Raw genomic sequence first — 57,671 nt, 5'->3', positions numbered from 1 at the left:
CACCTCGACCTGGCGTTGCACAGAATCCGCGATGAGCCATAGCTCCGGGTTCAGGTCAACATCATCATTTTCCGCCAGTTTGCGTTTGATCGACGCGATCGCAGCCAGAATATCGGCCCCTATTGCTTCAATCTCTACATGCACCAGGATGAACCAATGCTCGTCATACAGGTGAACGAAGTTTTGCAGGGTATCGATATTGCCCAACCGGATCGGTTGATCTTTGCGAAAGCGTTTCCAGTTATAGAGCGCGTAGCCGTCATAACTCAGAATGGGCAAACGATCGAGCAGCATTGCGGCCCGCACCAGCGGCACCGCGATGTTATATGGCAGAACCTTGTCTGGCTCCGCCCCGACCTGACTGACGTAAGCGGAGGCAAGAAAACCGAGCCGCACATAATAAAGGCGCAGCTGAGGCAGGTTCTCTTCGGTAGCAGGCCCCTGCCATCTTGGAATTTCCAGCTCCCGCGCATAAGTCCGAAAGTTCTTGTCATAGAGCTGGCTCGGCAGGTCATGCCCGATCTCATCAAGCACGGCATAACGCGATTCATGAGGAAATGCGGTCAGAGGGTCTTTCTCGGGCAGAAATCCGCGTTGCGCATAGATAGGCTTCAGCAATTCACAGCCTTTGAGCCTAGCTATTTTCTCGGCATCGCTCCCTCCCATGAAACGCTGCCAGTGCGCTTCTGTCATCATGATTTTTTCCTTCGAAAAACAAAGGCTAAATTAAGTGTGCCGCAACCAGTCAATAAGCCAATGCCATTAAGTTAAGGCTTGTTCCGTTCGCCCTGCTCCTTCGACTACGCTCAGGACTAAAGGCTTTGTCGAAGGGCGAGTGGAACAAGTCGTTAAGCCATTCATGGTTCGACAAGCTCACCACGAACGGCTTAACTTAACAGCATTGATCAATAAGCTGCTTGCGCACCCTACATACACTAAGACCGGCGCCTTTAGCCCTTGTTCCTTGCCCGATGTCCAGCATAACTTTGCAAAACAGCTCAAAGCTCCATTTGCAATCCCGGTATGCCGATACGCTGTATCCGAATGGCATTCCTGCCTTCCTCGTAAGCCGGCAATTGACCTTCATGCTGCCAGAGCCTGAAAGCCAGGGAATATGACAATACGCGCACCGGATAATCGCGCGGCAGTTGTTGCAGATAAGGCTGAATGGTTACGAAATCCGTCACGCCGTACTGCTGCATGATGAAGCGCAGGCCGCCGTTGGTGGGTCCAATATTGTAGGCCAAAAGGCCCAGAAACAGATCGCCTTTCATTTCAGCCAGATAGTGTTTCAGGGTGGCGGCGGCAATAAAGGCATTGTGCCGATGGTCGAGCAAAGACAATTTATCCACGCCAAGGCGCCTGCCGGCCTGTTCTGTGGCCGCCTTGGGCACGCGCGTGATCTGGAACAGGCCATGCCCGCCATCCTGGCTGTCGCGTGGCAGGAACGAAGACTCTGCCGCGGCAACGCCCTGCAAAAGATTCGGGTCCAGATCGAACGCTTTAGCCGCTTCTTCGATAACGGCATTGTATTCTTCCGCGCGCTTCACCAGTCGCAGCAGCTGCACCGTATCGTACCGCCGATAAGCCGCATAAACCTGATGAGCCAGCGTAATGCGGGCCGCTTCCTGCTTGCCTCCGACCAGTGAGCGGAAGTGCCCGTAAGCCAGGGAAAATTCACCCTGTATCGCAAACCAGCCGACCATGAGCGCCAGTCCGACGGCCAGCATCGGCGGCAATAACGATGAAAAGGCGCGCAGTTGTGTTCGCAGTTTCCACCAGCCGATCAGCAGCGCCGCCGCGGCCAGAATCAGCCCGACCACGCCGACCGCGAACGGCAGCAGGCTGCTGAAAAAACGCGTGCCTGAAAATCTGTCGGCCGAATAACCCAACAGCACGATAACCAGCAATGCGACGGTAATGACAAGACTGGTTACTTCAAGCATTATCAACGACAGCCGACTTCTGAAATGATTCATCATCGGCCTGGACGCCGGCTTTTTTACTGCCGGCCGTGTCGTGCGCGGACGTGGTTTGACTTGAGGCGGTACTGTGGTCTTTTTAGATGCCGGACGGCCTCGCATTGCCGGTTTGTTCATAGTAACTGATGTTACGCAGTAAGCTGAATACAGATCGGTTTAACAAAGTGCCGCTAACGCGACGGTTTTACTTAATCGGGTTTGTCGCACCCGAAGGCGAGTTACTTGCTTTTAACAGCCTGTATAGGCGGGTTGGAGCTTTAGCGGAAACCCGGCATGGGCGGCCGTAATGCTGGGTTTAGCAGCCTGGCCTACCCCGCTGCCCTGCCAAAATCCAGGCGAAATCCACTGTAGGGTACGCATCGCGTACCTGTTCAGGGCTTTTCGGCACACCGCAAGTCCGGAAAGATACGCGATGCGTACCCACGAAGATGGGGAGACGCCAAATGCGGGGTTTATCAACCCGGCCTACCGCCGCTAAAACAGCGGTGCTCGGCACGGCAAACGGGATGAAACGGCCTTTGCGCAACATCAGATAGTAACAAAGTCAGATTCCGGTAAAGTCATCCAATCAGGGAAATTATAGAGGAGGTTTCGGTTGAGTTTTAATTATTCATGTTATTTTGTATTGAGCGCTTTTATGGGACAGCGGTTTTCTCTTCTGTCAATCGGTCTCAATCTGATAGTTCAGCTTGATTCTTTGCGACGTGCCTGCCTCGGTTTCCACGCTGAGCGCCTTTGTCAACATCCTCCTCAAGACCAGCACCGCCTGCTTGTTGAACAGGCCGACCTTGGTGCCGATATAAAACTCCGGCGTCAGATGCCGGCCCACGGCCAGCAGCGTATCCTGCAGCGTCTTGCCTTCTTTAACCTCAAACTGATCGGCTCCGAACTTGTTGGCGAGCCAGGCAACCTTCCCCGCCCCATAGGATAACGCTGCGCCGGCTATCATATTGCCTTCCGATTCGCTGGCCTGATTCAGCGGCCGGCCCGTGATCAGGTAGGCCAGTGCTTCCGCTTCCGGCAGCGCCGGTTCCGAATAAATGCGGGTCCTGGGCGCTTTCGATGATCCGCTCACGCTGAGCACCGCCGTCACTTTTTTGTCATTGGAAACACGGACGGCTTCAACGTCCAGCCAGGGATTGTCGATCGGTCCGTTGAAGGCAAAGCGTCCTTTGCGCACGGTCAAATCCTGCCCGTACTGTTCGTAGCGGGCCTCCTTCATGTCAACCGTGCCGTGCATGGTCATTTTTCCCGCTCTCTGGACGACCTTCAACTTGCCTGCCAGGTCGGTCTTTAGCCCCATCCCTGAAAATTTCACATTCTTGCCCAGTTCGACGTCGACATCGATATCAAAACCCGGCACGGCCGGTGCTGTTTTCTCGACAGGTTCCTCGCCGACAATAATCTCATCTTCGCTGACCTTGACGGCCTGCTCCGGCAACTGCTTGAGCTTCATGATCGCCGTCGGCACGCCCAGTTTGCCCGTCACTTTGCCCTGCCCGTTCGCATAAGCTATTTTCAATGCCGGCGATACGGCTATCTGCGCTTCCGGCAGCTTCGCGACTTCAAAATCATCGCCTGTCAGCGTCAGCTCAACCGGCCAGCCGGCTTCGGGCTGCAGCCGCACAAAACCATCCAGATAGACAGAGCCGGTGCCCGACTTGGCCGCGCCCTGTATGCGCAGACGCTCGGCATTCTCCCTGGCAGCCGCGATCTCTACGCTAATATCGCGAAGTTTCAGGCCCAGCTCCTGAATATCGACAGCGCCGCCGGAAAGCCTTACCGAGCCTGCCGCCGCCGGTTTTTGCAGGACTCCGTACAGCGTCAGGTCCGCCTGCAATTGGCCTTTAAGGCCGGACACCTTATCCGGCACCAAAGCGTTGAACAGCGCAAACTCGGCCACCGAGGCCTGTATGCGGCCATTGACAGCCTGGCTCGGGCCGATATCGGCCTGCAGTTGTCCGCGCACGAAGTCCCGGCCGGCCAAGGCCAGATCCAGATCGGCCGACACCTCATTGCCGCTTACCGTACCGGTCACGGACGAGGCGCCGAGCGGAATAGCGGTAGTAGTTTCCTTAGCCTGTAACAAGACCTTAGCCCCGGACGGCATCTGAAGACTGTAGCGCCCGGCTAGCACGCCTTTGCGCCGCGCTAGTTGGGCATCGGCATTGAGGATGCCGCTCAGCATCACCTGTTCTGTCATATAAGTCTGCAGCAGCGCGAGCGGCAATGACGACGCTCGCAATTCAGCCTGAAAGTCGCCGCTGGCCTGATAGCGGCCTTGCACGCAGACGGAAGCGGCCTGCTGGGCCAAGCAGCCCTGCTCGAAAGCCAGGTCGACGCCCGCCTCGCGCGGCGCTACGGTAAAAGCCATGGGCTCCCGAAGCTGCCAGCGGCCTTGATTTGGCACATTCAGCGCCAGTTTGGACAAACTGCCCTGCCAGCGGCCGTTTTCGATGCCGCCCGTCAGTCCGGCTGACAGGTCGCCTTTATTTGAACGCAGATCGGCACTGAGGCTATGAACCGCCTGCGTACCGCTGCCCTCGACCAGCAGTCGGCTTATCTCGATAGCGCCGCTTTTGATGGCGGTCGCTGATAGATTCAGTCTTGACGTTGCTTCGGAGCGATAGCCGATATCGGCATTCAGTTCCGCAGCACTATATCCGGCGAAGCGCAGACGTCTGCCCTGGGCCTGGAAATCAATCGAGGGTTGCCGCCATGCGCCCTTGAGACGCCCTTCGCTTTTCAGGCTGCCGCCCAGTCCCGGCCACAGCGTATCCAGTTTGGGCGCATTGATTGTAACGTCCAAAGCGCCCTGTTCCTGTCCCAGTGTACCATCCACGGCCAGCCTGTTGACGCCGGAATTGATGCGCAGTGATTCGACTGTCAGCTGATCTCCGGCCAGAAACAGTTTGCCATCGGCGCTCACCGGATAATCGCGCAGCTTGCCGGTCAGTTTGTTGATATCGGCTTCCAGTTGCAGCGCCTGCTCGGCCAGTTTGCCTTTGATATGTGTGCTGAAGGTCAGATCGCCGGGCATTTCCGGCATGATAATGGCCGGATTGAAATGCTGACCCTGGGCTGTCAGGTCAAACGCCGGCGCCTCCTGCCATGAAACATCGCCCGCCAGCAGAAACAAGCCGGTTTTGGATTTCAGCTCCAGTCTTTCGATGGCCATGGCTTCGAGGCTGCCTGTGCCCTTGAATGCCAGATGGCTTTCGGGCAGATACTGCTGCGTCAGCCGGCTGTTGACGGTTAGCCGGTAGTCATCGAGCAAACCGCTCAGCTCGAATGTGCCTTGCTCGCTCTTCAGCTGGGGTTCGGCGGCCATCAGCGGCCATTTGAGGTTGCGCCAGTCGCCGCGGGCGTTTATACGCGGCTTGCCGAGCACATCTTCCAGATTGCCTGTCAGGCTGGCGGCGAATGGCGTAGATAATCGATTATCGAACACAATCCTGTCGATGTTGCCGTGGACGATGGATGCGCCCTGCCATACGCCGTTGGTTTCGGTGCTGACCTGCCAATCGGCCTGCAGGCTGAAAGGAAAACCCTTGCCCAGCGTTACTTGGCCTTGTATGGTCGTGACGACAGGCTTGGCATTGACTTCCAGCAGACTGACGCTGAGCGTCCCCTGTTCAGTCGCTGCCGCCAGGCGCAGCCTGGCCAGTTCGTACACCTGCTCGCCCGACTGTAGCCGCGTATCGGTCAGCAGCAGGTTTTCAACCGCAATCTCGACCGGCAGCCGCAGTTCGGCCCCGAAATCGAACGGCGCCTCGTCCTTGGGCTTTTCAGCTTTCCTGATAGTCACGGTGACGCCATTCAGCGTCAGGTCGATGATTTTGACGGTGCCCGAAAGCAACTCGCGGGGCCTCCAGGCAAAAGCCAGATTTTTAACGGCGACGGTTTCGGTATCGCTCTGATAATGGAGATCCTTGAGCACGAGGCGATCGATCAGCCGGCCCTCTATCTTCGCAGCCGTCACCTGTGCAGGCAGTCTTGAAAAAACCTGCTGCAACAGCCAGCGGCTGCCCGCTTCGCTGCTGACCAGCCCAAACAGACCGACAGGGATCATCAGCACGATCAGCAAGACTGCCAGCAGCCATTTCTTCATAGTCTGGCGCCTGCGGAAAAATGGATCTGAAACGAGGAATTAGCCTCGTTCAGCGGCACGGCGAAATCGAGGCGCACAGGACCGACCGGCGAATACCAGCGGATGCCCAGGCCTACGCCGGTCTTGAAGCTGATGTCGCCGGCATTGAAGGCATTGCCGCTATCGACGAAGGCCGCCGCGCCCCAGTCATCGAGAACGGGATGCTCGTATTCGGCGCTGACGACCGTCAGGAACTCGCCGCCTTTGACATGGCCGAATCCGTCCTTCGGTCCCAGTTCCTTGTAATCATAGCCGCGAATGCTGTTGATGCCGCCTGCGTAAAAACGGTATGAGGTCGGCAGTCTACTCAGATCATCGACCAGTGTCGCGCCCAGATTGGTCCGGCCGATGAATTTGCCGCCCCCGGGCAGGGGCTGCATCCAGATGCCCGAAAAAATGCCCTGCAGAAAACTGACGTCGGAAAACGGAGTTTCATAGCTGCCTCTCACTTCGAACTCGGCCCTGTAGCCCTTGGTCGGCCGCACGATGCTGTCGGCCACCGAGCGCAGCCAGCTGGCGCCGGGTACCAATAACAACGCTTCGCCTGATTCAGTCTCGGTTTCAAATTCCTCATAACTGTAGTCAAGATAGAGCGTCTGCTTCCAGCCGTTGGGCCGCGCTTTCTTGTAGCGTACAGAAAGCGCCGCTTTTTTGGACTTGAAAGTGTCGGTATCTTCGTATCTGAAGCCACCGCCGAAACTAAGCACGTCATGGACCGGATCTTTCATCGGAATGCTGTATTCGACATCGGCAATCGACAGCACCGGCGAGATGTCGAGGTTGGCGTTCAGAAAATGGCCGCGCCGGTTCAGGCGGCGGTTCTTGTAAGTCGCATTGCCTAGAGGCCCAATGTCGGTGTCGAATCCCAGACCGAAACTGTACAGATGCCGGTTATTTGGAGACAGCGTGATCGAAACCGGCACGCGCTGCTGTTCGATGTTTTCGGTGTCCGGAATGATTTCCACGCTGTCGAAATAGTCGCTTTGCGACAGTGCGCTCTGTGTTTTAGCCAATTGCTCGGTGCTGTAGTAATCGCCTTTTTTTATCGAAATATATTTCTCCACAAAGTCGGGATTCAGGATGTCCTGCTTAATGGTGACATCGCCGAAATACATGCGCTTTCCGGCATCGAACAGCAGCTCGATCCTGGCGCTGTTGCGCGCCTTGTCGATCAGCAGTTTGCTCTCGGTGAATTTTGCATTCAGGTAGCCGCGCTCCAGCGCAAGCGTTTCAAAGCGCCGCTTCAGGCTTTCATATTGGCCGTGATGGACGGGACTGCCGATCTTTAGCGGCAAGTTGTTGCGCAATTTCTGAAACTCAGGATCGTCATGGGCTTCGCCTGTAATCGCGATATCGATAGCGCTGACGACAGCCTGCGGTCCGGGCTGGATGTCAAAGCGAGCCTGCCAGCATTGCCGGTCAAAAGTCAGCGACTTTTCAAGGGCGGCATGGTAATAGCCCAATGCCCGCAAGGCCTCGTCGATTTCCTGATCGGCTTGCGCGTAGAGGTTTCGTATTTTCCACTCCGGCGCATCGCAACGTTCCTTTGCCAGGGACAGCGTAAGCAGTACGTTTTCCTTGGCCTGCCCTTTAACGCCCTTAACTGACACCTCGGCAACTGCCACGGAGGCGGATAAATACAACATCAGCATGAGTGGCGCGGCTCTCAGAACCGGAGACTTCAGGCGCATAAGGTTCTGCCCAGGCTTCTATAGGTTGCGCCATACGGGGATGGGCTGCGGAACGGCCGGATAGTGAGCAGTTGATTTTTTCATAGGTTCCTTCAGTATTGTCGCGCTTAAATTAACCATTGCCGGATTGCGGCCTATCAGAGAAATAAAAATCAGCCAACCAGCTCAGGCGTTCCGGTTCAGCGGCATGAGTAGGTCTCCACTCGCCGTCAACTGGTCAAACCATGAATTGGAGCTTGGCTATCAAATGGCCGATGGCAATGGAGTTTGCCTCTATTCAGGGATTCAGCATAAGGAATTTTAATTATTAAAATAAGTCCTAACTTTTGAAATAGTTTTACTTGCTTGGGTATGTGTTTCCGGTTAATAGTTCCAGGTTAGGGAATGGAGAATATTATGAAACATTTATTACTGCTATTAAGTATCTTGTTGAGCGCCTGTTCAAGTATGCCGACTGTATTGAAAAATGCGCCGGCCATGGATGTCCATCTCGGAGAAGCGCTTAATAACCCCGACCGTTACCGCGGTACTCCCGTACGCTGGGGCGGCACGATCATCGAAGTCGAAAACGAAACGGACGCCACGGAAATACAGGTTCTCTATTATCCGCTGGACAGTTCGGCACGCCCACGCATTGATAAGAAAACGCAAGGACGATTCATTGTTAGTAGCCCGAGTTTCCTGGACCCGGCCATCTATAAAAAAGACTCGATAATTACCGTAACCGGCACCCTCAAGGGCTCAGTCGAGCGCGCTGTCGGCAAGAAGATGCTGGCGTTGCCGCTGGTCGAAATCGGCAATATCTATCTCTGGCCGGAAGAGGACTATCGGGACGTCTATTATGGCCCCTATATGGGTTACTACCCGTATTATTACTATCCCTACAGTCGGTTTGGCTATTACTATTATCCCTGGTATTAAAGCTTTTCAGGCCGACGCCTTACGATAATCTCGTCCTGCATAGCAGAGGTTATTATGAGAAAATCAACCATCCTGACGGCAGCGTTGTTTACGCTGCTGGTCGGCCTCCTGACTACCCGTGCGGCAACAGCCGATACCGGCATGGGCATCTATCCTGACGACAGGCTGTTTCTTAAAGTCGGCGACAGGCCCGGATTCAGACCTTATCCCCCTTACAGGCCTTATTACGGTTATCCCGGATACAGGCAGTATTACGGTTATCCCAGACCGCCTCAACGCTATGACCAGTATCGCTATGTGCCTAGATACAAGCGGCCGCCTTATTACTACGAGCGGGATTATTATGAGCGCTATTATGATTATCCTCAGCGGCCTCCTTACCGCTCCTTTCAACGAAGAGCGCCGGGATGGGGAGAAGATCCAAGATTTGAGCGCCGATACCGCTAGGTGTTAGTTCAATGCCATTAAGTTAAGACTTGTTCCGTTCGCCCTGCTCCTTCGACTACGCTCAGGACTAAAGGCTTTGTCGAAGGGTGAGCTAAACAAGTCGTTAAGCCATTCATGGTTCGACAAGCTCACCACGAACGGCTTAACTTTAACGGCATTGGGTGTTAGTTCAGACCAGTTTGGACGCTTAGGCAAATGGCGGATCGATCAGTCTTTGACCGGCATTACAGGATCATCCTATACTCATCCGTTAGGCGGCTGCACGTATTGATCTCGTGTCAAGGCCGGGAAACAATACCTTATAAACAGTAAAACTGACTGCGTCCACCGTAGGCTGGATAAGCGGTTCCGGAGGTACTTCTCATGTCATCGCATCCTTCCATCGGCCATTACCTTTTAACTCGCCTTTACGAGTCCGGGGTCCACCATGTCTTCGGCGTGCCGGGCGATTACATCCTGCGCTTTTATCAGCAATTGTCTAGAAGCCCCATCCAGCATATCGGCACGACCCGTGAAGATACCGCCGCCTTCGCTACCGATGCTTATGCCCGTTGCCGGGGACTGGGGGCGATGGCCGTCACGTATGGCGTAGGCGCCCTGAGCGTCGTCAATGCGGTCGCAGGCGCTTATGCCGAATCATCGCCCGTAGTCGTTATCAGCGGCGCGCCGGGCATTAAGGAACGGCACGAACATCCTCTGCTGCATCACCGTTTCGGGCCGTTCCGGTTTCAGCATGAAATATTCGAGCGTATAACCTGCGCCGTCGCGGTCCTTGACGATCCCTACACGGCTTTCCGCCAGATCGACCGCGCACTGGCCGCGGCCCGCGAACATTGCAAACCCGTTTACATCGAACTGCCCCGCGACAGGGTGGATGTAGAGGGTTATTCAATGCCCTCGGAATCGAGACCTGCGACCGCCAGCGATGCCGGCTCGCTTAACGAAGCCGTGGAAGAGACCTTGCAATTGCTGGGCAAGGCCGCATCGCCGGTGCTGGTCGCCGGCGTTGAGCTGCACAGACGCGGACTGCAGGACAAGCTGCTCAATCTGGTCGATAAAGCGCATCTGCCGGTGGCGGCGACGCTGACCGGCAAATCGGTTCTGGGCGAGCGCCACCCTTACTATCTGGGCATTTATGAAGGCGCGATGGGATCGACGCTGGCCCGCGATCGGGTAGAACAATCCGACTTCCTGCTGATGCTGGGCGTCACGATGAATGACATCGATCTGGGCATTTTTACGGCCAAGCTCGATGCCAACCGGGTCATACGCGCCACCCAGGACGAAGTCATTATCCATCATCATCGCTATCCGCATGTGCTGCTGGGCGATTTCGTGACCATGCTGAACGAACGGATGGCGCCGCGCCCCGAGATCGGGCCTGCAGTCGCGGCGGAACCCGCAACCTTCGATTTCCCCGTCAAGAATCAGCCGATGAAAGTCGCCCGGCTTATCGCGCGGCTCAATCGCTTCCTGACGCCTGACATGGCCGTCATCAGCGATGTCGGCGACTGCCTGTTTGCCGCAATCGACCTGAGGGTGCATGAAAACAGCGAATTCCTGGCCTCGGCCTATTACACCACCATGGGCTTCGCCGTTCCCGCCGCGCTAGGCGCACAGATCGCCAATCCCACGCGCCGTACGCTGGTTCTGGTCGGAGACGGCGCTTTTCAGATGACCGGTACCGAACTGTCGACGATAGCCCGTTTCGGACTCAATCCGATCGTGATTATTTTCAATAACTGCGGCTACAGTACTGAACGCTATATTCTCGACGGCCCGTTCAATGACATTGCATGCTGGCAGTTCGAGCGCCTGGGCGAGGTATTCGGCCCGCTGACGGGCTATTCGGCCAGCACCGAGGATGAATTTGAGGACTGCCTGAACCGGGCTTTTGCGCAGCAGTCATCGCCCAGTCTCATCAATGTGCATCTGTCGAAGGATGATCCATCCCCCGCCATGCGGGGATTGGCCGAGCGCCTTGGCAAGCGCGTTTAAACATTGTGGGGGCGACTTTAGTCGCCCTCACGCCTGCCACCCCTATTCACGCCTCAACGTCCGCCCGAACTCTGCTTCGCCGCGATCTGCGCCACATGCCTGCCCTGGTAGCGGGCGCCGTCCAGTTCCACGGCCGACGGCCAGCGGCTTCCGTCTCCGCCGGCGATGGTCGAGGCGCCGTAGGGCGAATTTCCCATCACGTCATTAACACCCATCTGCCCCTGAAAGGCGTATGGCAGGCCGACGATGATGAAGCCCAGGTGCAGAAGCACCGGAATAAACGTCAGTATGGTCGACTCCTGGCCACCGTGCTGCGTTGCCGTGGATGTGAAGACCGATCCGACCTTGCCGACCAGCGAGCCGCTCAGCCAGAGCGATCCGGTCCGATCGATGAAATTCTTCATCTGCGCCGTCATATTGCCATAGCGCGTGCCGGTGCCAAAAATGATGGCGTCGTATTCGGGCAGCTCATCAACAGTCGCGATAGGCGCAGGCTGGTCCATTTTATAGCCGGATTTGCGGGCGACCTCTTCCGGCACCAGTTCCGGCACGCGCTTGATGACCGCCTCGGCGCCGGCTTCTCGCGCACCTTCGGCGACAGCCTCGGCCATGCGCTCGATGTGGCCATAGGATGAATAATACAATACAAGCACTTTGGTCATGGTTCTTCTCCTAAAAATGTGCTGTTCCACTGCCTGATTCGCTATTGGATATAATGAAAAAACGTTATCCGTGTAAGGCAGGCCTCTATCATGCATAGGAAGAACATAAGATAAATACGCCTGCGGTTCAGTGCTGTATCACACATTAAGGGTGAAAACCCGGCACGTGCGGCATGCAACATAGGCATTGAGCCGCTATTCTCTGTTCTGCCAGGGCCAGCGGCCGTTCAACTCCACTTCCAGCGAAAAGCTCAGGAAAGTGCGTATGACGATGATGATGGCCAATACGCCCACCGTCTCGAAGTTGACCTCCACCACAGCGGAATGAATGACATCAGCCGCGATGAAAAGCTCCAGGCCCAACAGGATGCCGCGCCCGAGACGCTGACGTGTATCGCGGAAAACTTCTTCAGCATCAGCGTGGTTATAAAGCCGGAATGCCGCAAAGACCAGCGTATACAAGGCCAAAACGGCAATTAGGACGACGCCGGTCGTCTCGATAATGGCCGTGCACCACTCGCCTATCCGTTTTACAAATTCGGACATATCGCCGTTTCCAGAGAAAACCTGCAATGCTGTGCGTAACTAAAGGATTTTCACTGCGAAGATAGGAAGGGCGCGAAGCAAAATAAAGTCAAAGTCTTCTCGCCCTTCGAATGCTTCACTGAGTTTTCATGAAAATGAGGCCTGATCAGGCAGGCCATCACAGGCTCAAAAACGGCTGCCTGATTTATATCGCGCCCGCCTGTTTCAGCGTGATCTGTTCATACCACTGCCGTATTTCCATCAGATGCTCATCCTCCTCATTCAACGCCGCCTGAAAGTCTTTCGACATGTCATCAAGCCCCATGTCATCGGCCAGCTTGACCAACAGGTCCCAGCCGGCATTATCGACCAATTCGGCATTAAGCATCGCCTCCAGGCATTGATCCACGGATGTGCGCGGATCGCTCAAGACCTGAAGCACGCCGCTTGATGCTACGGCGCTGACATCGGCGCCGGGCGTCTGCGCAGTGGCATCGGCTCCCAAAGACTCTAGCGCGCCAGCGACTACCTTGAAGTGCAAGGCTTCCTCATGCCTGAATCGTTTGAGCATATCAATGGAAATCGGCGAGTCATCCGGTTTAGGTGCCGTCTGACATTTATTGATAAAGTAATCATAGAGCCGTGTGCCCGTCCGTTCAAAAGCCAGGCGCTCGCCCAGCTTGTCGATCAGAACTTGGGCATTCCTGCCGGCAAGTAACTGCATAGTTGCCTGGGCCGCGCCTTTCAACGTACCCGGAACAGGGACCGAACCCACGGGTTCGGCTTCTTTGATATAGTTGGCCTCAACGGCTGCGATACCTGCCCCGTCTCCGCGGGAGCTCGGCAAGTAGGCGTTGGCCGCATCGATCATCTTCTGGCTGTCGACAGGCGACATATCGATGCCGGTTCGGTTTCGGATGCTCATTTCAACGGGTTGGTTCATTTTTCAGCTCCTACACAAGTCTGTAGTTAAGCAACTTTACGATTCAGTTCTGTGCCGGGAGTCCACTGGTATCCTTCAGCGACCGTTTGAGATGGCGAACCATCAGAATTGATGTGCTGCCGGTAAGCCAGCGATGCCTGGTCCTCCTTGTCTTTACTGACGAATTGCGTGCCGCTGGTGCGCAGATCCACTTCCTGTTTGAGCGTTTGCCGTACGAATTCGCGGTTGCTCTTGAACGGCATCGGATCGGGCAATGTTTGCGAAATAATCTCGGACGGGTCCCGGCGCTCATACTGCTTGACCAGTTCCGATACATAAGCATAGTGCCCGAGCTCATAATCCAGGAAGCGTTCCCAGATCGCCTTAATGCGCGGATTCGTCTCCTGTTCCACGCAGCTGTAGTAGTTGTAAACTTCGGTCGCTTCATGGATCAACCATTTCTCCAGCCAGGTTTCATCAGGATCGATGATCGATTCATACTGCGTGACATGCTGCTCCTCGATCGAGGCGATCTCGGCATACAACTGGCGCGCGACCGGATCTGCGTAGGTCGGCCCAATGTTGGCATAATAATCATGGGTCTGATACTCGGCGGCCATGATGGTCGTGGCGTGCAGTTTGCTGATCGTATCCGCTTTGGTGCGATCATAAGGATTGCGCAGATCATTTTCGGGCGCCCGGTGCTCGTCCACGGTAGGCCGGCCCGGAATAATATCGGTATGGGACTGGAGGATGTTGTTCGCATCCTTGCCTTCCAGACGATCGAGCAACGCCGAGTACCGGTAGAGATGGTCGAAGTCCTCCAGCAAGCCGAACCGGTAGACCTGGGCCAAATAAGGATCGGGCTCGTTTTGCGCCACGGCGGCCGTAACCTCTACGGCGACCTGCTCATAAGCAATAGTAGTTTCCAGCGGAGAGTGGTCGGACGAAATGAGCCAATTGATGGTCGTTTGTTGCTGTTGCTCGACGCGCCGGATTTTCGCCAGCGGCACCTGCAGATCTTTGTTCATGCGTGCGCACAGGTGCTGGAAGCGCAGCGCTTCTACTTCCAGTCCATTAGTAAGGATGATTCTCACGCGAGTAAAAGCTTCATCGTCGAGCTTGCTGATGGGCGGCTGTACCATGTCCTTCCAGGTCATTCGTTGTTTTTCGAGAGACATCCCCTTCGAATCGAATAGATTTACAGACATATCGCCTCCTTAACCATTAAGGAATAAATTCACGGTTACTTGTTGAGTAAACAGGGCTCCGTGCGATCCTTTTGTTTACATTTCGTCATGATGCCAAGATAAATTGCCCCACTACGGCGAGATTTTTCCGTCAATTTAGATCGCCTTTCTATTGTTGGTGCATCAATCGCCATTTCGGCCTATGGCCCATGGGATGTGCATCATGATTTTTTTCCGTAATGGGCGAACATATCACAATCTAACTAATCGAGGCAGACGGGCAAATACTTAGATATATTGCCGACTTGGAGAAGAAGGCCTACAAGTTATTGATGAAGCGGGGGATGCGGCACAGCTTATGGACGCGCCCGCCGAGCTCCCCCTCAGCTAGATAAAGAATGGCTAGTGAAACCAGGCCATCAGGGCAGTTCCATCTTTTCGCCCAGCACGTCCCGTACATAGAACATCTGTACCAGCACCATGATCACGACCGCCAACGGAGGCGCGAGCAGAAATCCCAGGATGCCGAAACCGGTCCCCAGCACAAGCTGGGCGGCCAGCAGCCAGGCCGGCGCAATCGATGTCATCTGCTTCTGGAGGTAAGGCGTGAGCAGATAACTTTCCAGCCCTTGAATAACGGTATAAAGAATAATGACGTACAACACCGTCGATCCATCCTGGCCCAGGCCCACCATGACCGCAGGAACGGTTGCCAGAATCGGCCCGATGTGCGGTATAAAATCCAGGATAGCGGCTACTAAAGCCAGGATGAAAGCGAGCGGCATCCCTAACATGACCAGTCCGATCAATGTCAACAGGCCTACAGCCACCATTGACACGAGCCGGCTGAGCAGCCACCAGCGGAGCGCATGCCCGACCCGATCAAAGGCTTCATAAACACGTCCCCGGTGAGGCTGAGGGAACAGGCGCGCCACACCATCGATGTAAGTTTTCGGCTCGATAGCGAAATAAAGACCTAGCACGATAACAATGAAACTACTGCCGAGCGCTCCGAAGGCGGTCGAGAAAACCCCGGCAATTCTGGCCAACTGCTGAGGATTGGTCAGGGCGTGCCCCACTTTGGCCATCGAATCAAGCACTGTGGGCGCCCACTCATATTGCCCGAGGCTATCCCGCATTCTGTCAATTGTACTGGGCAATTGCAGCGTCAATTGATAAAAATCAGTAACAATATCAGGACCATACAGTGACCCGATCAGTGCGACACCACTCGTCAGAATCAAGACCACCAGTATCAGTGAGGCATTCACCGTCAGGGATGTGTTTTCGCTAATACTAACCGCGCCGGTGCGCAGAAACAGCGCCAGCAACATGCTCGCAAAAATCAGCAGTAAAATCTGGGCCACCTGCCAGACCATTAACAGCAGCACTACGATTGCCGCCGCCGCAGCCGCCACGATCAGCGTCCGCTTTGTCAGCAATCCGCTTATGCTCCGGGCTCCGAATCTATCCATATCCGCCCCTCCGCTTTCCGGCATCCTGCCTCTGTCCCAAAAGCTCATAGCTGCATCCTCCATGACGGTAGTCCTGCCCTTGCCTTCATCCATCGTTTACGTAGAAAAACTTCCTTCGAACTGCACAGTTTTGCGGCCATAACGCCTCCTCAGGAATAAGAATTTCAACGCTACTTGCTCAAAAGACTCTACCCCCTCGTCAATCGTTCCACTTGCTTTGCCAAAAGAGTTACCACTATCCGGCGAGAATAGAAAAACGATGAGCAGATTGGCGTCCTGCTTGCCCCTCATGTCCTGAAACGAGAGCAAACTGATAAATGGATGGCGCTGATTGGGCAGCAGCCTTAGAGGATAAAAGGAAAGGATCACAGCGCCTGCAGACTTCCCTGTTGCGCCATCCGGCGATCGCAGCAGGGAGTTTCTTCACTATCAAAAGGCGGAGCTACAAGACGACTTCCTTGTCCTGTTGCGCAGACGGCTTAATGTCTGTCCTTAATACAGGCACCGCGCCTAGCAGCTTCTTTGTATAAGCCTGTTGCGGCTCGGTCAGCACCTGCGCGACGCTGCCGTACTCGACGATCCTGCCTTGATGCATGACCGCGACTTCATCCGCTATTTCGGCCACGATGGCCAGATCGTGGGTAATAAACAGATAACTGACGCCTTTTTCCCGCTGCAGCGACTTCAATAGTTCAATAATCTGCGCCTGCACCGATACATCCAGCGCGCTGGTCGGTTCATCGCAAATGATCAGCTTCGGATCGACTGCCAGTGCCCGGGCAATGCAGATGCGCTGGCGCTGGCCTCCCGAGAATTCATGCGGATACCGTTGCGCGGCATCTTCGGGCAGGCCGACCTGCCTAAGCAACTGCCTGACTCTTTCTTGCCTGTTGGCGGCACTGACGCCCAGATGCAGGGCGCGGATGCCTTCGGCGACGATATCGCCGACCAGCATCCTCGGGTTCATCGAGGAAAAAGGGTCCTGAAACACGATCTGCATATCGGCGCGTTTTTGCCTCAGCGCCTCGCCCTGCAGCGTATCGAGCGCCACGCCGTCTATTTTCACCTGCCCTGCAGTGCCCGGTATCAGGTTCAGCAAGCCCTTGCCCAGCGTGGTCTTGCCGCAGCCGGATTCGCCGACCAAAGCCAGCGTCTTGCCCTGCTGGATGGTGAAGCTGACCCCGTCGACGGCCCGCACATGGTCGACGACCCGCTTGAAAATGCCTTTCCTGATCGGGTAATGGACTTTGAAATCGTCAACCTGCAATAGCGGCGGCCTTTCCTGCCTGCTGTGTTTTAAGCAGCTTTGCATGGACGGCAAAGCGCTCAGCAGTTTTTGCGTGTACGGGTGTTTGGGATGGCGAAAGAACTCATCGCAATACCCCGTTTCGACGATCTTGCCCTGCTGCATGACCGCTACGCGATCGGCCATATTGGACACCAGGGCCAGATCATGGCTGATCAGCCACAGGGACATGCCGGTCTGCTTTTGCAGGGTTTTCAGCAGATTCAGGATCTGCGCCTGAATGGTCACATCCAGGGACGTAGTCGGCTCATCGGCAATCAGCAGATCGGGCTCGCCGGCCAGCGCAATCGCGATCATGACGCGCTGGCGCTGGCCGCCCGACAGTTGATGCGGATAGTCGCTGATGCGCTGCTCGGGCTTCGGTATCTCCACCTGCCGCAGCAATTCCAGTACGCGCTGCTTGACAGCCTGTTGAGGCAAGTCAAAATGCAGCTTGATGACTTCCTCTATCTGGTCGCCGATAGTCATGACCGGATTCAGCGACGACATAGGGTCCTGGAATATCAGCCCGATGCGTCGGCCGCGAACTTGGCACATTTCGTATTCGGCTCTGCGCAGCAGATTATCGCCCTGAAGGCTGATTTCACTGGCCTGGATACGGGCGTTAGGCGGCAGCAGCCTCAGCACGGACAAAGCCGTGATCGATTTGCCGGAGCCCGATTCGCCGACCAGCGCAAAGGTCTCGCCCTGATAAATGTCAAAGCTGATGTCGTCGACGACCTTGCTGCTGTGGTTAAAGCTGACGCTGAGATGCGCTACGGACAGGATTGGCTTATTCATAGGCGCCTCGTCTTGGATCGAATGCATCGCGCACAGTATCGGCAAACAGGTTCGCGGCCAGCACCAGCGCGAACATAAACACGAACGAGGCCGTCAAGGACCACCAGACCACGGGCTCGCGCGCCATTTCCAGCCTGGCGCCGTTAATCATATTGCCCCAGCTGTAGGTCGTCGGGTCGACGCCGATATTGATATAGGACAGCACCGCCTCGGCCAGTACCAGCGAACTGAAATCCAGCACAACCGAAATCAGCACGATATGCATGACGTTGGGCAGGATATGTCGCACCAGAATCACGCGGCGGCGCACGCCTAGCGCCTGCGCCGCCTGCACATATTCCATCTCGCGCAGCTTGAGCGTCTCGGCCCTAAGCAATCGGCATAACCCGGTCCAGCTGGTTACGCCCAGAATCAGGCAGAGAAACAGCAGCCGCATGTCTGCGCGCACAATCACGCTGGTAAAGGCTTCCTCGTGAGCGGCCATGTACACCTGCACCATCAGGATGGAGGCGGCTATCAACAGCACGCTGGGGATCGAATTCAGCGTCGTGTAAACATATTGAATGACATCGTCGACCCAGCCGCGAAAGAAGCCGGCCAGGATGCCGAATACAAGGGCCATCGGCAGCATGACCAAGGTCGTCAGCGTGCCGATCACGAGCCCCGTGCGAATGCTTTTTATGGATTGATAAAACACGTCCTCCCCGACCTTGTCGGTGCCGAAGACATGATAGTAAGCCGACAGATAGACCAGCATGTAATTGACCGAGACGATCAGAAACACCACGGCCCAGGCCGCCTTGGCCGTCGGGCTCACGATGAGGCGCTTATGCGGCTTTCTCAAAAGACTCCCCAGCAGAACCACGAAAAATACGACCAGGCTGACGCCTTGAATCCAGCCATAAAACGCTTTTTTCAGTACATCCCGCGCCAGTTCGATTTCGGGATCAGCCAGATGCGCACCGCCGAACTGCAGGCGCGGATAGCCCCATTGCTCAGTGCCGTCCGGCAAGGTCATCATTTCCTTGCTGTACAGATAGGCGGCAAATGGCGCCGAGTAGGTTTTCTCGCCATGTTCGCGCAACGGCGTGGCCCAGTAATCCAGCACGCTGATGATTTCATTGCCGCGGCCGCCCGACGGCTTGAAATGAATCGAGTCCAGCAGACCGACCAGGACAAAGACAATCAGTACGGTCAGCGAAACCATGCCGACTTTGCTGCGGGCGATCTGTTGCAGGGGGCGTTTAATGTATTCCTTGCCGCGCAGATAAAAGCCGAGCATGAGCATTACGGCAATCAACAGGAATATCAGCGCATCGGTCCATAATATGATCATCAGGACAACCTTACCCGAGGGTCAACGAGGGTGTAGGAAATATCGGTCAGCAACAGACCGATCACATACAGGACCGAACCCAGGAAGACCATGGCTCGTACAATGGCGAAATCCTGACTGTTGATCGCATCTATCGTATAACTGCCCAGGCCCGGAATACTGAAAAACGATTCCATGATCAAACTGCCCATAAACAATAACGGCAGCACGACCACGACGCCTGTCAGAATCGGAATCATAGCGTTTTTCAGCACATGCCGGAACAGGGTCCGGGTTTCGGTCAGGCCTTTCGCGCGCGCCGTGCGTACGTAATCTTTTTCAACTTCTTCCAGAAACAGGGTCCGGTACCAGCGTACGCCGGAGCCGATGCCGGAAAAGACGCCGATCAGTACAGGCAGTATCAGAAACTTCAGTGCCGACAGCCCGCTATCGTACCCGGAGATAGGCACCAGCTTCAGCAGTTTGCCGATCAGGAACTGGCCGCCGATAATATAGAACAGCGAAGAAACCGACATCAGGACCACGCACAGCACGACGCCGGCATGTTCCAGATAAGTGTTGCGGAACAGCACCATCATCAAGGCGAAGGTGATATTGACCAGCAACCCCACCATCAGCGTCGGCAATGCGACGGCCAGACTGGGCCACATGCGTTGCTGAATATCGGCCGCGATGTTTCTGCCGCTGTCGGATACGCCGAAGCGGAACAGGAACAGGCCGACTGACTTCTGGTAAAAGATCGTTTTGGTCAGTTTTTCTTCGCCCTCGGCCTTGCTGTTCCACAGCAGCGGCAAATCATAGCCCCGCTGCTGTTTCCAGTTTTCCACGGCCTTTTCGGTCACATGTTTTTGCCCCAGCTGCATACGCGCCATGTCATCGGGACTATTGACGACAAAAAACAGCACGAACGTCAGGATATTGACGCCCATCAGCAACGGGAAGGCGTATAAGATTCGACGGATAATATATTGAGTCATTGAATCGTTTCCTTGATACGGCGGCGATAAGCCTGAACTGCCGGTATCAACAGCAACACAAACACGGCAAAAGCTGTCAGCAAAGGCCAGAACACGGGCTTGTTCCACTCGGCCCTTTTCTCGGCTCTTTCCGCCTTATCGATGCGCGTATATTTAAGCTGGTTATTGGCCATGAGATTAGGCTTCAGATTTTTATACCAGCCATGATATAGCGAAAAGCTCTTGGGATGAAAGCCGAATACCCATGGCGCATCGCGGCGCACCCGTTCCTGCATTTGCTGAATGAGACGATAGCGCTGCTCGCCATTCGCCATATTGCGCATTTGCTCGAATAGGCGGTCGAATTCGGCGTTTTGGTAATTGCCCGCATTCTCGCCGCCGTGTGCGACTTTGGCATTGGGCCCGTAGAGCAGGAAAAAGAAATTTTCCGGATCGGGGTAATCGGCATTCCAGCCCCAGAAGAAAATCTGTGCATTGCCGTCGCGCATCTTCTGCTGGAACCGGTTGTAGTCGGTGCCCCGAATGACCAGCTTGATGCCCAGCTTCTCAAACTGTTTGCGATACCAGTTCATTCTCGGGCGATCGTCGACGCTGACTGCGGTCGTATCGAAATACAGGATCAGGGCTTGCTTAGTTTTAGGATCGATGCCTCCCGAATAGCCGGCTTCGGACATCAGCTGCCTGGCAACCTCTATGCTTTTGCGCTGCGCCTTGCCTACAGGATGTAGGTAAGGGGCGTTAGCAGGAGCGGAAGCTTTGCCGTTTACCCAGTCATAGACATAAGGGTTGATGCCTTCCTTGCCTTCCGCATAGCCGTATATGCCGGGAGGTATCAGACCCTGGGCCGCGACGCCGCGCCCGTTCGCGAAAATAGCGATGTATTCCTCATAATCGACGGCAATGGCGATGGCCTGGCGCAGCTTGCGCGCTTTCTCGCTGTCACCGCCGACTGTGGGATCGAGCATATTAAAGCCCAGATAGAAAATAGAGGTTGTGACCGCTGTTTCCAGTTGGATGCCTTTTTCTTTCATGGTGTCAGTCAGGGTAGCTACGCCGCTGCCGGTGAACTGTATGGCCTGGTCGAAATTGTCGGAAGCGATGCCGGACGCATCGTAATAACCCTGCAGGAATTTGTTCCAGTAAGGAATCGTTTCCTTCTCCAGCATATAAACGACTTTATCGATAAACGGCAGCGGTTTGCCGGCATCGGCCAGCAGACCTTTTTCCTTGTCGCCGGGCTCGCCTTCGGATGGATAGGCCTCATGATGAAACAGCGGATTTCTGAGCAGGATCATGCGCCGGTTCGGATTGTTCTCGGCCAGAAGATAAGGACCGGTGCCTATCGGAAACCAGTCCAACGTGATGTTTTTATCGTTCAGGCCGGGCTGTTCATAAAAGACATCGGCTTCCCACGGCATCGGTGAGAAAAACGGCATCGCCAGCCAGAAAATGAACTGCGGGTATTTGCCCTTGATGCGTATGCGGTATTGATATCGGTCCAACGCTGTAACGCCTGTCATGGGCATGTCTTTGATCTCAAACTTCTGCTTGTTCGCAACCTGTCTTGCAAAATCGTCAAAGCCGACTATGTAATTTTTCATCAGTTCGGCGATGGGCGATTGGATTCTCGGATGCGCCAGACGCTTGATCTGGTACACATAATCCTCGGCGGTCAGTTCGCGCGAGCCGGTCTCGGGCAAGTCCTGCAAAGTGCCGAGCTTGTCGATTTGCGCACCGGTCAAATGATGGTAGGCATATTCGCCTTGAGTATTTTTCGCCAGAGCCGGATGCGGTTGATAGCGGATGCCGGACTGAATTTTGATTAAGTAATCGGTATAGGCAATGTCGCTGTCATTGGCAGTTGAAGGCAGTTTCTCGCCATTGGCATTCAGATACTCGATTTCGGGCATATCGGTTGCCGTCAGCGGCGCCAGTTCATAAGGCCTTTTCAAGTAATGATATTGAAACGGCGGCTCATAAATCTGTGCAATAAACGCATATTCGTTGGAACTGTATGCCACAGCCGGATCCATATGCTTGGGACGCTCTGAAAAGGACTCATATAGAACCGACTGATTGCCCTCTTCCGATGGATAAGGATCATTGGGTTCCGAGCCGACACAGGCGCTCAACAATATTATCAGCAATATCAGCCCTAGCACATGAACTTGGCCGATATGTATCTTCATAGAAAAAAGACTAAACATCAAAATACCTTGCAGCCTGAAAAAAATCCCTTTTTTTAAGGGTATTGTTAAAATTTGACAGTCCTGCGTAAGCAAGGCTATCCTTTTCGATTCCCTTCATTATGATGAGGGAGATCCAGATCCGTCATCTGCTATTCATGGGCGGATAGTATCATCGACCGGTCACAGGTTGGTGTGGATTGAAACAAACACAGATAATTGAAGCTCTATTGTAGCAACAAAAACATTGGGAGATGATAATGGGTTTTATGCAAGGCAAGCGGGTCTTGATCGTAGGCTTGGCCAGTAACCGTTCCATTGCATGGGGCATTGCCCAAGCCATGCACCGGGAAGGCGCGGAACTGGCCTTTACTTTTCAAAATGACAAACTTCAGAGCCGGGTTGAAACCATGGCGGCGGAGTGCGGTTCCGACATTACTGTTGAATGCGACGTCAGCAACGACGAACACATTGAAAACGTTTTTAAAAAGCTTGGGGAACACTGGGACGGCCTGGATTGTATCGTGCATTCAGTCGCTTTTGCACCACGCGATGCGCTGGAAGGCGACTTCGTCACTGCCACGACCCGGGAAAATTTCAGAGTCGCCCATGATATCAGCTCGTACAGCTTCACTGCTCTAGCCAAGGCCGGACGGGCAATGATGGCGGGCCGTAACGGCTCTCTGTTGACCTTAAGCTACTTGGGTGCGGAGCGCGTCATGCCCAACTACAACGTCATGGGCGTGGCCAAAGCCAGCCTGGAAGCCAACGTCCGCTATATGGCTGTCGCTCTGGGCGCTGAAGGTACTCGCGTGAACGCGATTTCCGCAGGTCCGATCAGAACACTGGCAGCATCAGGCATCAACGATTTCAAAACCATGCTCAGCAAAGCGGCCGATGCCTCGCCGTTGAAGAAAAACGTCACAATTGAAGAAGTCGGCAATGCGGCGGCATTTCTGTGCTCGGATCTGGCCTCTGGTATTACGGGTGAAATCACTTATGTGGACGCCGGCTATAATATTGCCGGCTATGTAGCTTCTTAAGCGTTCATTTTCCATGGCAATAAAAAAGGGAGCTTACGCTCCCTTTTTTATTGCTTGTCCAGCGGCTAATTCTGAGCTTGGGCTTTCTTCACTGAAATATCGGCTTTTGCCTGCAGACTGTTCATGACCGCATTGAATTCGTTTTGGCCAAAAGCCCTAGCAATATTCTTTGACGCCAGCTCGAGCTGCTTTTTATCATCCTCGCTCATGATGCCCTCCTTGACTTTCGACAAACTCACTACCGCCTGCTCATCGGAAGGCAATGCTGCCGTAAAGATTGTCGATTTATCGCCAACAGGTTTGGCCGCCTTAAAGATTGCCTGGTTCAGCTGCCAGGGCAATTCGCCGTTGTTGCGTGTTACATCGGCCATTTTCTTGACCGTTAAGTTGTTTTCAGCCGCTACAGTGTCAATGGATTCGCCAGCCTGCAAACGCGTTTTTATCTGCTGCGCTTTTTCAACAGCCTGTTGTTTGGCTTTTTCACTCAACAAGGTTTCTATGACTTGCTGTTTAACTTCATTCAAATCACGCGTAGCCGCAGGCTTGTGCTCCAGCATGCGTAATACCACCAAGCGCTCAGCCCCAAATTCTACAGGCGTGCTGTTATTGCCCTGCTGGACTTCTTCAGAAAATGCAGCACTGCGTACTTTTGGGTCACTGGCAATATCTTCACCTTTATCCTTGGTGAACAGCGCAGTTTTTTTAATGGTTAGGCCTAACGCATCCGCTACCGTTTGCAGATTGTCAGGGTTTTCATAACTCATTTCGGTCAATGTTTCACCGGACTCGTAAAAAGTATTTTCGGCTTGCGCTTTTTGATAAGCCTTGGTTAATTCCGGTTTAACAGCATCAAATGACTTGACCTCGCCCGGCACCAATTCAGTTACTTTAATTAAGTGGTAGCCGAATGCTGTTTTAACAGGCTCTGACACTTCGCCGAGTTTCAATGCATTTGCTGCATCCTCAAACGGTTTCTCCATTGCGCCTGAAGTAAACAAACCTAAATCGCCGCCTTTGTTAGCGGTTAATTTATCGTCTGAAACTTCAGCGGCTAACTTAGCGAAGTCTTTATTTGCCAGGTCTTTTTTTGCTAGCGACGCTTTTTCCAGCGCTGTTTTTTCATCTTGTTTATCATTGATAGCAAACAGGATATGACTGATCTTTCTCCGTTCCGGAGTTGCATACTGATCCTTATGCTCTTCATAGAATGCCTTCAACTTTTCATCCGTTACGGCGACTTTTTTAGCGATATCCTCCAGTGACAGCTCTACGTACTCTACGGAAACCTGCTCAGGCACTTTATATAGGTCCTGGTGCTGCTGATAATAAGCCGTTACCTCCTCCTCTGAAGGCTGCTCCGCCGGTTTCTGTGCAGGAATCGTCACATAAGCTACATCGCGCTGCTGATTCTGAATTTTAAAAAAGCTTTCTACATCATGCTGAGTAGCAAAACTGCTATCGATGATGCTACGCTGAAACTGTTCCATTACCAGCGCGTTCTTGATTCTGTTTACAAACTCGCCGGATGTCATCCTTTGCGAATTCAGCAAAGCTTTATAACGGTTCTCGTCGAACTTACCGTCTACTTGAAAGTATTCCAGAGATTTAATGAATTCTCGCGCCCTATTGTCGCCGGTAACAAGCCCCTCGGAACGCACATGCTGCAGCAAAACCTCATCCTTTATCAGCTTTTCCAAAGCTTGCGCTTTCAAAGTCTGTTCATCAATATTGAGTCCCTGGAGATTCTGACTGTACTGTTCATAAGCCCTGTTGACATCCTGCTGATAAAAATCCCTATCACCTACGGAAGCGACCGGAGGTTCTTTCCCTGTATCCAAATAATTTTGAATACCCCATAAAGCAAAAGGCACGCAAATTATTATCAAGATACCCCATGCGAAAGCACCTTGCGCTTTTTCTCTAATTCTTGTCAGCATATGCTCTATCCTAAACAAAACGGCTTAAATTTAAGCAAAAAAAAACCCCGAACCAGATACCGGTACGGGGCTTTAATTTGGCGGAGTGGACGGGGCTCGAACCCGCGACCCCCGGCGTGACAGGCCGGTATTCTGACCAACTGAACTACCACTCCAAAGTCTGGTGGGTGCTGAGGGGTTCGAACCCCCGACCCTCGCCTTGTAAGGGCGATGCTCTCCCAGCTGAGCTAAGCACCCGACTAAAGAAGCACTAGTTTACAGCATCTTTTAAAGATTTACCAGCTTTAAATGAAGGAATTTTCGCAGATTTAATTGTAATCTCTTCGCCTGTTTGCGGATTACGGCCTTTGCGCTCTGCTCTCTCCTTTACAGAGTATGTACCAAAACCAACTAAAGCAACAGAATCACCTTTACTCAAAGCAGCCGTAACTGCACTAATGAAACCATCTAAAGCACGTCCAGCGTCCGCTTTTGTCAATTCAGAAGACTCTGCAATAGCATCGATTAGTTCTGATTTATTCATCATTCCCCCTTAGGAAGTATTTTTTAAATTGTATTCTGCACAACCAGTGTATGATTCTTATGTGCGATTCCTGGCCACATAAGAAAGCTTGGTATTTATATCAATAGCTCTTAGGCAGTGTCAAGCACTAAAGCCCCCCGAGCCCATGATTTTTGCGGTTTTGCCGAATTCAAACAAAACCGCAAACTTTTCTAGTGAGCAGTAACAAGACCCTGTTTTTTTAGCTTACCTTCACTTTTAGCCTTTTCTTCGACTTCTTTCTTGTCGCTTGGCTTCGGCATATATTGCAACGCCACTTCAAGCACCTCATCTATCCAGTGGACGGGCTTGATATCCAGGTTTTGCTTTATATTTTCAGGAATTTCGACCAGGTCTTTTTCATTTTCCGCAGGAATGACAACTGTTGTTATGCCGCCGCGATGAGCAGCCAATAGCTTTTCTTTCAGCCCGCCAATCGGCAATACCTCGCCTCGCAGCGTAATCTCACCGGTCATGGCCACACTTGCCTTTACAGGTATTTTAGTCAGTGCCGAAATGATGGCCGTACACATGCCGATACCAGCACTGGGCCCGTCTTTTGGCGTAGCGCCTTCAGGCACATGAATATGGATATCATTTTTCTGAAACACCTCATGGTCTATTCCCAGGATTTCAGAGCGGCTTCTTACCACGGTCATCGCCGCCTCAATCGATTCCTTCATGACGTCGCCCAGTTTGCCTGTGGCGGAGTGTTTGCCCTTTCCGGGAATAACGGCTGTTTCAATCATTAACAGTTCGCCGCCGACTTCCGTCCAGGCCAGGCCGGTCACTTGTCCAACCTGATCCTGTTCCTCTGCAAGCCCGTAATGGAACCGTTTAACGCCGAGATATTTATCCAGGTTCTCAGAAGTAACTTCAACTTTGTCCTTGCTCGGTTTCAGCAGCAGGTCTTTGACCACTTTACGGCAGATTTTCGAGATTTCCCGCTCAAGGCTGCGAACACCAGCCTCTCGCGTATAGTAGCGGATAATATCTCTGACCGCTGTTTCTGCAATTTCGATTTCCTGTTCTTTCAACCCGTTATTTTTGATCTGCTTCGGGATCAGATAGCGGCATGCGATGTTAATCTTTTCATCTTCAGTGTAGCCGGCAAGACGTATAACCTCCATCCTGTCCAGCAAGGCCGGCGGAATATTCATCGTATTGGCTGTCGCAACAAACATCACATCGGACAGATCAAAATCCACCTCCAGATAATGGTCCGAGAACGTATGATTCTGCGCGGGATCCAGCACTTCCAATAATGCCGAAGCCGGATCGCCTCGGAAATCGGCTGCCATTTTGTCGATCTCATCAAGTAAAAACATAGGATTGCGTGTTTTCACCTTAGCCAGATTCTGCAAAATCTTGCCCGGCATAGAGCCTATATAAGTTCGACGATGCCCGCGAATCTCCGCTTCGTCCCGCACACCGCCCAAAGCCATCCGCACATATTTACGATTGGTAGCGCGAGCGATGGACTCGCCTAATGAGGTTTTACCTACGCCTGGAGGGCCGACCAGGCACAAAATAGGTCCTTTGAGCTGCTGCACTCGCTGTTGCACAGCCAGATATTCGAGAATGCGCTCCTTGACCTTCTCCAAACCATAATGCTCTGTTTCCAGAACTTGCTCAGCCAGCTTCAGATCATGCCGCACCTTGGTTTTTTTCTTCCAGGGCATACTGACCATCCAGTCAATATAATTACGCACGACAGTGGCCTCGGCAGACATCGGCGACATTAATTTAAGTTTGTTAAGCTCTGCCTCAGCCTTTGCCTTGGCCTCTTTAGTCATGCCGGCACTTTCGATTTTCTTTTCAAGCTCTTCAATCTCATTGGCAACATCTTCCATTTCGCCAAGTTCTTTTTGAATCGCCTTCATTTGCTCATTCAGGTAATATTCCTTTTGATTCTTCTCCATTTGCTGCTTAACACGCCCCCGGATTCTTTTTTCCATTTCCAGCAGGTCAACCTCGCCTTCCATCTGAGTCATCAGATTTTCCAGCCGTTTCGCAATATCCGCGGTTTCCAGAATCGCCTGTTTTTCATTGACTTTTAGCGTCATGTGGGCGGCCATGGTATCGGCAAGGCGGCTTGGGTCATCAATACCGGCGAGCGAATTCATGACTTCCGGCGGAATCTTGTTATTCAGTTTGACGTATTGATCAAACGAACTGATGACTGTCCGCTGCAGCACCTCTTGCTCCCGTTCGGATATATCTAAAACATCGTCGATCTTTACTACAGAGGCGGAAAAAAAACTGTCCGTTTCTTTATAGTATGAAACTTTGCTGCGTTGACTTCCTTCGACCAGCACCTTAACAGTGCCATCAGGCAATTTTAGCAATTGCAGAATATTGGCCAAAGTACCGACCTGATAAAGATCAGTAAAATCCGGCTCGTCAATTTCAGCTTCTTTCTGGGCAACCAACAAGACCTGCTTGTTATCCTTCATAGCCGCATCCAAAGCGTCAATAGATTTTTCCCTGCCGACAAATAAAGGGATCACCATATGCGGATAAACCACGACGTCCCTGAGCGGCAAAACCGGAATCAAAACATCTGTTTGTTGTATCTCTGTCATTTTGTGCGTTTCCATAACTGGAACCTTTAGCAATTTTTGAAAAAAAGATATGGGGCCGATAAATAAAATAGCAAGAGCTAAAACCATAAAACACAGCCTTTAGCTTGGCTATAGCGCAAAAAAAAGGGAGCTAAAAAAATAAAGCTCCCTTTTTTTCTGTCCCAAATAAATTCTAAGATTCGGCCGAGGCCTTTTTCTTTTCCGCTTCGTAAACCAGAAGAGGTTCAGACTCACCTAGAATAACACTTTCATCAATAACCACCTTGCAGATATTTTCCGACGATGGCAATTCATACATAGTATCCAACAGAACACTTTCAACGATAGTCCTTAAACCGCGGGCACCGGTTTTTCTTTCCATGGATTTACGGGCAATGGCGATCAAAGAGTCTTCTCTAAACTCCAGTTCAGCACCTTCCATTTCAAACAAATGCTTGTATTGCTTGATCAGTGCGTTTTTGGGCTCCGTTAATATTTGGACCAAGGCCTGCTCATCGAGTTCTTCTAAAGTGGCAATTACCGGAAGACGACCGACAAATTCCGGAATCAATCCGTATTTAATCAAATCTTCGGACTCAACCTCAGCAAAAAGCTGCCCGACATTTTTAGTCTCATCTTTGGCTTTTACCTCTGCCGAGAAACCTATGCCGCCTTTTTCCGAACGATCTTTAATAATACGGTCCAGTCCGGCAAATGCGCCACCGACAATAAACAAAATATTGGCGGTATTGACCTGCAAAAATTCCTGTTGCGGATGTTTACGGCCGCCTTGAGGAGGCACTGACGCAATAGTGCCTTCGATCAATTTCAGCAGCGCCTGCTGTACGCCTTCACCGGAAACGTCGCGCGTTATTGACGGATTATCAGACTTTCTGGAGATTTTATCGATTTCATCGATATAGACAATGCCGGTTTCAGCCTTTTCTACATCATAGTCACATTTCTGCAGAATCTTCTGAATGATATTTTCTACGTCCTCTCCTACATAGCCGGCTTCTGTCAGCGTAGTGGCATCAGCAATAGTAAACGGCACATCCAGCAAGCGTGCTAATGTTTCAGCCAGCAGCGTTTTCCCTGAGCCAGTCGGACCAATCAATAAAATATTACTTTTGGCTAGCTCGACACCATCCTTTTTTGACTTGCTGCGTAAGCGCTTGTAATGATTGTAGACGGCGACAGCCAAAATCTTTTTCGCACTTTCCTGCCCGATAACATATTCATCGAGTTCTGCTTTGATCTCTTTCGGCTTAGGCAATTCACCGCCGAAAGAAGAAGAGTCGTCTTGCAATTCGTCTCTTATGATGTCATTACAAAGCTCTACGCATTCGTCGCATACATAAACTGACGGTCCTGCAATAAGCTTCCTGACTTCATGCTGACTTTTACCGCAAAAAGAACAATAAAGCAGTTTATCGTCGTCTTTGCTGTTTTTGTCATTACTCATAAATTGACTCCTGCAAACATCCAGAAACTGATGCTTTTTTTGCTTTTGATGAAGCAAAGAATATATCTAAATACAAAAAAAATACCAACCCTTATTTATCAGAACCGATTGCGCGATTTGTTAACACCTTATCAATGAGCCCATAGCTGACCGCATCATTAGCGCTCAAAAAGTTATCCCTATCCGTATCCAAACGGATCTTTTCTATCGGCTGCCCCGTGTGGCCGGACAAGATATTGTTCAGCTTTTCTCTGATTGCCAGGATCTCTCTGGCATGGATATCAATATCAGAGGCCTGCCCCTGAAAACCGCCTAGCGGCTGGTGAATCATCATTCGCGAATGAGGCAAGCAATACCGTTTGCCTTTAGCGCCGCCCGCCAGAAGCAAAGCCCCCATACTGGCGGCCTGTCCGATGCACATAGTGCTGACATCAGGCTTGATAAACTGCATCGTATCGTAAATCGACATCCCGGCGGTTACTGAGCCGCCGGGCGAATTGATGTATAAATGAATATCCTTGTCAGGATTTTCTGATTCCAGAAAAAGCAACTGGGCGACAACCAGATTGGCCATGTAATCTTCCACTTGACCAACCAGAAATATAACGCGCTCTTTTAATAGTCTTGAATAAATATCAAAGGAGCGCTCACCTCTAGCAGTCTGTTCAACAACTATAGGAACTAATCCACCCGCAGCCTCGGGAGCCATTGCTTGATTCATTTTATACATTCGATACCTTACCTTTGCTGTTGATTCATTACATCGTCAAATTTCATCGGCTCGTCAGATACTTTTGCCTGGGCAACCAGCCATTCAACGGTCTGATCTTCCAGCACCATTTGTCTGACATCATCCAGTCGGCTTTCATCTGCATAATACCATTTAACCACATCTTCAGGGCGTTCGTAACTTCTTGCCATATTTTCAATAGCAGACCTTACTTTATCTGCATCAATTTTGATATCGTTTTTCTGGATGATTTCGCCCAAGATCAATCCCAAAGCCACGCGACGTCTGGCCTGTTCTTCAAATGCGTCTCTCGGCAACTTCAGATCGTCCAGCTTCATTTTCTGCCGTTTAGCGGTCTCTATATAAGGCTTCATCATACTTTCGACTTCCTGATCGACCAGCGTGTTCGGAACAGTAATCTGAATCGTCTCATACAAAGCATCCATGACGGCATTTTTCAGCTTGCCGCGTAATGCCTGCTCAAGCTCTCTTTCCATATTGTTTCTGACGTCTTCACGAAAAGACTCTGCAGAACCATCTTCAATACCGTAGGCCTTCACGAAAGCCTCATCAATTTCAGGCAATACCGGTTCTTCAACAGCACTCACTTCAACTTCAAACTGAGCTGCTTTGCCGGATAATTTTTCATTGCCGTATTGCTCTGGAAAAGATACCTCAAATGTTTTGTTAGCGCCCGCTTCAAGACCGATCAGGTTGTCTTCAAAGCCTGGAATCATCTGTTTCGCGCCAATTTCAACCGGATAGTTTTCTACCTTGCCGTTAGTAAAATTCTCACCGTCGGCAGTGCCTGAAAAACTAATTGTTATACGGTCATGTTCCTGCGATGCGCGTTCTACCTTGTTCCAGGTCTTTCTCTGCGCTTTCAGTTTTTCAATCATGTCGTCGACATCGGCTTCAGCGACGGTAGCGACAGGGCGTTTTACTTCGATTTGATTCACGCCTTCCAGCGATATTTCAGGATAGACTTCAAATTCGGCAGTATATTTAAATCCTTCCGCTTCGTCTAACGGATGAATATGCGGATGGCCGGCAGGTCTTAAATTTTGATCCTGCAATGCCTCAAAATAAGTAGATTGAATCAGGTCTCCGGCAACTTCGCCGCGAACCCTATCGCCAAACATCTTTTTAACTACATGCTGAGGCACTTTACCCGGACGAAAGCCATCGACTTTAACTTCGCGCGCCAACGACTTCAAACGCGCCGCCATTTTTTCCTGGACAATTTCTTCAGGCACGCTAACAGTCATTTTTCTGCTTAATTCTGATGTCTTTTCGACAGAAACTTGCATTTCTTTACCTCAACAATATTATGGATAGAATTTTTTATATTAGGATACCGGAAACGGCTCAAGAATTTGAAAAATTAACGATTGGCATCGTTAATTTTGTATGTAACTATTTTGAATTTAGTGGTGCGAATGGAGAGACTCGAACTCTCACAGGAAACCTACTGGAACCTAAATCCAGCGCGTCTACCAGTTCCGCCACATTCGCACGTTGAAAGAACGCGGCATTATAGCCCCAATTCCACCATGGCAACAAGTTATAAATTTAAATATTTACACATCAATACTGAATACACGGTTTCGCTCCCTTACGGTGAAAACCGCGCTACCTGCACCAAGACATTATGATGCCTTTATAACCATACAAAACAGGAAACCCGCCATGCCATCTGTAAAAGACAATAGGGCCAGCCGCCAGAAATTCAACCTTATCGGCATGCCCGAATCAATAGCGAGTTCTGGGGAATTATAAAACTAAAAATACCATCAGGGCTAAACGTTCACGATAGGCTAGCCATGCTCGAGGTTATGCCGAATATCCTAGCCTGAATCAAACGCTGACTGATACGTCGAAACCCAGCAGCCTGATCTCATCAGCCAAGGCACTTAATGACTCGACTGATAATTTCTCCAACAGTGCCGCTTCCGGTTGCATAGAAGGTCTGGCTATTGTATACAACATAATACCTTTCAAGCTTACATGCTTCTTATTAATTGTCTTCAGCATATCCAGATAAGCCTGCTTTTCCTCTTCTGACAAACCCCGTTTATCATAATCCAGCAAACAGGTCTGCAGCCTTGTAGGGCACAATCTTGCAGACAGCATTAAATTTTCCAGACTAGCTTGATAGCTCTGCTTTGCATTATTGATCAGCCGCCTGCCTGCTTCAGTAGCGCTATCGAACTTAAACCAGACTTCCCCGCCATATTCCTTTAACTTCTTCAACCCAGCCTGAACTCTAGGCTGATGCACCAGACTGCCATTGGTAATCAGTACGAAACTGCTCAGAGGCAAAACGCCGATTTCCGTCGCTACTTCACCGATCAAAGTCACTGCACTGGCAAATTCTTTTAAACTGGTCGGTTCGCCGTTGCCGGAAATAGCGATATCCTTGATGACACGATTGCCGTCCGGTATCAAAAACCGCTCATAGAAATTTCCGTTGAGCACATCATCCAGAAAAAACCTTAACTCGTCTTCCAATAGCTGAAAATCCATTTCAGGCGCCGCGCCAGCTTGCAAATCAGGGACTTGACAATAGACACAGCGCCAATTACAGGCATTATTGGTATTGAAGTTAATTCCGATAGACAAGCCGCCTGCCCGCCTGGAAAGTACCGGATAGACATATTTTAAGCCGGCCACATCCCGACTATGGTTGATTGTTGTTAATGTTGACGCCATAACTCTGCTCAAGCAACTTTAAATCGTATTATTCCACGTCGACCTGTAATTTTCATTTAAGTTTTTGCAGAAGGCATAAGCGAAATAACTGGATTCTTTAAAGGCAAAGCCTTGCTTGCAGAACAATTCTCCAGGAACCGTCCCTTCTTGCCAAATAGTCACTCATATACAGCATTCTTAACTTGAGATTCCAAAGACTCCTTGTCTTCAAATTTCACATGGTACATTTTTGAATCCGCCATATCGATTAACGCATCGATATCAGTACCGTCATCGGGATAAAAAGCCACGCCCATGCTTGCCGACACATAGAGTTGCTTATTTTGGTAATTTACCGGCTGACAGATAGCCTGCTTTATTTCCAGCAGCATCTCTGTGATGTCTTCTTTATTTTTGACATGATTAAGAAGCAGTACAAATTCGTCGCCGCCGAAACGGGCCGCCACATCCGATTGACGTATAAAGCTTCGCAGCGTGTTCCCCACATGAATTAACACATTATCACCCGCTTTATGCCCCAATGTATCGTTTATATTTTTGAACTGATTCAGATCAATAAAGCAGACGGCAACCTTATAACGCTCCCTTTGAGCCATTTTTAAAAACTGATCCGCCAGCAGAAACAGATGATGGCGATTATCAAGACCTGTTAGAGTATCCCGGTAGGCGATTTTTTTGATCTCCTGCTCAGCTGCCAAACGCAAACGAATCTCTCTTCTTGCGGTTCTATATGAAACAAACAAAACAACGATAACAAAGACCGCCACTATCGCCAGCGCTAAAAAAATCTCCGAATACAGCCACAACCGCTCCTTGTCTACCTTAAAATCAGGATCATAAAGAAATCCCTCCAAAGCATGATCATTTTCGACCATATTGGTCTGCACGAAAGTGCTGGCCATACGCCGCCAGCGCCAGGGATTCATATGCCCCAGCTCAACCAAATCCGGAGCAATCAATGGCCTTATTGCGTTTGCTTCAAATTCCAGCTGCGCTCTGGATTTACCGACCTTGTATTTATCCACTAACAGGTCAATGATCTCCCGAGGATGATCCATGGCATATCGCCAACCTTCAAGGCTGGCATCGCGCAATGCTTTCACCCGATCAGAATGCTTTTTTATTTCATCCTCAGTACTAAAAAGGATATCACTATAAAAATCCACACCGTAGTTAAGCGGATTAAGCACCGTATAATCGATGCCTTGCTGGCTCAGATAATAAGGCTCATTACTCAGATAAGAATTAAAGGCGGCAATCTTTCCATCAATGAGATCTTGAATATCGTAGCTGTTTGGAATGACATGAATATCAGCCCTTTTGATGCCTTCATTATGCATCATAGCCAAAATAGCTTGGTCCGACACCATAATAGCCTTGCCGGCCAAATCATGCGGAGAGAGAATACCGGCCTCTTTGCGGGCCAGCAATATAGACGGAGAATGCTGAAATATCGCCGCCAAAGCAACCAACCGCGCACCGCGCAAGCGTTCTAATAATAGCTCACTATTAGCAACACCATACTGAGCATGACCTTGAAGCACCTGGGGCAATGGTTTTTTCTCCGGTGAGACAGCGTCGATTATCACATCAAGACCGGCTTTCCGGTAAAAACCCTTTTCCAATGCCGCGTAATAACCGGCGAATTGAAACTGATGATGCCAGGGCAATTGTATATGAACAGGTTCGGCGGATATGCTGGAAAAAGACCCTAGCAATAAAACACAAAGCGCCAACCTCACCCTGATGGAAATCATGAAGGTTGCCAACGTTGCGATGGCATGGCCAATACGCCATAAATATGATTTATCAGCATAACGCTTAAGTATTTTGAGTATAATTTCGCCGTCTGTTTAGAGTTAGAATTAGCATTAACAGAAAGCCCCGAAACGGGGCTTTCTGCATTATTAAAATAGAATTTCGACTAAATTAGCTTATTTTAACTAACACTTCACCTCTGCCAATTTCCGACATGTCGCCGGCATAGCGCTGCACGCGGTTAAATGCCACAGAAGCATCGGCAAATTTGGAATTGAGTTTTTTAAATGATGCAAACAGTATAGGCAGAAAAGCCAGTGTATGGGCGCCGCAATCATTAAAACTCGCCGATAACGCCGGTTGATTCCATAACAGCAAAGTGCCGCGGCGCATGGCGTAGCCCAGATACCGGCCGGTTTTGCCCATGACGGCGATGGTGCCGGCCGTCATTCTGGACCCGCAATAATCGCCGGCATTGCCTTCAATGAGAATATTGCCGCGGCGCATGTGATCGCCCGCACGCTCGCCGACATTGCCTTTGACCAGAACCGTACCGCCTTTCATGCCCATCTTGTTGCCCGGCAAGGCAGCGCCGAGAAAGTCGCCGGCATTGCCGCCAATGACGATGAAGCCTTTTTTCATTTCACAAGCCGCAAAAATGCCGGCATTGCCCGTTACGCCGATCTCACCGGACTTCATGCCCAGCCCCAGATAAGCACCGGCATCGCCCTCGACTAAAATACTGCCGCCATCGAGCTCCTTGCCAATAAAATCGAGCTTGCCGAAACTGTTCTGAATGACGATCTTTTGCGTATCGGAACCGGAAATTTTAAACAATTCATCAACACGGATTTTGCGTTTGCCGCTTTGAAGCTCAATAGCGGCAATCTCACTCGGCTCCATGTCCTTCAGCAGATTGCAGACCAGCGGCGACATATCCACACGCTGATCCGGCCGGTGTTTCAGTGAAAATGTTAAAGCGCTCACGCCATAATCTCCTGTAAGTGAAAGTGGAACGGCCCGAGTTTGCCGCCGTAATTGCCCGCACTGATGCGCGTGATGCCGTTCTCGGCGCCTAAATCGCAGACTGCCTGTATGCCGACGCGCATGGCTTTATCGATATCCTCTTTAGTCAAACCGTCGATTACGATTTCCATGACAGATTCAACCTCAGGAGACAAATCGGTCCGGGTCATACCTTTCAAGGTCGGGCAGAAAGCATCATTGGTGGACGCGCCCAACGCTTTGTATTTCGATCCGACTTTAGATCCGGAACGTACGACGCCGCCCGGAAACGGCATGATGACGTTAGGGATTCTGCGCATCGCTTCAATCGCCGCTTCGCAGGCGGCCAGTGCCTGCGGCTGCGATTTGGCCAACACCAGGAAGTTGCCGCCGCCCACTGCATCGACTTGGCCGGTCGTCGCTTCGGCCAGAAACTCGCCGTCCATGACCGGAATACGCCAGTAGCGTTTGCCGTCTATCAGCTTGGCTACTTGAAAGCCGTCGCCGAAATAGCGCAGGTTCTTGCCCAACGGGATTTTTTTGTCGCTATCGATGCCGGCAAACAGAGCCGACGTCGGCGACGTCAATACGCATTGCCCGGCACGGGTCTCCAGTTGCTTGGCCAGCCCCTTGCCGCCCATCGCAAAGATCATGACCGAAACGCCCGGACGGCCGTCCGGGGTTTCCGAAGGGTCCAGTACACGCTCTATGCCCGCTTCACAACCGCAGGCAATCACCGAGGTGGCAAAGCCGGTCATGGCCTGAGCGGAAATCATGGCCCATTTTTCATTCTGAGCGGTAATGATTGCGCGCGTGGCTTTCATAGGGAAAGCTTCGGCAAAGGTTGCATCTATCTTTACGCCATTGATAATCATGCCACCTCTCCTTTAAGCGGATGCGCAGTCAGGCTGCCGCAGCCAATATCCATGAACTCGTCATCGCTGATTTTAAAGTTACCGACTTTCATAGTAAGGAATCGATCAAAATATTTCTGCAAATCTTTCTCTACCGATGGGTCCCAATCCGGTCTAACGATATGGGTGGTGCCCCACTTGGTGTGGACTACGGTTCCGTCTTTAACGACCAGTTCGCCGTCTTTAAAGACATAATCCGGCTTAGCGAACATTTTTTCGCGGTCGGCATTATCGGTATAAACGGTGATATCGGCCCAGTTGCCGGCACTCAGACCGCCGCGGTCGTGCAGACCGATCAGTTTCGCGGCACCGGCGCGCGTCAGGATAGCGATTTCCTGCAGACTGTATTCGCGGTCTATCGACGCCAGCGTAGTCATTTTTTGCGCTTCCGGATGGATCGTCGCCAGCATGTCGTTACGGAAACTCTTGTCCATCAGCAACCGGATCAGATGCGGATAGCTGGTGAACGGCGCGCCGTTAGGATGGTCGGTCGTCAGGAAAATGCGCCATGGATCGTCGACCAGCAGAAATGTTTCCAGGCCGATCGCCCACTGCAACGCATTGACGAAGTTCTGATCCTTGTATTTGAACGGCACGACGCCGCAGCCTGCATCGCACTCGATATCCATGCACACCCATTTATTCGGGCTGGCATGTTTATGGTTGGCGTGCTGACGCATGTTGTCGCCTGACGCGGTAACGGTCTGTCCGAACAAGACCTGTCCCACATCGATCGTGATGTTCTTGTTTCTGTTGACCGCTTCGGCAATCTGCGCGGCGCCCGAGGAGAATTTGAAATCCCCTTCCGTACCATAACTATGGAACTGGATGTGCGTTAAATGCATCGGCAGACCGCCGATGCCCTGAATCGTATCCAGCGTGGTATCCATATTGCCGGGCACGCCCAGGTTGCAGCCGTGCACATGCAACGGGTGCGCAACGCCCAACTCCTTGACCGCTGTGGCCAGTACTTGCAGGATTTCGCGCGGACTGATGCCGTAATGGCTGTTTTTCTCGTCCAGGTCGAGCTTGCGCTGGTTAAACTTGAAAGCGCTGATGCCGCCCGGATTGACGACTTTAATGCCGATGGCTTTGGCCGCATTCAGCGTCCAGGCTACGTAATCATTGATCGCTTTCTGGTCTTTCTTGGCAGTCAGCATGCGCAGCAAATAATCATCACTGCCCAGCATGGCGTAACCGCCTTTATCCAAAATGGGAATATCGGCCATCTCCATGTGCGCCTGACGCGCATTGATCGGCAATACGGCGGGTTCGAAAGCCGCGGTATAACCCATCTCGGCATAACGGTAGCCGGTCACGAACGTGCTGGGCATGGCATGACCGCAGCCGGAACGGGTCACGTCGGTACGATGCACAGGATCCTGCCGATGATCTTCAGGCAGCATGGTTCTGGCGATATTGCCCTTACCGCCGCCGATATGCGTGTGCATATCGATCGCGCCGGACATCACCACTTTGCCGGCCAGATCGTATTCTTTATCAACTTGAACGTCCGGTCCCGGTTGATTAACGATACGCCCGTCTTTGATGTAAATGTCCTGTTTCTTGCCATCAATGCCGCTGGCAGGATCATAGACAGTTCCACCTGTTAACTTTATCAACATATATTTACCTATAAAGCTTGTTCAATGGCATTCAGCACGTCAAACGTGCTGGGCAGGCCGGAATCGCGGCATTTTTTCAGGCGAATCGCAACCACGTTATCCATACGGTACGCATGGCCTGTATGATCGATACCTGGAGTGCCGACCGGGATAAACACGTCCGGCTCCTTAGAGAAGGTCATGCCGGAACGGCCGATGACTATGGTCGGCAGATTCGTGCCCGGCGGCACGGCACTGACGTTGAATGCCTGCACCCACACCAGCGCATCGGCTTCGCCATTGGCGATCATCGATTCAATGTCATTCAAATAAGGATCATATTCAGGGAAGCCCTTGGAAAAACGCGTACGCGCCGGATAACCCGTAGTCCAGCCGCAAACCTGATTGGCCGTCTGATCGCCTTCCTTGCCGCCCAAAGGCAGGCCCGAACAACGCGTATTCATATTATTGACGTCCTTGATCATCTCCGACAAGGTCTGCACGGTCAGTTCAGCCTGGCTATAAGCCAAAGCGCCTGCCGCCCAGGTCACGGCACTGTAATGCGCCGCTTTCAGTTTATCGGCGATGCCCTGCAAATCAGCGACAGCGATGCCGCCCACAGATTCAGCCCGGATCGGCTGGCCTTTAACCAGGGCTCTCAATACCGCCACGACTTCGGGCAGATCTTCCATGCCGCATTCAAAAACCTGGGCTTTCTTGCCTTTCGGCGAAGTCGATGCATCGCCGGAAGGCGCCTTGCCTAAATAGATCACTTCCCGATTGCCGGTATCTTCCAGAAACATGGCCTCTTCGTTCCAGAGATAGCGCTCGAAAAAGCGTGGGGCAAAGCTTTCAGGATCAGCACCGACAACCAGAAGCAAATCGCAGCGGTTTTTAACTTCCGCCAGCGTAGTGTTCATCCAGCCGGAATCCTGGAGCGCCAGGAAATTGCGCCTTGCCGCATTGAAATTCATGTTATCGACAACAGCGCCGCTACGGTCGGCCAATGCCAGCAAAGCCCGCATACCGTTGACATCGGTAGCGCACCCGCCGATAACAGGTTGATTGGTGCCTTTTAACAAGGCTGCCGCTTTTGCCACGGCCGCATCGAAACTGACGGCTTTGCCATCGACTCGGGGACTGGTATCGGTAATGGCCTGTTCGAAAGCAGGCGTATTAACCGAGCAGCCATTTTCAATCACTTTCAACGATAGACCGTCGACTCTGATTGTCAGGTCGTCGGTTCCAATACCGCAAAAAGGACTCGGTACTTCAGTTACTTCACTCACGCGCTATCCTCTTGTTGTCTCTATACAATTAAATCGTTGTTACCCGGCAGTCTGCCTACCGCTGTGTTTTTGAGTCCGACTGCCTATACCGCTGGGTAAATACCAGACATTCTACCCTGATTTACCATCACTGTCTCAATATACATAGACTCATCCACTTTTCCCGATAAACATAAGGCCCAGCCTGAAAATAATCAAATTGGCAGTTGATGATTCGTCGAAAACCGATCAAATTCAGCTGGCGTCAGACTTGACCCACATTCCGATTTACATTTTTAAACCTCGGACAAAAAGTTAAGTTAAAATGGCCGGCATTTTCAAACTACTGGCCATTTATCTATGTTGAAAAAAAAATTATCTGTTCTGGTAATTACATCAATATTAGCTTCCTGCGCTGTCAGCCCTACCGGCAGGCAACAATTGGTCTTCATGCCTGATGCGCAGATCAACCAAATGGGCCTGCAGGCTTTTGACACCTTGAAACAAGAAAAACCTATCAGCAATAACGGCCGATTTATACAGGCCGCCAACTGCATTGCTCAAGCGCTCACACGCGAAGTCGGCAGCGGCAATTGGGAAGTCGTAGTTTTTGAAGATCCAGAGCCTAATGCTTTTGCCCTGCCGGGCAATAAAATCGGCGTGCATACCGGCATGATCCAATTAGTCGAAAATCAGGATCAATTAGCGGCCGTAATCGGCCATGAAATCGGGCACGTACTGGCCAGGCACAGTAATGAACGCGTATCGCAAGAAATGGCGGTCAGCCAGGGCCTGGCGCTCATCCAGGCCGTCACCATGCCGGAAACTGCTTTAGGACAGACTGCGCTCGGCCTGCTGGGCGTTGGCGCGCAATACGGCGTACTCATGCCCTACAGCCGCACACAAGAGAGCGAAGCCGATATTATCGGCGTCGATTTAATGGCCAAAGCCGGCTTTGACCCCAGGCAAAGCATCAACCTCTGGCAAAGAATGGATCAGGCCGCACGTGGCCAGCAACCTATCGAATTCATGTCGACCCACCCCTCGCACAGCACCCGCATGCAGGATTTGAACCAACATATGCCGGCAGCGATGGGATTGTTCCAGCAAGCCCACTCTATGGGCAAACAACCTCGTTGCAGCTAACCGATGACGCCCTATTTAAAATATCTGCATCCGTACCCGTTTGAGAAGCTGGCGCAACTCAAACGGTGCATAGTCCCGCCCAATGACAAGGAGCATATTGCGCTATCCATCGGCGAACCCGCGCATGCTACGCCGCATCTGATTCAGGAGACCTTGCTGACGCACCTGCATGGCTTATCCAAGTATCCGACCACTAAAGGCATACCTGAATTGCGGATGGCTATAGCCGACTGGCTGAGCCGGCGTTTCAACGTTCCGTCCGAATTGATTGATCCTGAAACACAGGTATTGCCTGTCAACGGCACGCGCGAAGCGTTATTCTCGTTTGCCCAGTGCGTGATTGATGCGACCCGTCTCGCGCCGGTCGTGATCATGCCGAATCCGTTCTATCAGATTTATGAAGGGGCGGCCTTGCTGGCCGGCGCCGAGCCTTATTACCTGAATACGCTGGAAGACTCCGGCTATTTGCCGGATTTTGACGCAGTCCCTGACGCAATATGGCAACGCTGCCAGCTGATCTATGTTTGCTCGCCCGGCAACCCGACCGGCTCGGTCATGGCGCGGGCCGGTTATGAAAATCTGCTCAGGCTGGCGGAAAAATACGATTTCGTCATTGCCTCCGACGAGTGCTATAGCGAACTCTACGACGACGAGAACAATCCGCCGCCGGGCCTGCTTGAAACGGCTTATGCAATGGGTAATACTGCTTTCAAGCGCTGCGTGGTTTTCCACAGCCTATCCAAGCGCTCCAATGCGCCGGGCCTGAGATCCGGCTTCGTTGCAGGCGATGCCGATATTCTGCAGCAGTATTTTCAATACCGGACCTACCACGGCAGCGCCATGTCACTGCCGACCCAGCATGCCAGCATTGCAGCCTGGCAGGATGAAGCTCACGTAATAGAGAACCGGCAGCTGTACCGCGAAAAATTTACCGCTGTCATCGATATCCTTGCCGATGTTTGCCCGATCAGCAAACCGCCGGCCGGTTTTTATATCTGGCTGAAAGTGCCGATTGCCGACACCGAGTTCACGCAACGGCTTTTCGCCCAGGAAAACGTCACCGTGCTGCCCGGCAGCTTCCTGTCGCGCGAATTCGACGGCATCAATCCCGGCCAGAACCATGTCCGTATCGCGCTGGTTGCCCCGTTGGATGAATGCCTTGACGCGGCACGCCGCATTAAAAGTTTTATTAACTCCTTAAAGTAAAGAAAAACATGTCACAACTTGAAAAGATCATTAATGACGCCTTTGAACAACGCGCGGAAATCACGCCAGCCACTGTATCTGCCGAAATTCGCGATGCTGTTGAAGAAACCATCAACCTGCTCGACAGCGGCACGCTTAGAGTGGCAGAAAAAGTCAACGGCGACTGGGTTGTCAACCAATGGTTGAAAAAGGCGGTATTGCTGTCTTTCCGCATTAACGAAAACCGCATCATGGAAGGCGGCAATACCCGTTACTACGATAAAGTGGAAAGCAAATTCGCCTCTTATACGCCGGATGATTTCGCCAAAGCCGGCATCCGCGTCGTGCCGAACGCCGTAGCCCGCCATGGCTCTTACATCGCGCCGGGCGCCATCCTGATGCCGTCTTACGTCAACATCGGCGCTTATGTCGACAGCGGCACCATGGTCGATACCTGGGTGACGGTCGGTTCTTGCGCCCAAATCGGCAAGAACGTGCATCTGTCCGGCGGCGTCGGCATCGGCGGCGTGCTGGAGCCTTTGCAAGCCAACCCGACCATTATCGGCGACAACTGCTTTATCGGCGCGCGTTCCGAAATCGTCGAAGGCGTTATCGTTGAAGACGGCTGCGTGATTTCCATGGGCGTGTATATCGGCCAGAGCACGAAAATCTTCAATCGCATGACCGGCGAAATCACCTATGGCCGCATCCCGGCCGGTTCAGTTGTCGTGTCAGGCAACCTGCCTTCCGCAGACGGCAAATACAGCTTATACTGTGCAGTAATCATCAAACAGGTCGATGAAAAAACCCGCAGCAAGACAGGCATCAATGAGTTGTTACGCGACTAAATACCAATAACAACGAACTAAACAATAAAAATAAACCTAGGGGCGATACTTGTATCGCCCCTATTTTTTTATCAGACTATGCTTTTCCGATCGCAGGACATACAGCCATGAGCAAAAATTTATCCAATAATGCCATCATTTATGCCACGCTTGCACTCAACAGCGAAATAGCGCTGCAGAAAGAATACCTGGCATCCCCCGATGTCCCCGCTGATGAGCGTGCAAACGAAGAAGACATACTGTCCGACCTTGAGCAGGCGTTTATGGAATTTGTCGACCTGTATAAATCCCGCTGCAAGGCCGACAAAGAACTGCCCAGCATCGACGAATTACTGACTAGCCAACTGTAATCCCGCCATGTACGTACTCTACGGCATAAAAAACTGCGATACCGTCAAAAAAGCCCGCAAATGGCTGGACGAAAACAACATAACCTACCGGTTCCATGATTTCAGGACCGATGGGCTCACTTCCGAGCAGCTCGTGCATTTTGCCGCCCATGTCGACTGGAACAAACTGCTGAACCGCAGCAGCACCAGCTGGCGCCAGCTCAGCGCCGAACAGCAAGCCGATCTGACTCAGGACAAAGCCCTGAAACTGATGCTGGAAATGCCCACGTTGATCAAACGCCCGGTTCTGGATACCGGCGCTCAGATCCTCGTAGGTTTTACCGCCAGGGATGGTGGGTATGCCGCAAGCCTGTCGGGAACAGGCGCGGCGAACGCCAGGGATGGTAGGTATGCCGCAAACCTGTCGGGAACAGGTGCGGCGGACGCCAAGGATGGCGGGTATGCCGCAAGCCTGCCGGGAACAGACTAGACGAAAACCGACGCTTATTCAGCTCTCTCCGACGCTAAACCTTAATAACTCAAAATCAACATGAGCGATACACTAGAACTGCTTAAAGACCTCATCAAACGCGACTCGGTAACACCCAAGGATGCCGGCTGCCAGGACCTGCTGGCCGCGCGCCTGAACAAGCTGGGCTTCAAAGAAGAACGGCTGGATTTTGAGGATACGCAAAACATCTGGCTCAGACGCGGCGACGCGAAACCGTTATTCGTCTTCCTGGGACACACCGATGTCGTGCCGCCAGGGCCATTGGCAGCCTGGGTTTCGCCACCGTTTGAACCGACCATCCGCGACGGCAAGCTCTACGGCCGCGGCGCCGCCGACATGAAAGGCGGCATCGCCTGTTTTATCACCGCCGTTGAGCGCTTTATCGCCCAACATCCTGAACATAAAGGCTCTATCGCCATCCTGCTGACCAGCGACGAAGAAGGCATCGCCACCAATGGCGTCGTCAAAGTCGTCGAAGTCCTGGAAAAACGCAACGAGAAAATCGACTGGTGCCTGGTCGGCGAACCGTCCAGCGACAAGAAGATCGGCGATGTCATCCGTGTCGGCCGCCGCGGCTCTTTATGCGCCAGACTGACTGTTCTCGGCATACAAGGCCATGTCGCCTACCCCGAACTGGCTGAAAATCCCATTCACACTTTTGCGCCTGCGTTGAAAGAATTGACCGAAGAAGTCTGGGATCGCGGCAACAAATTCTTCCCACCGACCAGCCTACAGGTATCCAATATCAATGGCGGCACCGGCGCTGAAAACATCATCCCCGGCAGCGTGGAAATCCAGTTCAACCTGCGTTTCTGCACAGAACTGGACGAGGAAACCATCAAACGGCGCACGCAAGCCATACTGGACAAACACGGCTTCCGGTATGAACTGCAATGGCGCTTATCGGGCAATCCGTTTCTGACCGAAAAAGGCGCGCTGATCGATGCGGCCCATGCCGCCATCAAGGCCGTTACCGGTTTTGAAACGCTCGATGACACGGGCGGCGGTACGTCCGATGGCCGATTTATCGCGCCAACCGGCGCGCAGGTAATCGAACTCGGGCCGCTCAATGAAAGCATCCACAAGGTCAATGAAAATATCGGCCTGGAAGATCTGGAGGTCCTGGCCCGAATCTATGAAAACATGCTCGTTAATCTGCTGGCATAGGAAAGTCCGTTTACTGGCCGGCTTCGTTGGTCAAAGACGCCAGCAAGGAGGACAGCATATCGGGGTCAACCGGTTTCAGCAGATGATGATCGAAGCCCGCGCGCTTTGAGCGCGAGCGGTCTTCGGGCTGCCCGTAACCGGTCAAGGCAATCAGAACGGCCAGCTGGGTTTCCGGCAATTCGCGCAACCGTTGCGCCACTTCATAACCGTCCATATCGGGGAGACCGATATCCAGCAATATTGCCTGCGGCCGGAAGGCTTGCGCGCGCTCAATCGCTTTCGCACCGCTATTGGCCGTATCGACCTCATGCCCTTCCGCCTGGAGCAGCATCGACAGACTATCCAATGCATCAGGATAGTCGTCCACCACAAGAATACGCAACTTGGAACACAACGGCATAGCACCTCCTGAAGGCGCAGATTCAGCAACTTCATTATATTCGTTCGATAGCAACGGCAGACGTACCGTAAACTCACTGCCCTGCCCGATGCCTGCGCTCGACGCGTTTACACTCCCTCCGTGCATTTCGATCAGTCTGTGCACCAGCGTAAGCCCGATCCCTAAGCCGCCCTGAGAGCGGGACAACGAACCGTCAGCCTGCGTGAAAAGATCGAAGATATGCGGCAGCATATCAGGCGCAATGCCAATGCCCGTATCCCGGACCTTGATCAGCGCCATGGAGTCTTCCTGGCTCACGCTCAGCGTAATTCGGCCGCCTTCATCGGTATATTTGGCGGCATTATTGAGCAGATTCGAGAGCACCTGAGCCAGACGAAAGCGATCGCCTTTAAGCCATTGCGGCGTTGCCGAATGCAAAATGACCAGCTTCAGTCCACGCGCTTTAATCAGAGGGCTACTGGTTTCTATGGCGCTATCCACGATCTCGGCCAGATTGAAATACTCAGTCTTCAGCGAGATCTTGCCCTGCATGGCGCGCGCCACATCGAGCAGATCATCCAGTAAGCGGGCCATATGGCTGGCTTGACGGTCGATGACATTACGGCACCATTCCAGCATGGGATTGGCGGCCGTATCCTGTTCCTTTAACAATTGCACAGAATTACGGATGGGCGCCAGCGGATTGCGCAGCTCATGGGCCAGCATCGCCAGAAACTCGTCCTTGCGGCGATCGGCCTCGCGCAGTGCTTCCTCGGGGCGCTTGCGTTCGGTAATGTCATGAATAAAGCCATACCACAAAATACTGCCGTCGGCCTCAACCTCCGGAATCGAGCTGCCTTCCAGCCAAATTTCTCCTTTGGTCGGATGCCATAACCGCCATTGATTATGCCAGGGCGGCAGGCAGTGCACCGATTCGGCGGTTATATCAAGATTGTCAAGCTCAAGTGCATTGATGAAGGCAAGCAGCGTGTTTTTCCCATCAGGACAAGTATGATCCATCCACAAAGTTTCATCCGTACACCATCTGGATGGCTCAAATCCTGAAATGGCAGTAATTGAATCGCTGATAAAAGAAACTTTACAGGGAATTTTAGGATTATCGGTTCGCTCGACAGTAAAAATCGCCGCAGGGATAATGTTCACTACCCGCTTGAAACGTTGTTCGCTGCCTTTGAGCGCCTGGTTGGCGCTTAGCAGTTCTTTGGTTCTTAGCTCAACTTGACGGTCCAGGTCTTCATTTAATTGCTTTAATGTTTTTTTAGTTTTTTTATGGATAAGGATTTCTTCTTCCAGCTCCCGGTTCGCTTTAATTAACTGATTTCGGTTCGGAATCAGGACAGCTTTTGGGATGAGAGGCCATAACACGACCGCAGTCGCCAGGGAGAGGAGCGCAGTAACAGCCTTGGTTCCTGCTTCCAATCCATAGATTGGCTTCCAGATAGTGATAAGGGATATTAAATGAGTCGTTCCACAGGCCAAAATAAAGAGGCTGAATAGCACGAAAACCCATTTGTATTCGATATCCCGACGCTTATGGACAAAATAACCCAAGGCAAGAGGAATGGAAAAATACGCCAGCGAAATAATCAGGTCGGAAACAACAAACAGCCACAACAACTGAGGCTTCCAGAGAAAACAGAAACCATGCGGCATAAACTCTCCCGCACCCAATAAAAATTGTATCAGCGCTTGCACTTCTCACAGCTCCTTAATTTTTTATATTGATGCCGCCAATATCTGATGCATCACGAAATTGCGGCATTGCTTTATTTGCATGAAACGGCGGCCCACTAAATGCCATTATTCATAACGATAAAGATAAAATCATGGCAGAATAATATTTGATCATATTGTTTTCTCTTTTACCTCTCGCAGACAATCACTGGTACGTCACTTAAAGGCTCCGAAAGTTCAATAACTGATGTTACGCCGTTGCAGGGCCGAATGCGCTTGTGCCGTTTAGGCTATTCGAGGCGGGACAAGCACCAGTGTACCGACCTATGCAGTGCGAATCAATGTGCACCTGCACGGCAGATACGAATACTCCTGAAGCGCTTATCGTTGACATTTCCCTCAGGCGGCTAAAACGATTCCGCTTTTCTCATAGCTTGACTGCCTTAACCCATACCCTTCGGGACTTTCCTCGACACTAGCAGTTTTCTTCCGCCTCCGGCATAGTCGGAGGTAACTTAACTTGCTGGCGGTCGCCACTAGCAGCGGTCGTGGCCCCGGCGCTTGTGACGGCGAGATTTTCCCGAGCGCTGCCGGAGCCTAAATCATAACAAACGGAGTCGACGCCCCAGCCAGCGCGCGTTGCCAGTAGTAAGATTCCATCTAGAGCGTCTGCTCAGCAACTACTAGCCACAACAAATCGTGAAGTTGCCGGAGATTATGGCGGTCCAGCGCAGAGAGAACTACTTCTGTAACGAAGCCCTCTCGCTGCGCGAAGGCCCCCGCCAGGCCGAATCCAAGAGCCTCAAGGCAATGAAATCAGCAGATACAAACCCAATCCCACCATGACCAATCCGCTGATCAGTTTCAGCCAGCGTCCTTCCTTTTCCTGCAATCGCCGCTGGCTGAGCGTGATAATGCCAATGCCCAGCACGACAGCGTCATCAAGCATATAAGCAAGATTGTAAAGCAGCAGATAGCCATAATAGCTTGCTCCGTCCAATTGCTGCATTGTCAGTATGCGGGTATAAAGCGCCGGAAAGCCTGAAGTGCACAGAAATTCGACGATCTGTACCAGGAGGGCCAACACCACGGCGCCGATCATGGCGCCGCGCAGACTTTCGGCTTGCAGGATAGCGCGGATTCTGGCGTAAATGCCGGGCTTGGCCGACTCGGGGATTGACAGCGAAACGCCCCAGCCGTAAGCCCAGAAATCCTTCAGGTTAATCGCGCCGGCCAGTATGGCGATGCCGGCGATGATGATCTGCGACAGGCGCGAAAGGCCTATGATCAGGAAAAGGTTGAGCCAGGCGGCCATGAAGACGAAATAGGCAATGCCTTCTACGGCAATGAAGGCGCCGGCGACCGCAAACATGCGCATGCGGTCCTGCATGGGCGCCAGCAACGAAATCATCAGGATCAAAACCCACATGGAGCAGGGATTGAATCCGTCCATTAGCCCCATCGCAAGGGTGAAAAGCGGCAAACCAAACTGCTTCAAGGTAATGCGTTGTCCCAGAAACGTAAACTCCGGCTCAGGCGGTGGCGAAACACTTTCCGGTCCGCAGGACAGTGCTGCTTCCGCTTCACAGCTCTCTGCCGCCTCTGGCGATATTTTCTGCTCCGGCGGGGCTTGAGTCAGTGCATTGCGGATCAGCTTTCCCGTAGTAGACGGGTCGGTGTAACCGACGATGGTCTGGCCGTGCACATAAAAAGTCGGCACACTCACGTTGGCGCCTGTTGCTTCGGCTATCTGCTTCAGGCGTTCAAGGGCTTCAGGATCGCGCTGGGTATCGCGCACAACGATGCGCAGCCACGGCTGCTCAAGCGCCAATGCTTTCAGGAATTCTTCAGCCTTCTCGCAATGTGGGCAACCCTCGCGCACGAAAGCTTCAATATCGGCAGGCGCCTGGCGAGCCGCATCTTGAACAGCGGCCGGCAATAATGCAGCGTCCTGCGCATCGGCTGGCGCCACTCCCCCCAGAATCGACATCCAGAACAGCATCGCCAAGAAAAAATCCCAACCTATCATCTTCACTCGTTTTCTCGCCATCGCATCCTCATTTTCTTCTGACTACCCAAACTGCTCCCTGACGGGGCTTATTGACATCGCTATCGCCGCTATCATAACGTAAGCAGGCCGTCATGCAGATCGGCAATATCTCGTAATCAAGGTAAACCATGCAAGAATTAAAATATCTGGCCGGCTATTCCGAAAAAATCACTGACCAGGCACTGCATCTGATTCATGCCGGCAAGCTGGGTGAACTGTTGCTAAAAAAATATCCTGTGGCTCACGACATCAGAACGGATAAGGCGCTTTACGGCTATGTCGTCGATCTGAAGAATGAAAGACTCCGCCAATCTCAGCCACTCAGCAAAATCATTTATGACGATAAAATCAACGTCCTGCACCATGCCCTGGGCCTTCATACCTATATCTCCCGCGTACAGGGCGGCAAACTGAAAGCGAAAAACGAAATCCGCATAGGATCGGTCTTCAAGCAGGTGCCGATTGAATTTCTGCGCATGATTGTCGTGCACGAACTGGCGCATTTAAAGGAAAAAGAGCATAACAAAGCCTTTTATAAATTATGCGAGTATATGGAGCCGGCCTATCATCAATATGAGTTGGATATGAGGCTTTATCTGACGCATGTGGATTTGTTTGGCAAGCTTTACTGACTAATCTTATTACTGGCACTTTTTCCCGTTTCCAGCACCGAGCACCGGAGCTTTTGACAGCGGTAGGCTGGTTAATAAACCCAGCATTTCGAAGTCGCCCACGCCGGGCTTCCGCTAAAGCTCCAACCCACCCTACCGTATTATTAAAAGTGAAGAGCTGGTTTAATTAAAGTGTCGCTGACGCGACGGTTTGATTTAATCGGGTTCCCGTGCTGGACGGGGCTTGTTGCCCGTCCAAAAAATTCAGCATGGGTTAAGTGGAGATTCTAAGCTCAGACATTGCAAAAACATTAAGACGGGGTTGCAAACCCCGTCCTGCTTGAGGCAAAGCAAAATTACTCCCCTCTCATAGCACTCCTCTTTTCCTCAACCGCCGGCTCACCTGGCGATGATAAATCCTGGCCAGCAACGGCCGAATCAACGGCAAGCCGATCAGCCAAGCTATGGGTTTCAGTACCGGCACTCGCTTCATCAGCAGAATATAGGCGTCCAGTTCCGACACGACCCGCCCCTGCTCATCGCTGACATGCAACTCCGTCAAAGCCTTGCCGGGATCGATGCCCAGCTCGCGAAGCCGATTCTCCTGTCCTGTGATGTCAAACCAGCAGACCTGCTCTCCCGCCTTGCCTGCGAATTTTTCATAATGCTGCCTGTCGCGAATGCACTTAGGACAAGCGCCGTCGTAATAAACCGTAATCTTGTCTTTATCCATAACCACCCCAACAAAACTCACGCCAAACCGGCGTCCTAACCGAATCCCAAAATGCAAATCAAGCACGGGGCCGTCAAACGCCTGACCTTGTTTATTGGCTTGACCATCTCTATGAGGATTGATTTAATGGGGAATTCCTTCAAATTAATAATTTTTTAGATACTGATGAATAGTTACGAACAGTCCAAAAAGGCCCGCTATATCGCTTCAGTGGTATATGTATCGATCATGGCGTTTATCCTCGGAGGAACTTATATTTCCCAACAGGAAAAGGAAAAAGCCAAACAGGCATCCACACACGAAGCATCCTCTGCGGTTGCTGACACACAGGCTGAATAGAATTCCGCGTTGCGTCGATTTCGTTAAAACTCATCGAATTCGCATGATTCAGGCATAAAACTTACAAAATCAAGCCTGAGCTTTATGTAATATTTTCACCCCAACGCGGAGAATCACCCATGGGATCCAGCGATTTTTTTATCCAATTCATACGCTTGGCCGGCGCTTACTGGCATTCGGAAGACAAGGCAACCATTCGCAAACTGACCTTGGCCTTGATTGCGCTGACCATCGTGCAGATGTTTATTGCTGTCATCATCACGGAGTGGAGCGCCGCATTATTCGATGCGCTGGAGCAGCGCTCGATGTCAGGATTTTTCAGACAGATCGGGCTGCTCGTATTGATTTTTGCCGCTAGCATGGCGGCCACAGGCCTGCATTTAACGGTCAAGCGCCGTCTGCAGATCGGCTGGCGAGCCTGGCTGACCGATCATGTGACCAATCGCTGGATGAACAAAGGCCGTCATTATCAAATCACCCACTTACAGACCACCGGGCACGATAACCCGGACAGCCGCATCGCGGAAGATATCCGTATTGCCACTGAAGACGGCATTGCCCTGTTTCACTCGTTGTTTTACAGCCTGCTGATACTGATCAGTTTTATTGAAATTCTCTGGACACTTTCAGGCGTTGTCACGCTTGATCTGGGCTTTATTGAAATGCCCATCTATGGGCATCTGGTCTGGGTAGCGCTAATTTATGCAGCCGGCGCGTCGGCTTTGGGCTGGTTGATCGGCCAACCTTTAAGCCAAACGACCAATATCCGGCAAACCATGGAAGCCAATTACCGTTTTAGTCTCGTGAAAGCGCGCGAAAGCTCCCTGGCAATTGCTCTGATTCATGGCGAAACTCACGAGAAAAAACATTTTCAGAAACTTTTCCAGGATATTATTGACGCTTATAACCAACAAACCCGCGCCTGGACGCATATTCTGCTTTTTACTTCCGGCTACTCAGTGTTGTCTACAGCCGTCCCTGTTCTGGTGTCGGCGCCGCGCTATATTTGGGGAACCATCACATTGGGCGCGCTGATGCAGTCGGCCCAGTCATTCCAGCACGTGGCTTCCGCCCTATCCTGGCCGGTCGATAACATGGCCTTAGTCGCCCAATGGCGGGCTTCGGTTGAGCGTGTATTGAGCCTGATCCAGGCATTGGACGATCTGGAAGACGAGATCGTGCGTCCTGATCCGCACCGCATTGTACTGGTAAAAACGGATAAGCCGACCCTGCGTTTCGACAATCTGTGCATCAGTCGGCTCGACGGCATTGTCTGTGCATCGCAACTCAATGACGAGATCAAAACTGGCGAACGGGTTCTTATTACCGGTAATATCTTTACCGGTTCCAAATTGCTCAAGGCCATAGCGGGCCTATGGCCATGGGGCGAAGGCCGTATTGAACTGCCCGATGATGAATATATGTTTTTCATGCCGCCGCGGCCTTACCTGCCGACCGGCACGCTGCGCGAAGCCATTTGTTATCCGTCCTCCTGCGACGACTTCAGTCCTTCCGTGCTCAAAGAGACGCTTGAGCTTGTAGGTCTGCCGGAATTAATCGAGCAGCTTGACCAGATCGATGATTGGGAAAAAGTGCTGCCGCGCGAACAGCAGCAGCGTTTGGGCGTGGTCCGCGTGCTGCTGCAGAAACCCAAATGGATTTTGTCGGAAACCGCGTTCGATTCGCTGGACCCCGAGGGAGAAACCGAAATGATGCGATTGATCAGTCAGATGCTGCCCGATGCCGCCATGCTGACAATCAGCAATGAGCCCAAGGCTGAGATGTTTCATCAGCGCCGGATTGTGCTGTAATCACGGCAGGGCGATAAATGAAACCGGTATTTGACAATAAATGCGGCAAGAAGCTGCGCGGCGTCAATCTCGGCGGCTGGCTGCTGTTGGAAAAATGGATGACGCCGAGCCTCTTTGAGGGTCTGCAAGCCGTGGACGAGACCTCCTTTTGCGTGGAACTCGGCCCGCGCGCCGAATCAGTGCTGAAAAGGCATTGGGATACGTTTATCACGCGCGAGGATTTCGTCTGGCTGGCCCGGATTGGCATCAATGCGGTCCGGATTCCGGTCGGCCATTGGATCATCGGCCCTGATTATCCTTACCACCGCGCCTATGGCTCGGTTTCGTATCCGTATGTTCAGGGCGGCCTGGAAATTCTCGACAGCGCTTTCGACTGGGCCGAGGAGTGCGGACTGTTGATCGTGCTCGATCTGCATGCCGCGCCCGGCTGCCAGAACGGTTTTGATAACGGCGGCATCCAAAGCGTCTGCGAGTGGCATACCAAGCCGGAGTATATCGACTATTCGTTGCAGGTACTGGAGCGCCTAGCCGAGCGCTACCGCAGCCGCCCCGCCCTGCACGCCATCGAGGTATTGAACGAGCCGCGCTGGGACATCGATACGGCGCTGTTAAAGCGATACACAACCGATGGCTACCGCCGGATACGCCGGTATTGCCAGGCCCGCGATGTCGCCGTGGTCTTCCATGACGGCTTCCGCTCGTATGCGGAATATGCGGGCTTTCTTCAGGAGCCCGAGTTCAACAATGTCGTATTCGATATTCACCGCTACCAGTGTTTTGTCCCTGCCGATGTCAACACGGACATTTATGGGCATATAAAAAAGGCCGCCATTGACTGGAAAAATGAAGCCGACGACATCATCGGCCATCTCGGCCTGCCGACTTATGTCGGCGAATGGAGTCTAGGACTGGATTTAAAAATGGTCTCGCTCTGGGCGGACGGGCCTTTCGATCATAACTTGACAGACATGGACGAGTTCCAGCTGGCCGTTGCTTATCGCGGCTATGCCGCAGCCCAGCTGGCCACTTTCGAGAAATACTTGGGCTGGTTCTTCTGGAGCTACAAGACCGAAACCATGCCGGGCTGGTGTTTTCGGGAATGCGTGAATCGGGGCTGGCTGCCCGACCGCTTTGCCTGACTGCCGGCAATAGAACCGACTGTTAAGGCGACTGCCAACAGTAGGCGCCTTAGGAGAAGTTGTCCCCACATTATTCCTGCAATACATCACGAACCCGGTTAGGGAAATCCGAAATCACGCCGGTCACGCCAGCCGCGATCAGCTGTCGCATCTCGTCCTTGTCATTGCAGGTCCAGACATTGACGGCGCGGCTAGATGCCAGCACATCGGTAATGCCGCACGGATCGAGCTTTCGGGCTAATGAATTAAGGCCCACCGAATCAGCGCCTGGATGATAGGCATCGGCATCGAGCAGCGCCAGATAGGCGTCCGGTTTTGCCAGCCTATCCCCAGTCAAAACACCCGTCGCTATAGCTTTTGAGAGCCGGCGCACGCTGACCAGCTGTTCGTGATCAAACGATGAAATCAAAACGCGGTTTTCCATGGCCAGTGACTCAACGAGCCCCACAGCCGTTTCGGCCATGTCCGGATACATGCGCGGCAATGCCTTAAGCTCGATATTGACCATCAGATCTTTACACAACGCCAGTTCCAGAGCCTCCCGTAATGTAGGCAGCCTGATCTCGCCGGATGCATAAAAGGCAAGATCCTGCGCGCTGACAAATTGCTCGATCTCTTCTTCAGTCAAGCCTTGCAGAAACCACTGCCGCCGGGAGGCCGGCAATGACAACTGTTCAACGTACCAGCTGCCGGCATCCAGTTGCCGTAATTCATCATAAGTAAAATCGGAAATCGCATAACTGCCACGGCCCGGAAATATCACGCCGGCATCGGTGCAGCGTGTGAGCTGTTCGTCGTGATGCACAATCAATTCGCCATCTTTCGACAGATGGACATCCAGCTCGAACATCAGGCAACCGAAGCCCTTCGCCTTCTCGAACGCGGCCAGTGTATTCTCGGGCGCAAATGCGCGCGCGCCGCGATGGGCGATATTCAGTACGCCGGCCGGGCGCCTGCCTCCCGTCCGTAGCGGATTCAGTTCAAATGCCATGTTTATCCTCTCTGTTGTTAACTGAATTATCCGGCCGGAATGGCATCAAGTGATGTAATCCTGGTCCGGCAACCCGACTTTTGTACCAGAGTTTACCGCCTGCTCGGTATGATTGCAGGAGAATCCGGCATGCGGCCGGTAATTGGCGCATCCCCAGAATTGGCCGTATTTGCCTTTGCGCAGGACCATGCTGCCGCCGCATTTCGGGCAGACCGGTTCTTCAACCTCACAGTCCCTGTTTTTGCAAACCCTGGAGCGTCCCTTCGTAATCAAGGCACTGCCGCACTTCGGACAGCCTTTTTGCGTATGGCTGCAGAGCGGATATTGATTGCAGCCGTAAAAAATGCCGTACTGGCTTTTTCTGGCAATCATATAACCGGTTTGACAGCGATCGCAGGGCGTATCGGCTAATTGCTTTTGGAAACCGTGCCCCTGAAACTCATCGGCCAGAATGGCGTATCGGTCGTCGACCAGCTCGCGGACGAAACTCGACGCCTTGTTGCCGTCGGTGATCAGATAAATATGATGCCTGGCCCGCGTCAGGGCGACATAAAACAGCCGTCTTTCCTCGGCGTATTGATAGTCTTCCGCTTCAGGCAACAGCAATTCCAGCAGCGCATGCGTGGCTTTTTCCGAAGGAAAGCCCTGTTTGCCTTGCTCCAGTCCAAGGACAATCACATAATCGGCCTCCCTGCCCTTAGACGCATGAACCGTCATAAATTGCAGGTTTAACTGCGGATACTGGCGCTTCAGGCCGGACAGCTCGGGCTGCCTGAAATGGAACCGGGCCAAAATCAGCACGCTGGCGCCTTCAGGCTGTTTTTGCGAGATACGGGCCAGCGCCGCATTGAGGCCGACTGATTCGGTACTGGTTTTGATCAGTGAAACAGCCGGCCCGTCGACCTGACGGTGGCTTTTGATCTGTTTTTTGATCTGGGCGGGATTCTGGCAGACAAAACGGGACGCAACCTCGCCTATTTTGTTATTGAAGCGAAAAGTCTTGTCGAGCACGCTCGTGGCTGTAAAGCCGAAGTGTTTTTCAAAGTCCCTCGTGATCGATACATCGCTGCCGGTAAAGCGATAAATGGACTGCCAGTCGTCGCCGACGCAAAACAGGCTGTTATCGGCATGCTGTGCCAGCAGCGCCTTGACCAGCCGGGCCCGGCTCGCCGAAATATCCTGAAACTCATCGACCAGCACATGCCGGTAAGGCGAACGATACCGGCCGGATTCGACATAGCTGATGGCCTTGCCGATCATGTCGTCAAAATCGATGGTGCCATTGTCGTTCAGGTGCTGCTGGTAAGCCTGGTAAACCGGTTCAAACAGCAGCACCGCCGCCAGCATGCGCTCCTTATCCTCATGCTGATGGGCTAGACTGCTCAGGTCTTTTATGGACAGGAAAGCCGCCTTGAACAAGGCCAGCACTTTCGCGATCAGTTCGCTGAATCTGGATATTTCGCCGAATTCGCGTAACCGGCTCAGCAGTTGATCATCCGGCAGCGGCCTGAATCGAACGCCGACGGCCAGCAATTGCGTTCTGAGCGCCTCGGTGAGTATGCCCTGGTGTTTTTGATAGCTGAACGTCTCGATCAGCCGCGTTTTATGCGCCTCATGCAATGCGCGCTTCCAGGCCATGCCTTCAAGGTATTTTTGCCGGTCGATGAAGGATGGGGTTTCGTTCTTTTCATTGACGGCGAAATGCTCGATATAAAGCCCGTATTCAGGCAGGTAAAAATCGGGCTGGTAGGCTCTGAAATCCGGCCCGGCCGTATTGACCTGATAATTGGCTTCATACTCATAAACGATGCCCTGCCGGTACAGAAAATTGGCGATTTCGCATTCCTCATAGCTCTTGACCAGTTCGCCCTGCAGCGTGCGGATTTCGTTCTCCAGGATATAGGCATGATAGGCGCCTTCGGTTTTAAAGGCGAACTGGCTTTTATAGGGATAAATAAAGCGCGTAAAGTAAGTGACCAGCCGGGATTTATAGCGCTGGTCGAGCAGAAACTGTCTGATCCGGTCATCGACAAACCGGGCTCTCAGCGCTTCGTCTTCGGCCATTTTGTCAATAGCCGGCACCGCGCCTTCGACTTCGGTAATGATCTGTTTGCCGAGGCTGTGGAAAGTCTTGACCGTCAATGTGCTGATACCCAGCCTGGCCTGAATGCGCTCCTCCATTTCCCTGGCGGCCTTGTTGGCATAGGCCAGCATCAGAATTTGACCGGGTGCCGCAAGCCCCGATTTTAAAAGATAACCCGCCCGGCCTACCAGGGTGCTGGTCTTGCCGGTGCCGGCGCCCGCCAGCACCAGGTTATGCTGCTCATCGGTCACGCAGGCTTTGCGTTGCCTGTCCGTTAACGGATTGCTTTCAATCCGGTCGAAATAGTCCCGATATGTCCTAAGCTGAGATCGGACGTAACTGTCATTGATTTTAGCAATATGATCGTAGCCCTTTTCCAGGAAGGGCCGGACCAGTTCGATCAGCTGATATTCTTCTCTAGACAGGTAATGTGAAATATCCGAACGGCAAATGCCGTCACGCAAATGCTCATGGTTTTTCAGCCATTGCATGGCAGCAGGTTGCCGAATGTAGCGCTGGCCATGAAATAAAGCCTGCGCTTGCTCACTGGCCTGCCTCAGGTCGG

The 57,671-nt window shown here is 52.2% G+C and carries 44 protein-coding genes, 3 tRNA genes and 1 pseudogene (2 of these 48 cut by a window edge); 14 read left to right on the top strand and 34 right to left on the bottom strand.

Annotated elements, in window-relative coordinates; genetic code table 11:
• The 4 genes from ACTNE6_RS05740 to ACTNE6_RS05725 form a co-directional block, all read right to left on the bottom strand.
• Positions 1-696, bottom strand: the 5' portion of a protein-coding gene (locus ACTNE6_RS05740; protein WP_442498926.1) for a hypothetical protein. Its footprint begins 471 nt before the window's first position; the window shows 696 of its 1,167 coding nt (coding positions 1-696); the start codon lies at positions 694-696; its stop codon lies off the left edge, out of view.
• A gap of 302 nt (positions 697-998) precedes the next feature.
• Positions 999-2,099 (bottom strand): transglycosylase SLT domain-containing protein, encoded by a 1,101-nt coding sequence (locus ACTNE6_RS05735; RefSeq protein ID WP_442498925.1) that lies wholly within the window; start codon positions 2,097-2,099, stop codon positions 999-1,001.
• Positions 2,100-2,643: 544 nt separating this feature from the next.
• The gene (locus ACTNE6_RS05730) at positions 2,644-6,093 is read right to left on the bottom strand and encodes a translocation/assembly module TamB domain-containing protein (protein ID WP_442498924.1); all 3,450 of its coding nucleotides are present in this window, start codon (positions 6,091-6,093) and stop codon (positions 2,644-2,646) included.
• Positions 6,090-7,823, bottom strand: a complete 1,734-nt coding sequence (locus ACTNE6_RS05725) for an autotransporter assembly complex protein TamA (protein WP_442498923.1) — start codon at positions 7,821-7,823, stop codon at positions 6,090-6,092. The genes ACTNE6_RS05730 and ACTNE6_RS05725 overlap by 4 nt, the downstream gene beginning before the upstream one ends.
• 396 nt (positions 7,824-8,219) lie before the next feature.
• Here ACTNE6_RS05725 and ACTNE6_RS05720 point away from each other — a divergent pair, with 396 nt between their 5' ends.
• The 3 genes from ACTNE6_RS05720 to ACTNE6_RS05710 all read left to right on the top strand — a co-directional run bounded on the left by ACTNE6_RS05720 (position 8,220) and on the right by ACTNE6_RS05710 (position 11,189).
• Positions 8,220-8,744, top strand: coding sequence for a Slp family lipoprotein (locus ACTNE6_RS05720; RefSeq protein ID WP_194972151.1), 525 nt, complete (start codon positions 8,220-8,222; stop codon positions 8,742-8,744).
• A gap of 54 nt (positions 8,745-8,798) precedes the next feature.
• Positions 8,799-9,191, top strand: a complete 393-nt coding sequence (locus tag ACTNE6_RS05715) for a hypothetical protein (RefSeq protein WP_442498922.1) — start codon at positions 8,799-8,801, stop codon at positions 9,189-9,191.
• 363 nt (positions 9,192-9,554) lie between these two features.
• Positions 9,555-11,189 (top strand): alpha-keto acid decarboxylase family protein, encoded by a 1,635-nt coding sequence (locus ACTNE6_RS05710; protein ID WP_442498921.1) that lies wholly within the window; start codon positions 9,555-9,557, stop codon positions 11,187-11,189.
• Between the two features lie 53 nt (positions 11,190-11,242).
• On the opposite strand, the gene wrbA is transcribed toward ACTNE6_RS05710, so the two are convergent.
• The 9 genes from wrbA to ACTNE6_RS05665 all read right to left on the bottom strand — a co-directional run bounded on the left by wrbA (position 11,243) and on the right by ACTNE6_RS05665 (position 22,551).
• On the bottom strand, positions 11,243-11,851 hold the full coding sequence (wrbA, locus tag ACTNE6_RS05705) for an NAD(P)H:quinone oxidoreductase (protein ID WP_442498920.1): 609 nt from the start codon (positions 11,849-11,851) through the stop codon (positions 11,243-11,245).
• A 195-nt stretch (positions 11,852-12,046) separates the two neighbouring features.
• On the bottom strand, positions 12,047-12,397 hold the full coding sequence (locus tag ACTNE6_RS05700; RefSeq protein ID WP_442498919.1) for a DUF1622 domain-containing protein: 351 nt from the start codon (positions 12,395-12,397) through the stop codon (positions 12,047-12,049).
• Positions 12,398-12,581: 184 nt separating this feature from the next.
• Positions 12,582-13,319, bottom strand: coding sequence for a ferritin-like domain-containing protein (locus tag ACTNE6_RS05695; protein ID WP_194971910.1), 738 nt, complete (start codon positions 13,317-13,319; stop codon positions 12,582-12,584).
• Positions 13,320-13,345: 26 nt separating this feature from the next.
• Positions 13,346-14,509 (bottom strand): hypothetical protein, encoded by a 1,164-nt coding sequence (locus tag ACTNE6_RS05690; RefSeq protein ID WP_442498918.1) that lies wholly within the window; start codon positions 14,507-14,509, stop codon positions 13,346-13,348.
• 398 nt (positions 14,510-14,907) lie between these two features.
• Complete coding sequence (locus ACTNE6_RS05685) at positions 14,908-16,011, bottom strand: AI-2E family transporter (RefSeq protein ID WP_442498917.1); 1,104 nt, start codon at positions 16,009-16,011, stop codon at positions 14,908-14,910.
• A gap of 394 nt (positions 16,012-16,405) precedes the next feature.
• Positions 16,406-18,049 carry an ABC transporter ATP-binding protein gene (locus ACTNE6_RS05680; protein ID WP_442498916.1) on the bottom strand — a complete coding sequence of 548 codons (1,644 nt, stop codon included), beginning with the start codon at positions 18,047-18,049 and terminating at the stop codon, positions 16,406-16,408.
• Positions 18,042-19,385 (bottom strand): ABC transporter permease, encoded by a 1,344-nt coding sequence (locus ACTNE6_RS05675; protein WP_442498915.1) that lies wholly within the window; start codon positions 19,383-19,385, stop codon positions 18,042-18,044. Before ACTNE6_RS05675 ends, ACTNE6_RS05680 begins: the two co-directional genes overlap by 8 nt.
• Positions 19,385-20,362, bottom strand: a complete 978-nt coding sequence (locus ACTNE6_RS05670) for an ABC transporter permease (protein WP_434483082.1) — start codon at positions 20,360-20,362, stop codon at positions 19,385-19,387. The genes ACTNE6_RS05675 and ACTNE6_RS05670 overlap by 1 nt, the downstream gene beginning before the upstream one ends.
• Positions 20,359-22,551 carry an ABC transporter substrate-binding protein gene (locus ACTNE6_RS05665; RefSeq protein WP_442498914.1) on the bottom strand — a complete coding sequence of 731 codons (2,193 nt, stop codon included), beginning with the start codon at positions 22,549-22,551 and terminating at the stop codon, positions 20,359-20,361. The genes ACTNE6_RS05670 and ACTNE6_RS05665 overlap by 4 nt, the downstream gene beginning before the upstream one ends.
• A gap of 257 nt (positions 22,552-22,808) precedes the next feature.
• On the opposite strand from ACTNE6_RS05665, the gene ACTNE6_RS05660 reads away from it, so the two are divergent.
• Positions 22,809-23,591 (top strand): enoyl-ACP reductase FabI, encoded by a 783-nt coding sequence (locus ACTNE6_RS05660; RefSeq protein ID WP_442498913.1) that lies wholly within the window; start codon positions 22,809-22,811, stop codon positions 23,589-23,591.
• 65 nt (positions 23,592-23,656) lie between these two features.
• Here the strand turns inward: ACTNE6_RS05660 and ACTNE6_RS05655 are convergent, their stop codons facing one another.
• From ACTNE6_RS05655 to ACTNE6_RS05580, 16 genes and pseudogenes are all read right to left on the bottom strand, one after another.
• Positions 23,657-25,078, bottom strand: coding sequence for a peptidyl-prolyl cis-trans isomerase (locus ACTNE6_RS05655; RefSeq protein ID WP_442499673.1), 1,422 nt, complete (start codon positions 25,076-25,078; stop codon positions 23,657-23,659).
• A pseudogene (locus ACTNE6_RS05650) lies at positions 25,079-25,528 on the bottom strand (SurA N-terminal domain-containing protein); the annotation flags it as partial.
• Positions 25,529-25,606: 78 nt separating this feature from the next.
• Positions 25,607-25,683 (bottom strand) — tRNA-Asp (locus ACTNE6_RS05645).
• Positions 25,684-25,689: 6 nt separating this feature from the next.
• A tRNA-Val gene (locus ACTNE6_RS05640) sits at positions 25,690-25,765 on the bottom strand.
• 13 nt (positions 25,766-25,778) lie between these two features.
• Complete coding sequence (locus ACTNE6_RS05635; protein WP_020160249.1) at positions 25,779-26,051, bottom strand: HU family DNA-binding protein; 273 nt, start codon at positions 26,049-26,051, stop codon at positions 25,779-25,781.
• 191 nt (positions 26,052-26,242) lie between these two features.
• Positions 26,243-28,669 (bottom strand): endopeptidase La, encoded by a 2,427-nt coding sequence (gene lon, locus ACTNE6_RS05630; protein WP_194971427.1) that lies wholly within the window; start codon positions 28,667-28,669, stop codon positions 26,243-26,245.
• A 157-nt stretch (positions 28,670-28,826) separates the two neighbouring features.
• Positions 28,827-30,098 carry an ATP-dependent Clp protease ATP-binding subunit ClpX gene (gene clpX / locus ACTNE6_RS05625; RefSeq protein WP_194971426.1) on the bottom strand — a complete coding sequence of 424 codons (1,272 nt, stop codon included), beginning with the start codon at positions 30,096-30,098 and terminating at the stop codon, positions 28,827-28,829.
• 91 nt (positions 30,099-30,189) lie between these two features.
• Complete coding sequence (clpP, locus tag ACTNE6_RS05620) at positions 30,190-30,828, bottom strand: ATP-dependent Clp endopeptidase proteolytic subunit ClpP (RefSeq protein WP_228779241.1); 639 nt, start codon at positions 30,826-30,828, stop codon at positions 30,190-30,192.
• Positions 30,829-30,836: 8 nt separating this feature from the next.
• Positions 30,837-32,138: a trigger factor gene (gene tig / locus ACTNE6_RS05615; RefSeq protein WP_434483077.1), complete on the bottom strand. Its 1,302-nt coding sequence runs from the start codon at positions 32,136-32,138 to the stop codon at positions 30,837-30,839.
• A 121-nt stretch (positions 32,139-32,259) separates the two neighbouring features.
• Positions 32,260-32,343: transfer RNA gene (locus tag ACTNE6_RS05610), tRNA-Leu, on the bottom strand.
• Positions 32,344-32,685: 342 nt separating this feature from the next.
• Positions 32,686-33,540: a radical SAM protein gene (locus ACTNE6_RS05605; protein WP_442498912.1), complete on the bottom strand. Its 855-nt coding sequence runs from the start codon at positions 33,538-33,540 to the stop codon at positions 32,686-32,688.
• A 158-nt stretch (positions 33,541-33,698) separates the two neighbouring features.
• Entirely contained in the window at positions 33,699-35,297 is a 1,599-nt protein-coding gene (locus tag ACTNE6_RS05600; protein ID WP_442498911.1) for an ABC transporter substrate-binding protein, read from the bottom strand.
• 172 nt (positions 35,298-35,469) lie between these two features.
• On the bottom strand, positions 35,470-36,285 hold the full coding sequence (locus ACTNE6_RS05595; RefSeq protein ID WP_434483074.1) for a formylmethanofuran dehydrogenase subunit C: 816 nt from the start codon (positions 36,283-36,285) through the stop codon (positions 35,470-35,472).
• Entirely contained in the window at positions 36,282-37,178 is an 897-nt protein-coding gene (gene fhcD, locus ACTNE6_RS05590) for a formylmethanofuran--tetrahydromethanopterin N-formyltransferase (protein WP_331818151.1), read from the bottom strand. The genes ACTNE6_RS05595 and fhcD overlap by 4 nt, the downstream gene beginning before the upstream one ends.
• Complete coding sequence (locus ACTNE6_RS05585; protein WP_442498910.1) at positions 37,175-38,842, bottom strand: formylmethanofuran dehydrogenase subunit A; 1,668 nt, start codon at positions 38,840-38,842, stop codon at positions 37,175-37,177. The genes fhcD and ACTNE6_RS05585 overlap by 4 nt, the downstream gene beginning before the upstream one ends.
• 8 nt (positions 38,843-38,850) lie before the next feature.
• Positions 38,851-40,110 carry a formylmethanofuran dehydrogenase subunit B gene (locus tag ACTNE6_RS05580; RefSeq protein WP_442498909.1) on the bottom strand — a complete coding sequence of 420 codons (1,260 nt, stop codon included), beginning with the start codon at positions 40,108-40,110 and terminating at the stop codon, positions 38,851-38,853.
• A 339-nt stretch (positions 40,111-40,449) separates the two neighbouring features.
• On the opposite strand from ACTNE6_RS05580, the gene ACTNE6_RS05575 reads away from it, so the two are divergent.
• From ACTNE6_RS05575 to dapE, 6 genes are all read left to right on the top strand, one after another.
• A complete protein-coding gene (locus ACTNE6_RS05575; RefSeq protein WP_331818154.1) occupies positions 40,450-41,235 on the top strand; it encodes a M48 family metallopeptidase in 786 nt (261 codons plus the stop codon).
• 3 nt (positions 41,236-41,238) lie between these two features.
• Positions 41,239-42,441, top strand: a complete 1,203-nt coding sequence (gene dapC, locus ACTNE6_RS05570; protein ID WP_442498908.1) for a succinyldiaminopimelate transaminase — start codon at positions 41,239-41,241, stop codon at positions 42,439-42,441.
• A gap of 8 nt (positions 42,442-42,449) precedes the next feature.
• The gene (gene dapD, locus ACTNE6_RS05565) at positions 42,450-43,268 is read left to right on the top strand and encodes a 2,3,4,5-tetrahydropyridine-2,6-dicarboxylate N-succinyltransferase (protein WP_434483068.1); all 819 of its coding nucleotides are present in this window, start codon (positions 42,450-42,452) and stop codon (positions 43,266-43,268) included.
• A 107-nt stretch (positions 43,269-43,375) separates the two neighbouring features.
• On the top strand, positions 43,376-43,618 hold the full coding sequence (locus ACTNE6_RS05560; RefSeq protein ID WP_194971415.1) for a hypothetical protein: 243 nt from the start codon (positions 43,376-43,378) through the stop codon (positions 43,616-43,618).
• Positions 43,619-43,625: 7 nt separating this feature from the next.
• Entirely contained in the window at positions 43,626-44,087 is a 462-nt protein-coding gene (locus tag ACTNE6_RS05555) for an ArsC family reductase (protein ID WP_442498907.1), read from the top strand.
• A gap of 60 nt (positions 44,088-44,147) precedes the next feature.
• The gene (gene dapE / locus ACTNE6_RS05550; RefSeq protein WP_442498906.1) at positions 44,148-45,275 is read left to right on the top strand and encodes a succinyl-diaminopimelate desuccinylase; all 1,128 of its coding nucleotides are present in this window, start codon (positions 44,148-44,150) and stop codon (positions 45,273-45,275) included.
• A 10-nt stretch (positions 45,276-45,285) separates the two neighbouring features.
• Here dapE and ACTNE6_RS05545 read toward each other — a convergent pair whose 3' ends face one another.
• Both ACTNE6_RS05545 and ACTNE6_RS05540 read right to left on the bottom strand, forming a co-directional pair.
• Positions 45,286-47,370 carry an ATP-binding protein gene (locus tag ACTNE6_RS05545; protein WP_442498905.1) on the bottom strand — a complete coding sequence of 695 codons (2,085 nt, stop codon included), beginning with the start codon at positions 47,368-47,370 and terminating at the stop codon, positions 45,286-45,288.
• 781 nt (positions 47,371-48,151) lie between these two features.
• Positions 48,152-49,399 (bottom strand): glutaredoxin family protein, encoded by a 1,248-nt coding sequence (locus ACTNE6_RS05540; protein WP_442498904.1) that lies wholly within the window; start codon positions 49,397-49,399, stop codon positions 48,152-48,154.
• Positions 49,400-49,527: 128 nt separating this feature from the next.
• On the opposite strand from ACTNE6_RS05540, the gene ACTNE6_RS05535 reads away from it, so the two are divergent.
• Positions 49,528-50,031, top strand: a complete 504-nt coding sequence (locus ACTNE6_RS05535) for a M48 metallopeptidase family protein (RefSeq protein ID WP_442498903.1) — start codon at positions 49,528-49,530, stop codon at positions 50,029-50,031.
• 346 nt (positions 50,032-50,377) lie between these two features.
• Here the strand turns inward: ACTNE6_RS05535 and ACTNE6_RS05530 are convergent, their stop codons facing one another.
• Positions 50,378-50,743 carry a thiol-disulfide oxidoreductase DCC family protein gene (locus ACTNE6_RS05530; RefSeq protein ID WP_442498902.1) on the bottom strand — a complete coding sequence of 122 codons (366 nt, stop codon included), beginning with the start codon at positions 50,741-50,743 and terminating at the stop codon, positions 50,378-50,380.
• Positions 50,744-50,908: 165 nt separating this feature from the next.
• On the opposite strand from ACTNE6_RS05530, the gene ACTNE6_RS05525 reads away from it, so the two are divergent.
• The 3 genes from ACTNE6_RS05525 (at position 50,909) to ACTNE6_RS05515 (ending at position 54,032) form a co-directional block, all read left to right on the top strand.
• Entirely contained in the window at positions 50,909-51,082 is a 174-nt protein-coding gene (locus ACTNE6_RS05525; protein ID WP_194971409.1) for a hypothetical protein, read from the top strand.
• 119 nt (positions 51,083-51,201) lie between these two features.
• A complete protein-coding gene (locus tag ACTNE6_RS05520) occupies positions 51,202-52,893 on the top strand; it encodes an ABC transporter ATP-binding protein/permease (RefSeq protein ID WP_442498901.1) in 1,692 nt (563 codons plus the stop codon).
• 17 nt (positions 52,894-52,910) lie between these two features.
• Positions 52,911-54,032 carry a glycoside hydrolase family 5 protein gene (locus tag ACTNE6_RS05515; protein ID WP_442498900.1) on the top strand — a complete coding sequence of 374 codons (1,122 nt, stop codon included), beginning with the start codon at positions 52,911-52,913 and terminating at the stop codon, positions 54,030-54,032.
• Positions 54,033-54,102: 70 nt separating this feature from the next.
• On the opposite strand, the gene ACTNE6_RS05510 is transcribed toward ACTNE6_RS05515, so the two are convergent.
• A complete protein-coding gene (locus ACTNE6_RS05510) occupies positions 54,103-55,023 on the bottom strand; it encodes a glycerophosphodiester phosphodiesterase (protein ID WP_442498899.1) in 921 nt (306 codons plus the stop codon).
• A gap of 45 nt (positions 55,024-55,068) precedes the next feature.
• On the bottom strand, positions 55,069-57,671 hold the 3' portion of the coding sequence (locus ACTNE6_RS05505) for a UvrD-helicase domain-containing protein (RefSeq protein WP_442498898.1). Its footprint extends 322 nt past the window's final position; 2,603 of the gene's 2,925 nt are visible here — the last part of the coding sequence; the start codon falls outside the window, past its right edge — the gene reads right to left on this strand; the stop codon is at positions 55,069-55,071.

Source organism: Methylobacter sp. sgz302048 (assembly GCF_052162025.1).
Taxonomy (GTDB): Bacteria; Pseudomonadota; Gammaproteobacteria; order Methylococcales; family Methylomonadaceae; genus Methylobacter.
Note: the sequence above shows the minus strand (reverse complement) of the source record. Positions and strands in the feature narration are given on the sequence as shown.

Bases quoted from the DNA above. Each gene is read 5' to 3' on its own strand.
- ACTNE6_RS05735 (WP_442498925.1), bottom strand. From the start codon at position 2,099: ATGAACAAACCGGCAATGCGAGGCCGTCCGGCATCTAAAAAGACCACA.
- ACTNE6_RS05730 (WP_442498924.1), bottom strand. From the start codon at position 6,093: ATGAAGAAATGGCTGCTGGCAGTCTTGCTGATCGTGCTGATGATCCCT.
- ACTNE6_RS05725 (WP_442498923.1), bottom strand. From the start codon at position 7,823: ATGCGCCTGAAGTCTCCGGTTCTGAGAGCCGCGCCACTCATGCTGATG.
- ACTNE6_RS05720 (WP_194972151.1), top strand. From the start codon at position 8,220: ATGAAACATTTATTACTGCTATTAAGTATCTTGTTGAGCGCCTGTTCA.
- ACTNE6_RS05715 (WP_442498922.1), top strand. From the start codon at position 8,799: ATGAGAAAATCAACCATCCTGACGGCAGCGTTGTTTACGCTGCTGGTC.
- ACTNE6_RS05710 (WP_442498921.1), top strand. From the start codon at position 9,555: ATGTCATCGCATCCTTCCATCGGCCATTACCTTTTAACTCGCCTTTAC.
- wrbA (WP_442498920.1), bottom strand. From the start codon at position 11,851: ATGACCAAAGTGCTTGTATTGTATTATTCATCCTATGGCCACATCGAG.
- ACTNE6_RS05700 (WP_442498919.1), bottom strand. From the start codon at position 12,397: ATGTCCGAATTTGTAAAACGGATAGGCGAGTGGTGCACGGCCATTATC.
- ACTNE6_RS05695 (WP_194971910.1), bottom strand. From the start codon at position 13,319: ATGAACCAACCCGTTGAAATGAGCATCCGAAACCGAACCGGCATCGAT.
- ACTNE6_RS05690 (WP_442498918.1), bottom strand. From the start codon at position 14,509: ATGTCTGTAAATCTATTCGATTCGAAGGGGATGTCTCTCGAAAAACAA.
- ACTNE6_RS05685 (WP_442498917.1), bottom strand. From the start codon at position 16,011: ATGAGCTTTTGGGACAGAGGCAGGATGCCGGAAAGCGGAGGGGCGGAT.
- ACTNE6_RS05680 (WP_442498916.1), bottom strand. From the start codon at position 18,049: ATGAATAAGCCAATCCTGTCCGTAGCGCATCTCAGCGTCAGCTTTAAC.
- ACTNE6_RS05675 (WP_442498915.1), bottom strand. From the start codon at position 19,385: ATGATCATATTATGGACCGATGCGCTGATATTCCTGTTGATTGCCGTA.
- ACTNE6_RS05670 (WP_434483082.1), bottom strand. From the start codon at position 20,362: ATGACTCAATATATTATCCGTCGAATCTTATACGCCTTCCCGTTGCTG.
- ACTNE6_RS05665 (WP_442498914.1), bottom strand. From the start codon at position 22,551: ATGAAGATACATATCGGCCAAGTTCATGTGCTAGGGCTGATATTGCTG.
- ACTNE6_RS05660 (WP_442498913.1), top strand. From the start codon at position 22,809: ATGGGTTTTATGCAAGGCAAGCGGGTCTTGATCGTAGGCTTGGCCAGT.
- ACTNE6_RS05655 (WP_442499673.1), bottom strand. From the start codon at position 25,078: ATGGAACAGTTTCAGCGTAGCATCATCGATAGCAGTTTTGCTACTCAG.
- ACTNE6_RS05635 (WP_020160249.1), bottom strand. From the start codon at position 26,051: ATGAATAAATCAGAACTAATCGATGCTATTGCAGAGTCTTCTGAATTG.
- lon (WP_194971427.1), bottom strand. From the start codon at position 28,669: ATGGAAACGCACAAAATGACAGAGATACAACAAACAGATGTTTTGATT.
- clpX (WP_194971426.1), bottom strand. From the start codon at position 30,098: ATGAGTAATGACAAAAACAGCAAAGACGACGATAAACTGCTTTATTGT.
- clpP (WP_228779241.1), bottom strand. From the start codon at position 30,828: ATGTATAAAATGAATCAAGCAATGGCTCCCGAGGCTGCGGGTGGATTA.
- tig (WP_434483077.1), bottom strand. From the start codon at position 32,138: ATGCAAGTTTCTGTCGAAAAGACATCAGAATTAAGCAGAAAAATGACT.
- ACTNE6_RS05605 (WP_442498912.1), bottom strand. From the start codon at position 33,540: ATGGCGTCAACATTAACAACAATCAACCATAGTCGGGATGTGGCCGGC.
- ACTNE6_RS05600 (WP_442498911.1), bottom strand. From the start codon at position 35,297: ATGATTTCCATCAGGGTGAGGTTGGCGCTTTGTGTTTTATTGCTAGGG.
- fhcD (WP_331818151.1), bottom strand. From the start codon at position 37,178: ATGATTATCAATGGCGTAAAGATAGATGCAACCTTTGCCGAAGCTTTC.
- ACTNE6_RS05585 (WP_442498910.1), bottom strand. From the start codon at position 38,842: ATGTTGATAAAGTTAACAGGTGGAACTGTCTATGATCCTGCCAGCGGC.
- ACTNE6_RS05575 (WP_331818154.1), top strand. From the start codon at position 40,450: ATGTTGAAAAAAAAATTATCTGTTCTGGTAATTACATCAATATTAGCT.
- dapC (WP_442498908.1), top strand. From the start codon at position 41,239: ATGACGCCCTATTTAAAATATCTGCATCCGTACCCGTTTGAGAAGCTG.
- dapD (WP_434483068.1), top strand. From the start codon at position 42,450: ATGTCACAACTTGAAAAGATCATTAATGACGCCTTTGAACAACGCGCG.
- ACTNE6_RS05560 (WP_194971415.1), top strand. From the start codon at position 43,376: ATGAGCAAAAATTTATCCAATAATGCCATCATTTATGCCACGCTTGCA.
- ACTNE6_RS05555 (WP_442498907.1), top strand. From the start codon at position 43,626: ATGTACGTACTCTACGGCATAAAAAACTGCGATACCGTCAAAAAAGCC.
- dapE (WP_442498906.1), top strand. From the start codon at position 44,148: ATGAGCGATACACTAGAACTGCTTAAAGACCTCATCAAACGCGACTCG.
- ACTNE6_RS05540 (WP_442498904.1), bottom strand. From the start codon at position 49,399: ATGGCGAGAAAACGAGTGAAGATGATAGGTTGGGATTTTTTCTTGGCG.
- ACTNE6_RS05535 (WP_442498903.1), top strand. From the start codon at position 49,528: ATGCAAGAATTAAAATATCTGGCCGGCTATTCCGAAAAAATCACTGAC.
- ACTNE6_RS05530 (WP_442498902.1), bottom strand. From the start codon at position 50,743: ATGGATAAAGACAAGATTACGGTTTATTACGACGGCGCTTGTCCTAAG.
- ACTNE6_RS05525 (WP_194971409.1), top strand. From the start codon at position 50,909: ATGAATAGTTACGAACAGTCCAAAAAGGCCCGCTATATCGCTTCAGTG.
- ACTNE6_RS05520 (WP_442498901.1), top strand. From the start codon at position 51,202: ATGGGATCCAGCGATTTTTTTATCCAATTCATACGCTTGGCCGGCGCT.
- ACTNE6_RS05515 (WP_442498900.1), top strand. From the start codon at position 52,911: ATGAAACCGGTATTTGACAATAAATGCGGCAAGAAGCTGCGCGGCGTC.
- ACTNE6_RS05510 (WP_442498899.1), bottom strand. From the start codon at position 55,023: ATGGCATTTGAACTGAATCCGCTACGGACGGGAGGCAGGCGCCCGGCC.